Annotated in this window: 52 protein-coding genes and 1 pseudogene (1 of these 53 cut by a window edge); 18 read left to right on the forward strand and 35 right to left on the reverse strand. The window is 73.4% G+C overall.

Annotated features, from left to right (window positions below; genetic code table 11):
- Positions 1-389: 389 nt before the first annotated feature.
- The 10 genes and pseudogenes from O7604_RS02145 to rimP all read right to left on the reverse strand — a co-directional run bounded on the left by O7604_RS02145 (position 390) and on the right by rimP (position 9435).
- Positions 390-599 (reverse strand): DUF6186 family protein, encoded by a 210-nt coding sequence (locus O7604_RS02145; protein WP_175438725.1) that lies wholly within the window; start codon positions 597-599, stop codon positions 390-392.
- The gene (locus O7604_RS02150) at positions 599-1006 is read right to left on the reverse strand and encodes a hypothetical protein (protein ID WP_281578718.1); all 408 of its coding nucleotides are present in this window, start codon (positions 1004-1006) and stop codon (positions 599-601) included. The genes O7604_RS02145 and O7604_RS02150 overlap by 1 nt, the downstream gene beginning before the upstream one ends.
- 143 nt (positions 1007-1149) lie before the next feature.
- Entirely contained in the window at positions 1150-2166 is a 1017-nt protein-coding gene (locus tag O7604_RS02155; protein WP_281578719.1) for a bifunctional oligoribonuclease/PAP phosphatase NrnA, read from the reverse strand.
- Positions 2163-2648, reverse strand: coding sequence for a 30S ribosome-binding factor RbfA (gene rbfA / locus O7604_RS02160; protein WP_281578720.1), 486 nt, complete (start codon positions 2646-2648; stop codon positions 2163-2165). The genes O7604_RS02155 and rbfA overlap by 4 nt, the downstream gene beginning before the upstream one ends.
- A gap of 181 nt (positions 2649-2829) precedes the next feature.
- Entirely contained in the window at positions 2830-3123 is a 294-nt protein-coding gene (locus O7604_RS02165) for a DUF503 domain-containing protein (protein ID WP_013284668.1), read from the reverse strand.
- Between the two features lie 41 nt (positions 3124-3164).
- A complete protein-coding gene (locus O7604_RS02170; RefSeq protein ID WP_281578721.1) occupies positions 3165-4208 on the reverse strand; it encodes an SAM-dependent methyltransferase in 1044 nt (347 codons plus the stop codon).
- 82 nt (positions 4209-4290) lie between these two features.
- Complete coding sequence (infB, locus tag O7604_RS02175; RefSeq protein WP_281578722.1) at positions 4291-7299, reverse strand: translation initiation factor IF-2; 3009 nt, start codon at positions 7297-7299, stop codon at positions 4291-4293.
- A 93-nt stretch (positions 7300-7392) separates the two neighbouring features.
- Positions 7393-7729, reverse strand: a pseudogene (locus O7604_RS02180) (YlxR family protein).
- 15 nt (positions 7730-7744) lie between these two features.
- Entirely contained in the window at positions 7745-8788 is a 1044-nt protein-coding gene (gene nusA, locus O7604_RS02185) for a transcription termination factor NusA (RefSeq protein WP_269701372.1), read from the reverse strand.
- Positions 8785-9435, reverse strand: a complete 651-nt coding sequence (rimP, locus tag O7604_RS02190; protein ID WP_269701374.1) for a ribosome maturation factor RimP — start codon at positions 9433-9435, stop codon at positions 8785-8787. The genes nusA and rimP overlap by 4 nt, the downstream gene beginning before the upstream one ends.
- Before the next feature lie 263 nt (positions 9436-9698).
- On the opposite strand from rimP, the gene O7604_RS02195 reads away from it, so the two are divergent.
- The 6 genes from O7604_RS02195 to O7604_RS02220 all read left to right on the forward strand — a co-directional run bounded on the left by O7604_RS02195 (position 9699) and on the right by O7604_RS02220 (position 15243).
- Positions 9699-10148 (forward strand): hypothetical protein, encoded by a 450-nt coding sequence (locus O7604_RS02195; protein WP_281580026.1) that lies wholly within the window; start codon positions 9699-9701, stop codon positions 10146-10148.
- A gap of 53 nt (positions 10149-10201) precedes the next feature.
- Positions 10202-10645 (forward strand): ferritin-like domain-containing protein, encoded by a 444-nt coding sequence (locus O7604_RS02200; RefSeq protein ID WP_281580027.1) that lies wholly within the window; start codon positions 10202-10204, stop codon positions 10643-10645.
- Positions 10646-10714: 69 nt separating this feature from the next.
- Positions 10715-11296 carry a PadR family transcriptional regulator gene (locus O7604_RS02205; RefSeq protein WP_013284661.1) on the forward strand — a complete coding sequence of 194 codons (582 nt, stop codon included), beginning with the start codon at positions 10715-10717 and terminating at the stop codon, positions 11294-11296.
- 19 nt (positions 11297-11315) lie between these two features.
- Positions 11316-12047 carry an ABC transporter ATP-binding protein gene (locus tag O7604_RS02210; RefSeq protein ID WP_269701378.1) on the forward strand — a complete coding sequence of 244 codons (732 nt, stop codon included), beginning with the start codon at positions 11316-11318 and terminating at the stop codon, positions 12045-12047.
- Positions 12044-14725: an ABC transporter permease gene (locus tag O7604_RS02215; protein ID WP_281578723.1), complete on the forward strand. Its 2682-nt coding sequence runs from the start codon at positions 12044-12046 to the stop codon at positions 14723-14725. Before O7604_RS02210 ends, O7604_RS02215 begins: the two co-directional genes overlap by 4 nt.
- Before the next feature lie 50 nt (positions 14726-14775).
- A complete protein-coding gene (locus O7604_RS02220; protein WP_269701380.1) occupies positions 14776-15243 on the forward strand; it encodes a nitroreductase/quinone reductase family protein in 468 nt (155 codons plus the stop codon).
- Positions 15244-15251: 8 nt separating this feature from the next.
- On the opposite strand, the gene O7604_RS02225 is transcribed toward O7604_RS02220, so the two are convergent.
- Positions 15252-15506: a hypothetical protein gene (locus O7604_RS02225; protein ID WP_013284657.1), complete on the reverse strand. Its 255-nt coding sequence runs from the start codon at positions 15504-15506 to the stop codon at positions 15252-15254.
- Entirely contained in the window at positions 15503-15817 is a 315-nt protein-coding gene (locus O7604_RS02230) for a DivIVA domain-containing protein (protein ID WP_269701381.1), read from the reverse strand. The genes O7604_RS02225 and O7604_RS02230 overlap by 4 nt, the downstream gene beginning before the upstream one ends.
- 214 nt (positions 15818-16031) lie before the next feature.
- Between O7604_RS02230 and O7604_RS02235 the strand changes: the two genes are divergently transcribed.
- From O7604_RS02235 to O7604_RS02245, 3 genes are all read left to right on the forward strand, one after another.
- The gene (locus O7604_RS02235) at positions 16032-17246 is read left to right on the forward strand and encodes a helix-turn-helix transcriptional regulator (RefSeq protein ID WP_281578724.1); all 1215 of its coding nucleotides are present in this window, start codon (positions 16032-16034) and stop codon (positions 17244-17246) included.
- Positions 17243-17824, forward strand: a complete 582-nt coding sequence (locus O7604_RS02240; RefSeq protein WP_281578725.1) for a GNAT family N-acetyltransferase — start codon at positions 17243-17245, stop codon at positions 17822-17824. The genes O7604_RS02235 and O7604_RS02240 overlap by 4 nt, the downstream gene beginning before the upstream one ends.
- Positions 17825-17999: 175 nt before the next feature.
- The gene (locus O7604_RS02245) at positions 18000-18728 is read left to right on the forward strand and encodes a nucleotidyltransferase domain-containing protein (protein WP_281580028.1); all 729 of its coding nucleotides are present in this window, start codon (positions 18000-18002) and stop codon (positions 18726-18728) included.
- Between the two features lie 19 nt (positions 18729-18747).
- Here O7604_RS02245 and O7604_RS02250 read toward each other — a convergent pair whose 3' ends face one another.
- A complete protein-coding gene (locus tag O7604_RS02250) occupies positions 18748-19464 on the reverse strand; it encodes a VIT1/CCC1 transporter family protein (protein WP_194799779.1) in 717 nt (238 codons plus the stop codon).
- A complete protein-coding gene (gene map, locus O7604_RS02255) occupies positions 19461-20318 on the reverse strand; it encodes a type I methionyl aminopeptidase (RefSeq protein ID WP_269701386.1) in 858 nt (285 codons plus the stop codon). The genes O7604_RS02250 and map overlap by 4 nt, the downstream gene beginning before the upstream one ends.
- A 94-nt stretch (positions 20319-20412) precedes the next feature.
- Here map and O7604_RS02260 point away from each other — a divergent pair, with 94 nt between their 5' ends.
- A complete protein-coding gene (locus tag O7604_RS02260) occupies positions 20413-20727 on the forward strand; it encodes an STAS domain-containing protein (RefSeq protein ID WP_269701387.1) in 315 nt (104 codons plus the stop codon).
- A gap of 20 nt (positions 20728-20747) precedes the next feature.
- Here the strand turns inward: O7604_RS02260 and O7604_RS02265 are convergent, their stop codons facing one another.
- The 6 genes from O7604_RS02265 to O7604_RS02290 form a co-directional block, all read right to left on the reverse strand.
- Positions 20748-21995 carry an FUSC family protein gene (locus tag O7604_RS02265; protein ID WP_269701388.1) on the reverse strand — a complete coding sequence of 416 codons (1248 nt, stop codon included), beginning with the start codon at positions 21993-21995 and terminating at the stop codon, positions 20748-20750.
- Between the two features lie 54 nt (positions 21996-22049).
- Positions 22050-25718 carry a SpoIIE family protein phosphatase gene (locus O7604_RS02270; RefSeq protein WP_281578726.1) on the reverse strand — a complete coding sequence of 1223 codons (3669 nt, stop codon included), beginning with the start codon at positions 25716-25718 and terminating at the stop codon, positions 22050-22052.
- Between the two features lie 207 nt (positions 25719-25925).
- The gene (locus tag O7604_RS02275; RefSeq protein WP_281578727.1) at positions 25926-26636 is read right to left on the reverse strand and encodes a gamma-glutamyl-gamma-aminobutyrate hydrolase family protein; all 711 of its coding nucleotides are present in this window, start codon (positions 26634-26636) and stop codon (positions 25926-25928) included.
- Positions 26637-26691: 55 nt separating this feature from the next.
- A complete protein-coding gene (locus O7604_RS02280) occupies positions 26692-27459 on the reverse strand; it encodes a 3-oxoacyl-ACP reductase (RefSeq protein ID WP_043330553.1) in 768 nt (255 codons plus the stop codon).
- Positions 27460-27464: 5 nt separating this feature from the next.
- Positions 27465-28820: an aldehyde dehydrogenase family protein gene (locus O7604_RS02285; RefSeq protein WP_281578728.1), complete on the reverse strand. Its 1356-nt coding sequence runs from the start codon at positions 28818-28820 to the stop codon at positions 27465-27467.
- Positions 28821-28934: 114 nt separating this feature from the next.
- Positions 28935-30299: a glutamine synthetase family protein gene (locus O7604_RS02290; RefSeq protein ID WP_281578729.1), complete on the reverse strand. Its 1365-nt coding sequence runs from the start codon at positions 30297-30299 to the stop codon at positions 28935-28937.
- Between the two features lie 86 nt (positions 30300-30385).
- Between O7604_RS02290 and O7604_RS02295 the strand changes: the two genes are divergently transcribed.
- Positions 30386-31564 (forward strand): PQQ-dependent sugar dehydrogenase, encoded by a 1179-nt coding sequence (locus O7604_RS02295; protein WP_281578730.1) that lies wholly within the window; start codon positions 30386-30388, stop codon positions 31562-31564.
- Between the two features lie 42 nt (positions 31565-31606).
- On the opposite strand, the gene O7604_RS02300 is transcribed toward O7604_RS02295, so the two are convergent.
- Positions 31607-32566: a winged helix-turn-helix domain-containing protein gene (locus O7604_RS02300; protein ID WP_269701399.1), complete on the reverse strand. Its 960-nt coding sequence runs from the start codon at positions 32564-32566 to the stop codon at positions 31607-31609.
- Positions 32567-32624: 58 nt separating this feature from the next.
- On the opposite strand from O7604_RS02300, the gene O7604_RS02305 reads away from it, so the two are divergent.
- A complete protein-coding gene (locus O7604_RS02305) occupies positions 32625-33935 on the forward strand; it encodes an MFS transporter (RefSeq protein ID WP_281578731.1) in 1311 nt (436 codons plus the stop codon).
- Between the two features lie 4 nt (positions 33936-33939).
- Here the strand turns inward: O7604_RS02305 and O7604_RS02310 are convergent, their stop codons facing one another.
- The 6 genes from O7604_RS02310 to pcaF form a co-directional block, all read right to left on the reverse strand.
- On the reverse strand, positions 33940-34317 hold the full coding sequence (locus O7604_RS02310) for a nuclear transport factor 2 family protein (RefSeq protein WP_281578732.1): 378 nt from the start codon (positions 34315-34317) through the stop codon (positions 33940-33942).
- A gap of 29 nt (positions 34318-34346) precedes the next feature.
- On the reverse strand, positions 34347-35921 hold the full coding sequence (locus tag O7604_RS02315) for an amino acid permease (protein ID WP_281578733.1): 1575 nt from the start codon (positions 35919-35921) through the stop codon (positions 34347-34349).
- A gap of 262 nt (positions 35922-36183) precedes the next feature.
- A complete protein-coding gene (locus O7604_RS02320) occupies positions 36184-36684 on the reverse strand; it encodes a DUF456 domain-containing protein (RefSeq protein WP_281578734.1) in 501 nt (166 codons plus the stop codon).
- 9 nt (positions 36685-36693) lie between these two features.
- The gene (locus O7604_RS02325) at positions 36694-38844 is read right to left on the reverse strand and encodes an EAL domain-containing protein (protein ID WP_281578735.1); all 2151 of its coding nucleotides are present in this window, start codon (positions 38842-38844) and stop codon (positions 36694-36696) included.
- A 4-nt stretch (positions 38845-38848) separates the two neighbouring features.
- Positions 38849-39667, reverse strand: a complete 819-nt coding sequence (locus O7604_RS02330; RefSeq protein ID WP_269701408.1) for an SAM-dependent methyltransferase — start codon at positions 39665-39667, stop codon at positions 38849-38851.
- A gap of 116 nt (positions 39668-39783) precedes the next feature.
- Positions 39784-40989, reverse strand: a complete 1206-nt coding sequence (gene pcaF, locus O7604_RS02335) for a 3-oxoadipyl-CoA thiolase (RefSeq protein WP_281578736.1) — start codon at positions 40987-40989, stop codon at positions 39784-39786.
- A 99-nt stretch (positions 40990-41088) separates the two neighbouring features.
- Here pcaF and O7604_RS02340 point away from each other — a divergent pair, with 99 nt between their 5' ends.
- The 4 genes from O7604_RS02340 (at position 41089) to O7604_RS02355 (ending at position 45271) form a co-directional block, all read left to right on the forward strand.
- On the forward strand, positions 41089-42054 hold the full coding sequence (locus tag O7604_RS02340) for a glutathione S-transferase C-terminal domain-containing protein (RefSeq protein ID WP_281578737.1): 966 nt from the start codon (positions 41089-41091) through the stop codon (positions 42052-42054).
- Positions 42047-42715, forward strand: a complete 669-nt coding sequence (locus O7604_RS02345; RefSeq protein WP_269701410.1) for a DUF998 domain-containing protein — start codon at positions 42047-42049, stop codon at positions 42713-42715. Before O7604_RS02340 ends, O7604_RS02345 begins: the two co-directional genes overlap by 8 nt.
- A gap of 136 nt (positions 42716-42851) precedes the next feature.
- On the forward strand, positions 42852-44132 hold the full coding sequence (locus O7604_RS02350) for a dicarboxylate/amino acid:cation symporter (protein WP_269706899.1): 1281 nt from the start codon (positions 42852-42854) through the stop codon (positions 44130-44132).
- A gap of 71 nt (positions 44133-44203) precedes the next feature.
- Positions 44204-45271 (forward strand): NADH:flavin oxidoreductase/NADH oxidase, encoded by a 1068-nt coding sequence (locus O7604_RS02355; protein ID WP_281578738.1) that lies wholly within the window; start codon positions 44204-44206, stop codon positions 45269-45271.
- An 86-nt stretch (positions 45272-45357) separates the two neighbouring features.
- Here O7604_RS02355 and O7604_RS02360 read toward each other — a convergent pair whose 3' ends face one another.
- The 6 genes from O7604_RS02360 to O7604_RS02385 form a co-directional block, all read right to left on the reverse strand.
- On the reverse strand, positions 45358-48843 hold the full coding sequence (locus O7604_RS02360; protein ID WP_281578739.1) for an ABC transporter ATP-binding protein: 3486 nt from the start codon (positions 48841-48843) through the stop codon (positions 45358-45360).
- 89 nt (positions 48844-48932) lie between these two features.
- Positions 48933-49526 carry a TetR/AcrR family transcriptional regulator gene (locus tag O7604_RS02365; protein ID WP_281578740.1) on the reverse strand — a complete coding sequence of 198 codons (594 nt, stop codon included), beginning with the start codon at positions 49524-49526 and terminating at the stop codon, positions 48933-48935.
- A 10-nt stretch (positions 49527-49536) separates the two neighbouring features.
- On the reverse strand, positions 49537-51687 hold the full coding sequence (locus tag O7604_RS02370; RefSeq protein WP_281578741.1) for a YhgE/Pip domain-containing protein: 2151 nt from the start codon (positions 51685-51687) through the stop codon (positions 49537-49539).
- Positions 51684-52400 carry an ATP-binding cassette domain-containing protein gene (locus O7604_RS02375; RefSeq protein ID WP_269701440.1) on the reverse strand — a complete coding sequence of 239 codons (717 nt, stop codon included), beginning with the start codon at positions 52398-52400 and terminating at the stop codon, positions 51684-51686. The genes O7604_RS02370 and O7604_RS02375 overlap by 4 nt, the downstream gene beginning before the upstream one ends.
- Before the next feature lie 93 nt (positions 52401-52493).
- A complete protein-coding gene (locus O7604_RS02380; protein WP_269701441.1) occupies positions 52494-53333 on the reverse strand; it encodes a DUF4081 domain-containing GNAT family N-acetyltransferase in 840 nt (279 codons plus the stop codon).
- Positions 53334-53398: 65 nt separating this feature from the next.
- Positions 53399-54625: an MFS transporter gene (locus O7604_RS02385; RefSeq protein ID WP_281578742.1), complete on the reverse strand. Its 1227-nt coding sequence runs from the start codon at positions 54623-54625 to the stop codon at positions 53399-53401.
- A gap of 120 nt (positions 54626-54745) precedes the next feature.
- Between O7604_RS02385 and O7604_RS02390 the strand changes: the two genes are divergently transcribed.
- Positions 54746-55333 carry a helix-turn-helix transcriptional regulator gene (locus tag O7604_RS02390; protein ID WP_194799753.1) on the forward strand — a complete coding sequence of 196 codons (588 nt, stop codon included), beginning with the start codon at positions 54746-54748 and terminating at the stop codon, positions 55331-55333.
- 48 nt (positions 55334-55381) lie between these two features.
- Here the strand turns inward: O7604_RS02390 and O7604_RS02395 are convergent, their stop codons facing one another.
- Positions 55382-56200: a methyltransferase domain-containing protein gene (locus tag O7604_RS02395; RefSeq protein WP_281578743.1), complete on the reverse strand. Its 819-nt coding sequence runs from the start codon at positions 56198-56200 to the stop codon at positions 55382-55384.
- 130 nt (positions 56201-56330) lie between these two features.
- On the opposite strand from O7604_RS02395, the gene O7604_RS02400 reads away from it, so the two are divergent.
- Positions 56331-57005 (forward strand): helix-turn-helix domain-containing protein, encoded by a 675-nt coding sequence (locus O7604_RS02400; protein ID WP_281578744.1) that lies wholly within the window; start codon positions 56331-56333, stop codon positions 57003-57005.
- 55 nt (positions 57006-57060) lie between these two features.
- On the opposite strand, the gene ispG is transcribed toward O7604_RS02400, so the two are convergent.
- A protein-coding gene (gene ispG, locus O7604_RS02405; protein WP_073830326.1) for a flavodoxin-dependent (E)-4-hydroxy-3-methylbut-2-enyl-diphosphate synthase crosses the window boundary here: on the reverse strand, positions 57061-57536 show its end. It continues 700 nt past the right edge of the window; 476 of the gene's 1176 nt are visible here — the last part of the coding sequence; the start codon falls outside the window, past its right edge; the stop codon is at positions 57061-57063.

Genomic DNA, 57536 nt, shown 5'->3' on the forward strand with positions numbered 1-57536 from the left:
CTCGCGCGCCTCGTCGGTGGTGGTCTCGGTCTGCGGCTTGCGCTTGCTGGGCATCTGAGGTCCTTCCAGGGTGCGGACCACCGGGACGTGGCGGTCCTACGGGCGCCCGGCGCTCCGGATCGGCGCGACGACTGATCGCGCCGCGACCGGAAGTCGTCGGCGGCTGAGCGCCCGGCAGCGGTCCGGGATCACCGGAGCGGCTCGCCTGGCAGCGGGAGCCCGGGTCGGTCCGACCCTGGAGGGAGGCGACGCCGGGTGCGGCACCACCGCCCGTGACCAGCGCCGCGAAGCGCCGGTCCCGCACCCAAATTAACGTTCACTTTCCAGATACTGCCCACAGTTCCCGAAATGCGGAAGATCAACCTCGTCGTCCCGGCCCGGCGGGGCGGTCAGCGGGCCAGGAAGTGCCAGCCCAGCCACCACCAGAAACCGAACAGCCCGATCCGGCCGACCGGCACCGGGCCCACCTCGTACCGCATCACGAACGCGCAGACGTCGGCCAGCGACGGGATCCGCGAGCCCTCCCGGCGCGCGGCCCACTCGACGACGGCGAACAGCACGATCGAGACTCCGAACCCGCCGATCGCCAGTGCCCGCATCATCGGCGCACCAGTCCCCAGAACGCGGACAGCCACGCGAACCAGGCCGCCGAACGGACCAGGTTGTCCTCCAGCAGCGGATCGGCCAGCCGGGAGAGGGTGGGGAAGTCGTCGCCCGCCGCCGCCACGAACGTCGCCCCCTCGAAGACCCCGAAGACGGTCACCGGGACCAGCCACCACAGCGCGACCGACGGCAGCCGGCGCGGCGCCGGACGCCGGGGCACCCGGTTGCTCAGGCCGACCCAGATCAACCCCCCGCCGGTGGTGAGGATGTAGAGGTTCGCCGCGGTCGAGAAGGACGGCATCTGCCCCCCGACCAGGGACAGGCAGATCAGCACCGGCACGGAGACGACCGGCCGGTCCCAGGCCCGGGGCGCCTCGACGGTGAGCTCACGGGGATGATCCATCACCCGATTGTCCCCAGCGTCACGGACGGCGGAAAGCCCGGCACGCGTCGTGATCCCCGGAAATGCCGCCGATCGGCTCACACTTCAGATCGCCGCCGCACCTCGGCGCGGCAGAAATATCGGGGCAATTCCAGCCCGAAGGGCTAGAGCGTGCCGGTGGCCAGCTCGGCGCGGATCCGCCCGACCACCTCGTCGAGGGATCCCCGCCCGGTGAAGCCGGCCGCGAACCGGTGCCCGCCGCCGCCGAGCGCCACCGCCACCCGGCTCACGTCCACCGCGCCCTTGCTGCGCAGCGACACCGCCCACTCGGCCTCGCCGGCCTGCTTCACCACACAGCTCACGTCCGCCTCGGCGGTGCAGCGCACCGAGTCGATGAGCGCCTCCAGCACGTACGCGGGCTGCTCGTGGCGGATCAGGTCGTCGCGGGTCGCGTACGTCCAGACGAGGCCGTGCCCGGCGGCGGCCGCCGGTTCCAGCGTGGCCCGGCCGAGCACCTCGCCGAAGAGGCGGACGGCACCGAACGGGCGGGTGTCGAAGATCCGCCGGGAGATGTCCCCGGGCCGGATGCCGGTGGCCACCAGGCGCGCTGCCGTCTCGTGCACGGCCGGGGTGGTCGCCTCGAAGCGGAACGAGCCGGTGTCCGTGGTGAGCGCGACGTACAGCCCGGTCGCCATCTCCGCGTCCAGCATCACGCCGAGCCGGTCCAGCAGCTCCAGCGCGACCACGGAGGTCGCGGCGGCGTGCGGGTCGACCAGATTGATCCGGCCGAACCCGCTGTTCGAGGCGTGGTGGTCGAGCACGAGCGACGTGCCCGCCGTGTCCAGCCGGTCGACCAGGTCGCCCAGCCGGGACTCGCTCGCCGCGTCGAAGCAGATCACCAGGTCCGGAGCCGGGTACGCGTCGTCCTGCGGCACCAGCAGATCCATGCCGGGCATCCACCGGAACGGCTCGGGCACCTCCGGCGGGCCGGGGAAGGTGGCCTGGAGATCGCGGACACCGAGCCGGCGCAGGCCCAGCCCGAAGCCGAGCATGCTGCCCAGCGCGTCCCCGTCCGGGTTCACGTGGCAGATCAGCAGCACCCGCGCGCCGGCGGGAAGGTCGCGTACCGCCGCGACGGCGGACGCCCACGCGGTCTCGGTGGGCCCGGCGGCCTCGGTCACCGGCGGTCGCCGGCGCGCGGCTCGTCGTCGTCCTCGTCCTCGTTGTCGGCGGAGGCGTCCTCGTCGTCCTCGACCCGGTACGGCTGGGCCTCGCCCGCGTACGAGGCCTTCGCGGCCAGCCGCTGCACCTCGGCGTCGGCGGTACGCGCGGCGGCCAGCAGGTCGTCGATGTGCTTGACCTGGTCCTGCACGTCGTCGAGGACGAAGGTGAGCGTCGGCGAGTGCCGCAGCCCGAGCGCCTTGCCGACGGTGCTGCGCAGCATGCCCTTGGCGCTCTCCAGCGCGGCGGCGGTGCTCGCCTGGGCCGCCGCGTCTCCGAGCACCGTGTAGAAGACGGTGGCGTCGCGCAGGTCGGCGGTGATCCGGGCGTCGGTGATCGTGATCATGCCGAGCCGGGGGTCCTTGATCTGGCTGCGCACCACCGACGCGACGAGTTCCCGGATGCGCTCCGCGTGCCGGCGAACCTTTGCCTGATCCGTCATGTCCCCCACCTCCGGGATCACCTGTACCCATGACGACGCCGGATCATCATGCGACCCGGGCCGTCGGCCGGAGACGGCGGGCGCGTGGGCGCCGCCGGGTCCGACCGCCCAACGCTGAAGAACACTACCCGCGCCCGGCCGGGCGTCGCGCGGCACGGCCGGAGTGCGGCGCGACGCGCCGTCAGTCGTCCGCGCCGTGCAGGCGACGGCGTACCGACAGCAGCTCGGTCTCCGGACGGGCGGCGACCAGCCGCTCACAGGAGTCGAGCACCTCGCGGACGTGAGCCGGCTCGGCGGCCACCACCGCCACCCCGATCTCGGCCCGGCCGTGCAGGTCCAGCGCCCCCACCTCGGCGGCGGAGACCTCGAACTTGCGCAGCGCGGCGACGATCGGCCGGACGTAGGACCGCTTGGCCTTCAGGGACCGGGAGTCACCCGGGAGCAACAGGTCGAACAGTGCGGTTCCGGTATACACGGCGAGCAACGGTACGCCGGGCGGCCCGGACCGGCACGCGATTAAGGCGCGACCGCCACCAGCACGTCCCGCTCGATCGCCTGGTCGACCCGGTGCGCGAAGTCGCCGAAGCCGGGACCGTCGAGCACCCGCAGCCCCGCGTCGGTCAGCACCGCCTCCGCCTGCGCCCGCGGCGCGACGTGCGTGTTCCAGGACAGCCCGATCGCGCCACCCGGGCGCAGCAGCTCCCGCCACACCGGCACGGCGGCGGTGAGCAGCTCCAGCGGGCTGCGGGACAACCCCTGGCCGGTACGGCTGCCGTGCGCCACCCCGTACGGCGCGTCGGTGACGATCACGTCCGCGCAGCGGGCGCGCAACGCCTCGCGGGCCCGGGTGGTGTCGGTGTTGAGCACGGTGACGCGCTGGGTGGCCCCGGCCCGGTGCTCGTCCCGCGACGGTGCGACGACGGCCTCGAAGCGGCGGGCGACGAGCTTGCGGTCCCGGCGCACCGACGTCGACTCGGCGGTGTGCTTGAGGCGCTTGCGGCGCAGCCAGGTACGCAGGAACGCCGCGTACGCCTCCACGTCCTGACTGTCACGCTCGATGCCGATGCCGTCGTAGCCGTACATCAGCGCCTGGTTGAGCGTGGTGCCCCGGCCGCAGAGCGGGTCCAGCACCACCACCGGCCCGTCCAGCATCCGCGGCGCGGCGGCGGAGGCGAGCACCGTGACGTTGAGCAGCAGCCGGGTGAACTGCTCGTTGGTCTTGCCGGCGTACTTCGGGATGGTGATCAGGTCGGAGTCGTACCGGGCCAGCGGGCGCAGCGGCACCGGCCGCAACAGGTCGTCACCGACCCGTTCGAACAACGCGTACGCCGCCGACAGGTTCGCCAGGTGGGCCAGGTCCCGCTCGCCCAGCCCGGGCTCGGCGGTGGCGAACGTCAGGTACTCCACCCCGCCGATCCTCGTCACCTCCGCGTCGCCCGGTGCCACGCCCAGTACGCCGGAACCGGCGAACACGGCCAGTTCGGCACACGCGAGACGGGCCGCCGCGTCGGCGTAGACGCGGTTGGCGGAGGGGGCGAGGAGCAGCGCGTACCGGATCACGCCGGAAATTGTCGCAGCCTGCGGAAACGGCGACGGCCGGGGCCCGAAGGCCCCGGCCGTCGACCGGTCGTACGCGTGGTTGTCAGGCGCGCGGCTTCTCGCGCATCTCGAACGTCTCGATGACGTCGCCGACCTGGACGTTGTTGTAGCCGCCCAGCGTCAGACCACACTCGAAGCCCTCGCGGACCTCGGTCGCGTCGTCCTTGAACCGCTTCAAGGAGCTGATCGTGAGGTTGTCCGCCACGACCGCCCCGTCCCGCAGCAGCCGCGCCTTGGCGTTGCGGCGGATGAGGCCGGACCGGACGATACAGCCGGAGATGTTGCCGATCTTGGAGGAGCGGAAGACGTCGCGGATCTCCGCGGTGCCCAGCTCGACCTCCTCGTACTCCGGCTTGAGCAGACCCTTGAGCGCGGCGTCGATCTCCTCGATGGCCTGGTAGATGACGGTGTAGTACCGGATCTCCACGCCCTCGCGGTCGGCCATCTCGCGGACCTTGTTCGAGGCCCGCACGTTGAAGCCGATGATCGTGACCGCCTCGGACGAGGCGCTCGCGAGCATGACGTCGCTCTCGGTGATCGCGCCCACGCCCCGGTGGATGATCCGAAGCTGGACCTCCTCCGGGATGTCGAGGTTGAACAGCGCGTCCTCGAGCGCCTCCACGGAACCGGAGACGTCGCCCTTGAGCACCAGGTTGAGCGAGGTCTTCTCGCCCTCCTTGAGCTGCTCCATGAGCGTCTCGAGAGTGGCCCGGCCACGGGAGTTGGCGAACGACGCCGCCCGCCTCCGCGCCTGACGCTGCTCGGCGATCTGCCGCACGGTGCGGTCGTCCTCGGCGGCCAGGAAGGTGTCACCCGCACCCGGCACCGTGGTCAGACCCAGCACCATGACCGGACGCGCCGGACCGGCCGAGTCGACCGGCTTGCCGTTCTCGTCCAGCATGGCCCGCACGCGGCCGTGCGCCCCACCGGCGACGATCGAGTCACCGGCACGCAAGGTGCCCTTCTGCACCAGCACGGTCGCCACCGCGCCACGGCCCTTGTCCAGGTGCGCCTCGATCGCGACACCCTGCGCCGGCCCGTCGATCGGAGCGGTCAGCTCCAGCGACGCGTCGGCGGTCAGCAGCACGGCCTCGAGCAGCTCCTCGATGCCGATGCCGGGCTTGGCCGCCACGTTGACGAACATGGTGTCGCCGCCGTACTCCTCGGCGACCAGGCCGTACTCGGTCAGCTGCTGGCGGACCTTGTCCGGGTTCGCCTCGGGCTTGTCGACCTTGTTGACCGCGACCACGATCGGCACGTCCGCCGCCTTGGCGTGGTTGAGCGCCTCGATGGTCTGCGGCATGACGCCGTCGTCGGCCGCGACCACCAGGATCACGATGTCCGTGACCTGGGCACCACGGGCACGCATGGCGGTGAACGCCTCGTGACCCGGGGTGTCGATGAACGTCACCGCGCGGTCCTCGCCCTCGTGCGGGACGTGGACCTGGTAGGCGCCGATGTGCTGGGTGATGCCACCCGCCTCGCCGGCCACCACGTTCGCCTTACGGATCGCGTCGAGCAGCTTGGTCTTACCGTGGTCGACGTGACCCATGACGGTCACGACCGGCGCACGGCTGACCAGGCGGTCCTCCGCGACCTCGGCGTCGAGGTCGATGTTGAACTGCGCGAGCAGCTCGCGGTCCTCGTCCTCCGGGCTGACGATCTGCACGTCGAAGCCGAGGTGCTCACCCAGCAGCTGCAGGGTCTCGTCGGAGCACGACTGGGTCGCCGTCACCATCTCGCCCAGGTTGAACATCTCCTGGACCAGCGAACCCGGGTTGGCGTTGATCTTGTCGGCGAAGTCCGACAGCGAGGCGCCACGGGACAACCGGACGACCTGACCCTGACCGCGGGGCGCGCCCGAGGACATGGTCGGGGCCGACAGGTTGTCGAACTCCTGTCTGCGCTGCTTCTTGGACTTGCGACCGCGGGTCGGCCGGCCGCCGGGACGCCCGAAGGCACCCGCCGCGCCACCGCCACGGCCACGGCCACCGCCGCCGGGACGGCCACCGCCGCCGACCGGGCCACCCGGACGGAAACCACCGCCGGGAGCACCGCCACCGCCGCCGGGACCGCCGCGGTAGCCACCGCCGCCACCACCGGGACCGCCGCGGTAGCCACCGCCACCGCCGCCACCACCGGGTCCACCGCGGTAGCCACCGCCACCGCCGCCGGGACCGCCCGGACGACCGGCGCCTCCGCCGGGTCCGCCACGACCGCCACCGGGGCCGCCGGGGCGGCCGGTGGTCGGGCGCTGGCTCGGCATCGAGGCCGGGCTCGGCCGCGGCGGCATCGACGCCGGGCTGGGCCGCGGCGGCATGCCGGCCGGGCTGGGACGGGGACCGCCCGCACCGGCGGCCGGGGGCCGCTGCTGCTGGCCGCCCTGGATGCCGAACGGGTTGTTACCGGCGCCGCGCGCCGGCGGACGACCGCCGGGCCGGGCACCGGGGCCCTGACCCTGGCCCGGACCGCCGGGACGACCGGCGGCCGGGGAACCCGGACGCGGCGGCATGGCGTTCGGGCCGGGACGCGGACCCGGGCGAGCGCCGCCCTCGGCCGGGGGCTCCCGGCGTACGGTCTCGCGCTGCTGCTGACGGGCGGCCTGGGCGGCCTTGACCGCGGCCTCCTGCTCAGCCTTGAGCGCGGCGGCACGCGCCTCGGCTGCCGCCACTTCGATGTCGTGCGCGCTCGCCGGCTTGGCGACCGGAGTCGCCGGCTGCGGCGGGCCGGGGACCGGGCCCTTGGGCTTCGGTCCAGGGGTCGGCGCGGCCGGACGCCGGGGCGGCATCGGCTTGGCCGAGACCCGGGGGGCACCCGGGGTCGGGGTGGGCGTCGGGGTCGGCGCCGGGCCACTGGGCGCGGCAGCCGGCGGGCCGGCAGGCGCCGACGAACCGGCTACGAACGCGCTACGCAGCCGCCGGGCGACAGGCGCCTCGACGGTGCTGGACGCGGACTTCACGAACTCGCCCATCTCCTTGAGCTTGGCGAGAACGGTCTTGCTTTCGACCCCGAGCTCCTTGGCAAGCTCGTGTACGCGGGCCTTTCCTGCCACTGCACTCCTCACTCCGAGGTCGTGCGGGCAGCACCCGCAGCGACCTCACTCCTGCACTTGAAGCCTGGTCATTTCAGGGACTTCATCGTGTGCTCATGTCGGTCGTCCTACCTTGCTAGCGACCCTCGACCGGTCGGGCTTGACCGGTCGTCGGGGGTTGCGCGTCGACGTGCTCCGCAAGCGCACCGTGGTCGGGGACCCCGGTGAGGCGCAGTGCCCGCCCGAAGGCGCGGCGACGCACCGCCTGCGCGAAGCAGGCCGGATCAGGGTGCATGTTCGCTCCCCGACCCGGCAGTCTGCGGGCCGGATCGGGCCGGAGACTGGTGTGACCAGCCTCGTCACCGATCGCGACGACCCGCAACAACTCGCTGGCCGGCGCTCGTTTCCGGCAGCCCACACAGGTGCGCTCCGGAATCGCGCGTCGTGCCACTGAGTAAGTCTACCCCTAGCCGCCGGAGATCGCGCCGCCCGGCTCCGGGACGTGATCAGCTCCGCCCCGGCTCTGCGGGGCCGCGGTCTCCGCGTCGGACCGGATGTCGATGCGCCAACCGGTCAGACGGGCCGCGAGGCGGGCGTTCTGCCCTTCCCGGCCGATCGCGAGCGAGAGCTGGAAGTCCGGCACGGTCACCCGGGCGGTACGGGAGGCCAGGTCGACCACCTCGACCCGCAGCGCCTTGGCCGGCGACAACGCGTTGCCGACGAAGGTGGCCGGGTCGTCCGACCAGTCGATGATGTCGATCTTCTCGCCGTGCAACTCGCTCATCACGGCCCGGACCCGCTGGCCCATCGGGCCGATGCAGGCGCCCTTGGCGTTGACGCCGGACGTGGTCGAGCGTACGGCGATCTTCGTACGGTGACCTGCCTCACGCGCGATCGCGCCGATCTCCACGGTGCCGTCGGCGATCTCCGGCACCTCCAGCGCGAACAGCTTCTTCACCAGCGCGGGATGCGAGCGGGACAGCGTGATCTGCGGGCCGCGCATGCCCTTGGCGACGTGCACGACCACGCAGCGGATCCGCTCGCCGTGCTCGTACCGCTCGCCGGGGACCTGCTCGGACTGCGGCAGGACGCCCTCCAGCTTGCCGAGGTCGACGCTGACGATGCCCTTCTCGCGGCGGGTCTCGTGCGCCTGCACCACGCCGGTGACCAGGTCACCGTCGCGGCCGACGTACTCGCCGAAGTGCACCTCGTCGGTGGCCTCCCGCAGCCGCTGGAGGATCACCTGCTTGGCGGTCATGGCGGCGATCCGCCCGAAGTCGTGCGGGGTGTCGTCCCACTCCCGGGTCACCGTGCCGTCGGCGTCCAGTTCCTGCGCGTAGACCGAGGCGGCCCCGCTCTTGCGGTCGATCTCCACCCGGGCGTGCGCCTCGGCGCCGTCGGTGTGCCGGTAGGCGGTCAGCAGCGCGGTCTCGATCGCCGCGAGGATCGTGTCGAACGGGATCTCCCGCTCGCGCTCCAGGGCGCGCAGCGCCGCGAGGTCGATGTTCACCTCTCCTCGTCCTCCAGATCTTCGTCGTCGTCGGTGTCGTCACCGAAGTCCTCGTCGGCCAGGTCGTCCAGGCGGTTGAACTCCACCTGGACCCGGCCGGGACCGAGTTCGGCGTACGGGTGTTCAGCGGGGCCGGCGTCGGTCTCCAGCACCACACGTTCGTCGTCGGCGGCCGTGATCCGGCCGGTGAGCTGGCGGTCCCCCGCGTCGCCGCGGACGGTGACCTTGACCAGCCGCCCGGCGTTGCGCCGCCAGTGCCGGGGCAGGGTGAGCGGGCGGTCCACGCCGGGCGAGCTGACCTCCAGCTGGTACTCGCCGGCCACGATGTCGCCGCCGGCCTCCTCGGCCGCGTCCAGCGCCGCCGAGACCGCGCGGGAGACGTCCGCCACGGCGTCCAGGTTGATCCCGCCGTCGGCGTCCACGATCACCCGGACCACGTGCCGCCGGCCGGCGCGGGAGACGGAGAGGTCCTCCAGGTCGTAACCGGCCGCGGTGACGACCGGTTCGATCACCTCGCGCAGCCGGTTGCGGCGGGCGGCGAGATCGCCGCGAGGTGCGCCGCTCCGGTCCGTGCCGCGGGGCCCGTCGGACCGGCGGGGCCGCCCGGTGGGCCCCGTCGACCGGGTGGCACGGCCACGCTGCGTCATTGCGCGCACCTCTCCTGCTGTTGCCACGACCCGCGGGCCGTGTTGTCCCGGGCCGGTGCGGGCGATCGGCCCGCCATACCGGCGCGCCACCGGGGCGTCCGCGCCCGGTGGTTGCGCAGAGCGTAACGCTTGTGGCCGCCGACGGACCCGGCGGCGCACCGAGACCCTGCCCCACGAGGCGGCGCGGATGGTGTTGACTCTGTCAGGTGGGGATCGGCAGAACACCATCCGACCAGGTCAGAGCGGGGCATTCCCGGCGCTGGCTGCTGCGCGCCGGCGGGCTCGTGGCGCTCGGCGGCGCCACGGCGCCGCTGACCGGTTGTGATCTTTTCGACCGTGACAAGGAGCCACCGGCGCCGGACGCCCTGGAGCCGCTCGCCGCCGAGGCGCTCGCGCTGGAGGCCCGCTACCGGGCCGCCGCCACCGCCGCCCCGGCGCTGGCCGGCCGGCTCACCCCGATCGCCGACGCGCACCGGGCGCACGCCGAGGAGCTACGCCGCGTGATCGGCCGGCCGGCACCCTCCGGCGCACCGGCTGCTGCCGGCTCGGCGAGCGCGCCCGCGCCCGACGCCGTGCTCACCGAGCTGCGCCGGGCCGAGCAGGAGGGCCGGACGAACGCGGCCAAGGCGTGCGCCGCCGCGCCGGCCGAGCGGGCCGCGCTGCTCGGCTCGATCGCCGCCGCGCGGGCCACACACGTGGAGGCCCTCAAGTGAACGAACGCACCGAGCGGAGCGAGGGCCGTGAGTTCATGCCCGGTTGGCGCAGCATGACCAACCCGACGACCGGCCCGGCCGCGGCCCTCGCCGACGCGCTCGCCGCCGAGTACGCGGCGGTCTGGGCGTACGGGGTGATCGGCGTGCACCTGACCGAGGCGGCGCGCACCGCGGCCCGTGCCGCCGAGGCGGCTCACCGGTCCCGCCGCGACGCGCTGCTGCTGCAACTGGCCGAGGGCTCCGGGCAGGTGCCCGCCGACCGGGCCGGATACGCGCTGCCCTACCCGGTGACGGACCGCGCGAGCGCGTTGCGCCTCGCGGTGGAGGTGGAGGAGCGCACGGCCGGGCACTGGCGGGCCGCGCTGCCGCACACCACCGGCGCGGACCGGAACACGGCGCTCGCCGCGCTCACCGACTGCGCGTTGCGCGCCACCCGCTGGCGTCGTACGGCGGGGGTGACGCCGGTCACGGTTCCGTTCCCGGGCCGACCGGCCTGAGCGCGACGCCGGTCACCCGGCGGAACCCTCCGGTTGCGTTGCGCATACCAGGTATGCATACTCGCGGTCATGTCCATCCGTCACGGCCTGCTCGCCCTGCTCGAACGCGGCCAGATGTACGGCTACCAGCTCCGTGCCGCGTTCGAGGAGTCGACCGGGTCGACCTGGCCGCTGAACATCGGACAGGTCTACACGACGCTGGCCCGGCTGGAACGCGACGGACTGGTTCGCCCGCTGCCGGAGAACGAGAGCGGGCAGCGGCCGTACGAGATCACCGACGCCGGACGGGCGGACCTGGCGCTGTGGTTCGCCACGCCGATCAGCCGCGCCGACCGGCCCCGCGACGAGCTGTCGATCAAGCTGGCGCTGGCGCTGACCACCCCGGGCGTCGACGTGCGGTCGGTGGTGCAGACCCAGCGCACCGCCACCATGCGCGCGCTTCAGGAGTTCACCCGGTTGAAGTACACGAGCGACAAGCCGGAGGATCTACCCTGGCGGCTGGTGCTGGACGCGATGATCTTCCAGACCGAGGCCGAGGTGCGGTGGCTCGACCACTGCGAGACGAGCCTGGTCCGGCACCGTCCGGCACCGATCCGGGCGGTCGACCACCCCGAGGCGGTGGACCGGGCCGGCGACGAAGCCCGCCGGTGACCCGGCACGGGAGGCGCTGATGGACCCGATCGACGGGGTGCTGGAACTGCGGGACGTCCGCCGGACCCACGGCGCCGGCGAGGCCGCCGTGCACGCGCTGCGCGGCGTGAGCCTGACCGTGCGGGCCGGTGAGCTGGTGGCCGTGATGGGCCCCTCCGGGTCCGGCAAGTCCACGCTGCTGGCGCTCGCGGGCGGCCTGGACCGGCCCACCGGCGGCGAGGTGGTGGTCGAGGGCGAGGCGCTCGTCGGGCTCTCCGCCCGCGAGCTGGCCCGGCTGCGGCGCCGCCGGATCGGGTACGTCTTCCAGGACCTGAACCTGCTCGGCAGCCTGACCGCCGTGGAGAACGTGGCGCTTCCCCTGGAACTGGACGGCACCGGCGTGCGGGCGGCCCGCCAGTCGGCCCTCGACGCGCTGCGCGAGGTCGACCTGGAGGATCTGGCCGACCGTTTCCCGGACCAGATGTCCGGCGGCCAGCAGCAGCGGGTGGCGATCGCCCGGGCCCTCGTCGGGGAACGCCGCCTGGTCCTCGCCGACGAGCCGACCGGCGCGCTGGACTCGCAGACCGGTGAGGCGGTGCTGCACCTGCTGCGCCGCCGGGTGGACGCCGGGGCGGCCGGGGTGCTGGTCACCCACGAGGCCCGGCACGCCGGCTGGGCGGACCGGGTGGTCTTCCTGCGCGACGGGGTGATGGTCGACTCGACCGCACCGCTGATCGGCGTCGACCACCTGCTCAGCGGCAGCATCCGGTGACCGGCAGCCGCCTCGCCGCCGTACGCGGGTCGTGGCGGACCGCGTTGCGGATCGCCCGCCGGGAGGCCCGGCGGTCCCGGCGGCGCACGCTGCTGGTGCTGGTGATGATCGCGCTGCCGGTGCTCGGCCTCAGCTTCGCCGCGGTCAGCTACGACATGTCGGACCTGACCCGCGCCGAGCGCATCGAGCGCCAGCTCGGCGGTGCCGACGTCGCACTGCGCTGGGACAGCCTGGTGCCGGTGACGCAGGACGCCTGGGGCGAGTCGGCCTGGCCGGTCCAGGGCGAATGGGTCGGCCGGACCCGTCCGGCGACCGCCGAGGAGGTGCGCGCGCTGCTGCCCGAGGGCAGCCGGCTGGCCCGCGCCCGCTGGTGGATGACGTTCTCGACGCGGGTGGGCCGGCACGTCGAATCGATCGAGGCGCGCGCGGTGGATCTGACCGACCCGCTCACCCGGCCACTGGCGCGGGTACGCGACGGCCGTCCGCCGGTGCGCCCCGACGAGATCGCGGTCAGCCCGACGGCGCTGCGCCGGCTGGAGACCCGCATCGGCGACCCGGTACGCACCGTCGACGGCACCACCTACCGGGTGGTCGGGGTGGTGGAGTACCCGGACAACCTCCGGGACGTGATCACGCTGCCCGGGGTGTCCCCGGAGGGCGCGGCCGGCAGCGACACCTGGCTGGTGGACCTGCCCGGCCCGCTGGACCCGGGACTGGTCGACCGGCTGAACGCGCAGGGCGTCCAGGTCGTCGCCCGCGACCGCCTGCCCGGACGGGACGAGTTCTCCCGCGGCATGCGCGTACCGGACGCCGACGAGGCCGGCGTCGTCGGAGTGGTCGGCGGGCTGGGCCTGCTCGAGGTGGTGCTGCTGGTCGGCCCGGCCTTCGCGGTGAGCGTCCGGCGCCGGCGGCGCGACCTCGCGCTCGTCGCGGTGGCCGGTGGCGACGCCTCCCACCTGCGCCGGATCGTGCTCGCCGACGGGGTGGTGCTCGGCGCCGGCGGGGCTGCTCTCGGCCTGCTGCTCGGCATCGGCGCGGCGTTCGCCGGTCGGCCGATCGTCGAGCAGTACGTGCTCGGGGAGCGCCTCGGGGCGTACCGGATCTTCCCGACCGCGCTGCTGGCGATCGCCGCGACGGCGGTGCTGGCCGGCGTGCTGGCGGCGATGGCCCCGGCCTGGACGGCGGCCCGGCAGGACGTGGCGACCGGCCTGGCCGGCCGGCGCGACGCGAGCCGGCCCCGCCGCCGCTGGCTGCTGATCGGGCTGGCGCTCACCGTCGCCGGAACCGCGATCGCCGCGTTCGCCGCCGGCCGGACCTCGCAGACCGGTGTGCTGGCCGGCGTCGCCCTGGGCGAGCTGGGGCTGGTGTTCTGCACGCCGACGCTCGTCGGCGTCCTGGGCCGGGCCGGCCGGCTGCTGCCGCTGACGCCCCGGCTCGCGTTGCGCGACGCCAGCCGCAACCGGTCGTCGGCCGCGCCCGCCATCTCCGCGGTGATGGCGGCGGTCGCCGGAAGCGTGGCGATCGGCGTCTACGTGGCGAGTGACGAGACCCGCTCCCGGGAACTCTGGCAGCCGGGCCTGCCGCCGGGGAACGTGCTGCTCACCCACTCCGGCGACATCCCGGCGGACCCGCCGTCGGCCGACGCCGTCGCCACCCGGGTCCGCACGGTCCTGCCCGACGCCACGGTGACGCCCGTCGCGATCCCCGGCTGCGCCGGCAGCGTCCGGGAGAAGGACGACTGCGCCGTGTACGCGTTCGTTCCGCCGGAGCAGCGCTGCCCGTACACCTCTTCCGAACCGGTCCCCGACTCGGCCCGGCGCGATCCGCGCTGCGTGAGCCCCTTCCAGGAGCCGGTCGACGTCTACCTGCCGGCGCTCGTGGACGACGGCGCCGCGCTGGCCCCGCTCACCGGCGCGCCCGCCGACGAGCTGGCCGCCGCGCGCCGGACGCTCGCCGCCGGCGGCGTCGTGGTCACCGACGCCCGGCGGGTGGTGGACGGGCAGGTCCGGGTGGAGGTCAACTACAACTCCGGCGGCCCGCCCACCGGGCGTCTCCTGCCCGGGTACGCGCTGCGCGGCGGTCTCACCGTCGACCGGCTCGTGCTCTCCCCCGCCGCCGCCGACGCGCTCGGCCTGTCCGCCGTACCGCTGGGCTACCTGCTGGACACCGCCGGCTCGCCCGCCGACGACCGGCAGATGGAGATGCTGACCGACGAGCTGTTCGACATCGGGCCCATGTCGGCGCAGGTGGCGACCGCCGACCCGCCATCGGACCAGCGCCCGATGCTGCTCCTGCTGGCGGTGGCCTCCGGGGTGATCACGCTCGGCGCGGCCGCGGTCGCCACCGGCCTCGCCGCGGCCGAGGGCCGCCGGGACCTGTCCACGCTCGCGGCGGTCGGCGCCGATCCCCGGGTACGCCGCCTGCTGTCGCTCTGCCAGGCCGGGGTCATCGCGGTCCTCGGCTCCGCGCTGGGCATCGTCGCCGGGCTCGGCTCCGCAGTGGTCGTCCTCGCCGCGCTCAACCAGCGGTACGCGGACTCCTGGCCGGTGCAGCCGCCGTACCCGGTGACGGTGCCCGGCGTGACGCTCGCCGCGCTGGTCGTGGTGCCGCTGGTGGCGATGGGCGGCGCCGCGCTGTTCACCCGGTCCCGCCTGCCGATCGAACGCCGGCTCGACTGACTGACCGTCCGAGGGATGACGAGGCCCGGTGCGGGCGGCACACTTGTCGGATGTCCGCCCTGGGAACCCTCACCCGCCGTCTCGGTCACCAGCGTTGGTTCGGCGCCACCATGCGCCTGCTCGTCCCGGCCGACCGGCTGGTTGGCCGGATGACGAAAGGTCGCGTGGTCGCCTTCGGGCTCGTGCCCACCCTGGTGCTCACCTCCACCGGCCGCCGCTCCGGCAAGCCCCGCAGCAACCCCCTGGTGTACGTCCCCGACGGCGACGCCTACGTGGTGATCGGCTCGAACTGGGGGCAACAGCACCAGCCGTCCTGGACGTTCAACCTGATGGCTGATCCGGCCGCCGAGGTGGACGTCAAGGGACGCCGGATCCCCGTCACCGCCGAGCAGGTCACCGGCGAGGAACGGGAACGGCTCTTCCAGCGGCTGGTGCAGGAGTGGCCCGCGTACCGCACGTACGTCGAGCGCGCCGGTAACCGCGAGATCCGCGTGTTCCGCCTGGTCCCGAACGCCTGATCGACGGCTCACCGTGGCCGGAATCGCGGCGAGCAGTCGCCGTCGTGATCGGGCCGGAGCAGGCAGCGCCGTCCCTCGGACAGGTTGCGGTCGCAGAAGACCCAGTGCCGTACGTTCTGGTCGTCCTCGGGCGAGACGCTGGTGCCACCGGGTTCGGTCTGCGGGAGGACGTGGCTCCAATGTGCCACCACCCGGGCAAGGCGCTGCGCCGACACGAGGTCGTTGACGACCATCGGCAGATGGATGACCCACCGTTCGGTCATCGTTCCTGCTCCCGCTCGGCCCGGGCACGCGCCTGCTCCGACTGCCAGCGCCGCAGGGCGTCCTTCACCCGGTCGGTCTCCCGGCGGCTCTCGGCCAACGCGTCATAGACCGTCGCGAGATCGCCCGCCACCAGGTCCAGGAACTCCCGGACCTGTTCGGGATCGAGCCCGCGTCGGCCCAGCGGTGCGGAGCTGAACGTTCGTTCCCGTACCTGCCACGGTCGCAGCGGCCGGTAGACCGCGGAGCGATAGCACGTCGCGCGGCGCTCGGGCCGGCGGTTGTGCAGGCGTCGGAAAGGGATGATCCTCATCGAACCTGTCCTCTGTCGGTGCCATCCGCCCGGTGGGGGCGGGCCGATACGGCCCGCCCCCGGCACCTGCCGTCGCAGCGTGATCGCGGTACGCCGACAGGGCTCACACGGGCCGCGCCGAATTGGTCGGCCTCGGTAGCATCCCGATTACGGAGCGCAGGCGGCAGCGGTGAGCAGTGGGCCCACACGCCGGCCCACGACCTGAGAGGGTGGCATGGACCATTTCGGGGACATACTCAGGCGGCACCGGGTTGCCGCCGGTTGGTCGCTGCGGAAGTTCGCCGAACTCATCAGGTACGACTTCGGCTACCTCGGGCAGATCGAGCGTGGCGCCCGCCCCGTCAACCCCGCCGTCGTGGCCGCCTACGACCGGGCACTGTCGGCCGACGGCTCGATCAAGAAGGCATACGACACCAGGCGCGCCAACGACATCGACATGCCGAGAAGGTCGGTGCTCCACGCCATGACTTCGCTTGCTGCTCTCCCCGCCGTCGACCGCATGGTCGGCTGGGAGGCGCTGCGACACGGCCTCGACGCCGCCGTCGACGTCGAGGCCGACGCGTGGGCAGAGATCGTCTCCTCCTACGGCACGGCCTACTATCGCCAGCCGCACGAACAGCTGATGACACAACTCGGCCGGGATCTGACGGTCCTACAGCATCAACTCGCCGCAAGCGACGATCGGCGTCGCCCGCAGCTGCTACGCGTCGCCGCAGCGCTGTCGGTGATCGTCGCGCTCAGCCTCGTCGCGTCAGGCCACGCTCTGCTGTCGAGGAGATGGTGGGCCAGCGCCCAGAGAGCCGCCGACGAGTCCGGTGACCCCGACACGCGAGTCCTGACCCGCGCCTGGGACGTCGTCAACGGCTGCTACGACGGTCGACGGCCCATGACCGTCGTAGCGATCTCTGACGAGGTGCTTCCGCTCGCCGGTAGGCCGTCGGCTGCCACCTGTGGTCTGCTGGCGGGCCGGGCGCAGGCACTCGCCCTCGCCGGGCGGCACGACGAGGCAGTCGCGACCGTGCGTCATCTGAGCGAGCAGATCGAGAAACTCCCGGCCGCCGTCGTCGGGGACGTCGAATCGCTGTGGGGCTGGCCGGAGCATCGCCTGCGACACACGGAGTCCTGGGTCTACACCCATTCCGGTGACCGGAGGGCGGCTGCGGCAGCGCAGGCCCGGGCCTTGGAGTTGTATCCCGCTTCCCAGATCCGGCTGCGTACGCAGGTACAACTGCATCAGGCAGCGGCCACGGTCCGGGCCGGTGACATCACCGACGGTCTGACGGCGGCGGCCGATCTGTTGGACCGCCTGCCTCGGGAACAACACAACGAACTCGTGCGCGCGGTCACTCTGCAGGTCACGGCGGCGGTACCCGACGGAGAGCGGCACCGGCCGCTCTACACGGAACTGATGGAACGAGTCCAGCGGTGACGCCTCCGCCGTCCGTCACCTTCGACCGGTGCCATCCCGACAAGCTGATGTCTGTCGTCGACGCTCTCGCCGACCTGTATGCGCTGGTCTACGCCGAACCGCCTTACCTCGAAGGTCCGGCACAGGTCGCCCGGTTCCGGGCCGGGCTGCCCGACGAGGCGGCACGGCCCGGATTCCGCCTCGTCCTGGCGAGAGAGGGCGAAGAACTGATCGGAGCGGCGTACGGGTGGACCATGGCCGCCGGCACCTGGTGGTCGCGTGCGGAGGAGGAACCCCCGGCCGAGGTGCGGGATCGCGACAAGTTCGCCGTACTGGAATGGGTCGTCCACCCGCGGCATCGGTCTCACGGCATCGGCGCGGAGTTGATGCGTCGGCTTCTTCAGGGGCGTCCGGAGAGCTGGGCGACGCTCGCCTCCGATCCGCGCAGCCTGGCGAACGGCATCTACCGGCGCAACGGCTGGCGGGTTGCCGGGCACGCCGAGCTGCCGTGGGGTCCTTCGATGGAACTGCTGGTACGCGATCTGCGGACCGCCGAGGAGGCGCGGACTGGAACGCGCCGGTCACCTCAGCAGCAATGAGCGGCTGGCGGCCACCTTCTCAGAGGCCGGCGTAGTGAGCGCGTGAGACGACATCCGCGAGATTCTCGCGAGCATCGGAGATCGGAAGCTCGGCAGCGGGCTCGGTCATACCTGAAGCGTACGGTCGTACAAGTCGCACAAGTCGAACTGACGACGTTGCGGATTGGCGGTGGCCTTGGCCGGCGAACGAGATTCCGAGCGGCGTCTGGACGATCCACGGTGGCAGGTGGCCGAGCGGGTCGGTGACGCCGTCCTGCGGCGGTTCCCGGCCGACGTGCTGGCGGTCGCCGTACACGGTCCGCTCGCGCACGGCGACGACGACGGCGGCGGGGACCGCGAGGTCGGCCTGCTGGTCGTCACCTACCGGCCCGGCGCCGGACCGCCGCCCGCCACCCGGCGGGTGGACGGCGTACTCGTCGACCTCACGGTGGCCGGGGCGGGCGACTACCTGCGCCGGGCGACGACGATCACGTCCCGCTGGCCGCTGGCCGCGGACCGGTACGTGACGACCCGCGCCCTGCACGATCCGACCGGCTGGCTGCGAAAGCTGCGCGACGAGCACCTGGCGCGGCTGGCACGCGCCCGGCCGGCGGAGTTCACGAGCGCGGCGCGGCAGGCGTGGTACCGGGGCAGCGCGGCGCACGCCCGCGCGTTGCGGCTGGCCGAATGGTACGAGACGGACCAGGCGCTGCTCATGCTCGGCGAGGCGCGGCTGGCCGCCGCCACCGTGCAGGGACTGTTCAGCCGCACCTACTTCCGCGATCCCGGGGACGCGGTGCGGCGTACCGGGCTGGCCGGGGCGGACATGACCGAGGTGGGCGCGGCGCTGACCCGCCAGGCCGAGGAACTGGCCGCCCGGGGGCGGCCGGTCGACGGCACGATCGACGACCTGCTGTCCGGTTGACGGCCGGGGTGGCTCAGCCTCAGCCGATACCGCCGCTGACGCCGATCAGCGCGCCGATCAGGTAGGTCGCGCCGGCCGCCAGCCCGCCGAGCAGCAACTGCCGCAGACCGGCACGCCACCATGCGCGGTTGGTGAACCGGGCCACGATCGCACCGGCGACGAAGAGGCCGACGCCGCCGACGCCGAGCGCCAGCCAGAGGCTGGTGAAGCCGAGCAGGTACGGCAACAGCGGCACCAGCGCGCCGATCGAGAAGCAGACGAACGACGAGATCGCCGCGGCCCACGGGCTGGGCTGGTCGTCGGGGTCGACGCCCAGTTCCTCCCGTACGTGCACCCGCAGCGCCTCCTCCGGGTTGGCGCGTACCGCCTCGGCGACCTGCGTCGCCAGCTCGCGGGACAGTCCACGGGCGACCCAGGCGTCTGCGAGTTCCCGGGCCTCGGCCTCCGGGTGGCGTTCCAGCTCGCGCCGCTCCTTGGCCACCTCGGCGGCGACCTGCTCGTTCGCGGACCGGACGCTCGTGTACTCGCCGAGGCCCATCGAGATGGCACCGGCCACCAGGCCGGCCGTGCCGGTGAGCACCACGCTGCGCGGCGACACCCCGCCTCCGCCCACACCGGCGATCAGCGCGATGTTGGTGACCAGCCCGTCCATCGCGCCGAAGACGGCCGGACGCAGCCAGCCGCCGGACACGTCCGCGTGGTGCGCCTCGCGCAGTGCCGCAGGGGTGTCGGTCACGGCAGCGTCAGGATCTCGTAGCCGTCGTCGGTCACGACGATCGTGTGCTCGAACTGGGCCGTCCACCGGCGGTCCTTGGTGACCACGGTCCAGCCGTCGTCCCACATGTCGTACTGGTAGGTGCCGAGCGTGATCATCGGCTCGACGGTGAACGTCATGCCGGGCTCCATCACGTCGGTGGGGCGCGGGCTGTCGTAGTGCGGCACGTAGAGGCCACTGTGGAACGCCTCGCCGATGCCGTGCCCGGTGAAGTCGCGGACCACGCCGTAGCCGAAGCGCTTCGCGTACGACTCGATGACCCGGCCGATGACGTTGATCTGCCGCCCCGGCGCGATGGCCTTGATGCCGCGCATCATCGCCGTGTGGGTCCGCTCGACCAGCAGGCGGGCCTCCTCGCTCACCTCACCCACGCAGAACGTGGCGTCGGTGTCGCCGTGCACGCCGTTCAGGTACGCGGTGACGTCGACGTTGATGATGTCGCCGTCCTCGAGCACGGTGGTGTCCGGGATGCCGTGGCAGATCACCTCGTTGAGGCTGGTGCAGCACGACTTGGGAAAGCCCCGGTAGCCGAGCGTCGACGGGTAGGCGCCGTGGTCGCAGAGGAACTCGTGCACCACCCTGTCGATCTCGTCGGTGGTCACGCCGGGCTTGCAGTGCTCACCGGCGAGCTGGGTGGCCTGGGCGGCGAGACGCCCCGCCACGCGCATCTTCTCGATGGTCTCCGGCGTCTGCACGTGCGAGCCGCGCCACTCCTGGGGGCGCTTCTTACCCACGTACTCCGGGCGCGGGATGTGGGCGGGGACCGCTCGCCACGGGGAGAGCGTGCCGGGGGTCAGCGGCGCACGGACGGTCATGGCCCAAGCCTATCGCCGGGGGTGGTGTGCCCCCCGCCACAGGCCCGCCGGGCAGGTTGTTGCCGTGCCGCAAACGCTGTGCCATTGTTGCTCCGTGGATCAAGGGGGCGCGGCGCCCGTCTTCTCCGTGACGGCGCAGGTCGACGGCGACCAACTGCGCGTCCAGGTGACCGGCGAGGTCGACATGGCGACCGCCGACACCATGTTCCAGACCGCGCTCCGCGAGCCCGCCAAGCAGCTCACGCTCGACCTGCGGGCGGTCACCTTCTTCGACTCGGCCGCCATCCACGCGGTGGTCCGGCTCGCGCAGCGGTTCCCGGCCGCGCTCACCGTGCTGCCGTCCCCGCAGGTCCGGCGCGTGCTGGACATCTCCGGCCTGGGCGACCAGGACTGGCTCGCCCGCACCTGACCGACTCGGGCGCCCTCCGGCTAGGAGGCCTCTCCCATCCCGGGCGACAGGCCCGGCCCCGGTTCCGGCCGCCCCGGACCCGACGCGGGGTGCCGCTCTCCCGTCTCCCCCGCGGTGTCCGGGGCGAGATCACGACGCAGCGACTCGGCGTCGCGCTTGCGCACCCCGCTCGCCCGGATCGTGTTCACCGCGATGATGGTGAGTTCGTTCGCCACGTTGATGCCGCTGACGCGCAGGCCGCTGCGCAACGCCTCCTGAGCGAGGCGGAGGGCCGACATCGCGGCCCGCTGGGATCGGGAGGGCCGGTCGGTGGACGGGGACCAGCCCGCAGCGACGGTGCGCGCGGCCTCGGCCAGGCACCGCACGGCCTCGGCGAGCGACGGCGGAACGGGCTCGTCGTCACGGATCGCGCGTTCGAGGTTGAGCGCGACGTCGCGGCTGTGCAGCAGGGACCGGATCATGAGGATGGCGCCGTGCCGCCACCCCTGCAGCGCGCTCTGGTTGTGCCACCGTAGCGGCGAGAGGCGGACGACCTCGTCGGCGCCTGACATCGCGGTCTCCACGTCCGAGGTGTCGAGCCGGCGCAGCGTGTCGAGGACCTGACGGGCCAGCTCGGCGTCCCGGGCCAGGGCCGCGTCGGCCAGGCGGTCCAGCCCGGCGGCCATCTGGTTGAGCAGGGGCCGGCCGGCCCGCCGGATCCGGTAGATCGGGTTCAGGGGCAGCACCACGACCGCGACCAGGATGCCGACCGCCCCACCGACGACGCCGTCGAGGAAGCGGGGCAGCGCGATGTCGGTCCGGGCCGGGAACAGCACGGCGATCACCATCGCGCTGCCGCCGACCTGGGTGACGAACGCGCCCTCGTCGCTGAGCAGGACGGCGACGAGGATCGCGGCGGCGACGATGACGCCGATCTGGACGTATCCCTGCCCGACCCAGGAGACCAGCAGGTCGCCCAGCATGATGCCCACCGCCACGCCGGCGACCAGCAGCAGCGTACGGCGGAAGCGCTGGCTCACCGAACTGGCGATGGTGCCGACCGCGACGGCGGGCGCGAACAGCGGTTGCGGGTTGTGGATCAGGTCCTTCGCGACCCACCACGCGACTGCGGCGGCCACCCCGCACTGCACCGCCACGAGCAGGCTCAACCGCACCCGCCGCAGCCGATCCCGCACAGTGTCCCGGCCGGTACGGCGAATCGCCGTCCACGCCGCACCTACCGGGTCGTTCCCGCTGCCGTGGGAAGGACGGAACGGCTCACGCCCCATGAGGCGATCCTAGGGACTTCGCCGCATTTGATCCGCTTTACGCGGCAAACAGGCTCAGTCCCGGTCGGTCAGCCGGCGGCGCAGCGTCAACTCGGTGCCCGCCTCGGTACGCGTCACGTCCATCTCCCCCAGCGCCTGGATCAGCGCCAGCCCGCGTCCCCGGAAACTCGACCCGCTCGACTCCCGCCAGCGTCCGCTGTCCCGGACGGTCGCGATGACCGTCCGGTCGGCGATCGTCACCTCGACCTCGATCGTCGGATCCACCGGGTCGACCGGGTGCTCGATCGCGTTCGCCGCCGCCTCGGAGACCGCCACGGTCAGGTCGAACAGGTCGGTCTCGCCGACCTGGTGGGCGACGAGGAAGTCCTCCAGCCGCTTGCGCAGCACGCTGAGCCGGGTCGGGTCGGCGGGCAGGCGCAACGCGAAGCGGTTCAACTCGGCCGCTTCCAGCGCGAGCACCGCCACGTCGTCGTGCCGGGACCGCTCGGCCACCCGCGCCATGACCGCGTCGACCAGGTCCGCAACGTGCGCGGCGCGCGCCGTCGCGTCCGCCCGCAACTGGCCCAGCCCGGCGTCGATGCCCGCGGACCGGTCCTCGATCAGGCCGTCGGTGTAGAGCAGGAGCCGGTTGCCCGGGGCGAGCTCGCCTTCGGCGGCCGGGTAGACGGCGCCGGGAATCGCCCCGATCGGCGGTCCGAGGGCCCGATCGTGCAGGAACGCCACGTCGTCTCCTCGGATCAGCAGGGGTGAGGGATGACCCGCGCTGGCGTACCGGATGCGGCCGGTGCGCGGGGAGAAGCCGAGGCAGACCACTGTGGCGAAGGAGCCGCTGCCGGCGGAGTGGACCAGCCGGTTGAGCCGGGTCAGCGCCTCGCCCGGGTCGTAGCCCTCCATGACGTACGCCCGCAGCGCGTTGCGGAGCTGGCCCATCGCCGCGGCGGCCCGCACGCCCTTGCCCACCACGTCGCCGATGACCAGCACCAGGTCGTCGTCGGCGGTGGCCATCACGTCGTACCAGTCGCCGCCGACCTCCACGTCGGCGCTGCCGGGCAGGTAGCGGCTGGCCACCACCGCGCCGGGCAACTGCGGCAGCGTACGCGGCAGCAGGCTGTGCTGAAGCGTGGTCGCGATGTGGTGTTCGGCCTCGTAGAGCTGGGCGTTCTCCAGCCGTACGCCGATCAGCCGGGCCAGTTGGGCCAGCGCCGCCTCCTCGGTGCCGCCACCCTCGCGGCGCCACACCCGCAGCTCGCCGAGCTGCTCGCCGGACGTGCCGGTGAGCGGCAGCACCACTGTCGGCTCGGCGGGCAGGTCACCACCGGCGTCCTCCTCGTGGCGGGCCCCGGTGGCGGAGACCCGGACCCGTCCGGCCTCGGCCAGGCGCAGCGCGTGCCGGGCCGCCACCCGCACCACCTCGGCGGTGGACCGGGCGGTGTTGATCTCCACGGCCGCGTCGGCGAGCGCCCGCAGCCGGCGGATGATCTGCCCGCGCAACTGGCCCAGTTCGACGTTGGCCCGCACCCGCGCCACCAGCTCCTGGCTGGAGAAGGGCTTGGTCAGGTAGTCGTCCGCGCCGGTGGACAGGCCGGCGACCTCCTCGGCGGCACCGGCCCGCGCCGAGAGCAGCACGATCGGCACGTGCCGGGTGGCCGGTTCGGCACGCAGCGCGGCGACCAGCCCGAAGCCGTCCAGCCGGGGCATCATCACGTCGGTCAGCACCAGGTCGAACGGGGTCTCGACGGCCAGCCGCAGCGCCTCCACGCCGTCCGGCACGGCCACCACCTCGTACGCCGGGGAGAGCAGCCGGACGACGTGCTCGCGCAGGTCGGGGTTGTCGTCGGCGAACAGGATGCGGCCGGAACCGCCGGGCGAGCCGGACGGCTCCGGCAGCCCGGTCGGACGGGCCACCTCGTCGGTCCAGAGCGCCGTCTCGGCGACGTAGAGGCGGGCCTGCTCCGATTCGCTCAGCGGCACCGGGGACAGGGCGGCCACCCGGTCGGCGGGCAGGTGCGCGTACCCGAAGGGCATGGTCACGGTGAACGTGGTGCCCCGGTCGACGACGCTGTGCGCGGTCACCGTGCCGCCGTGCATCTCGACCAGCTCGCGGACCAGGGCGAGCCCGATCCCGGTGCCCTCGTGGGTCCGCGAGCGGGCACCGGCGACCCGGTGGAACCGCTCGAAGACCTGCGGCAGCTCCTCCGGCGCGATGCCGACGCCGGTGTCCGTCACCTCCAGGACGGCGGCGCCGTCGGCCGCGCGGACCCGGACCCGGATCTCGCCGTCGAAGGTGAACTTGACCGCGTTGGACACCAGGTTGAGGACGATCTTCTCCCACATGTCCCGGTCGACGTAGACCGGCGCGGGCAGCGGCGGGCAGTCCACCACCAGGCGCAGCCCGGCCCGCTCGGTGGCCGAGCGGAACGTGCTGGCCAGCCGGGAGGTGTAGTCGGACAGGTCGGTGGGCTGGTAGCGGGCGGCCAGCCGGCCGGACTCCAGCCGGGAGAAGTCGAGCACCGTGTTGACCAGCTTGAGCAGGCGCAGCCCGTTGCGGTGCATGACGGTGAGCCGGTCGAGGTACCGCTCGGGCAGTTCCCGGTCGGCGAGCATCTCCTCCAGCGGCCCGAGGACCAGCGTGAGCGGGGTACGGAACTCGTGGCTGACGTTGGCGAAGAAGCTGGTCTTGGCGCGGTCCAGCGCGGCCAGCTCGGCGGCGCGGGCGCGTTCCTGCTCGTACGCCCGCTGCTTGCCCACCGCCCGGGACACCTGCGCGGCGACCAGGTCGACGAAGTCGCGGTAGTCGGCGGCGAACGGCAGCCGCCGGGACACTCCGAGCAGCAGCACGCCGGCCGGCTCGTTCGTGGCGGTCAGCGGCAGCAGGAGCGCCTGGTCGGCGGCGTCCGGCGGCACCGCGCCGGGCAGGTCGGCGGTGGCGATCCAGCGCGGCGCGGTCAGCGGCTCGTCGTCGGGCAGCCCGGGCGGCGGGCCAGCGACGGTGTCCGGCTCCACGCCCGAACAGCCGGCCGGCACCAGCGACCCGGTCTCGTCGGAGAACCAGACCGCGCTGAACGGCACGTCGGCGCGGTGGGCGTCGAGCACCCGGGTGACGGCCCGGCCCAGTTCGAGCATGCCGGGTACGTCGCCCAGCTCGTTGCCCAGCTCGGCGAGGACACGCAGCCGGCGTTCGCCGAGCACCCGGCCGGTGGTCTCGTTGACGAAGCAGAAGATCCCGCTGACGGTGCCGTCGGCGTCGCGGATCGGGTCGTACGAGACGTCGAAGTAGACGTCCTCCAGGAACCCGTGCCGGTTGATCACGAAGGGGTGGTTCTCACCCCGGTACGGCACGCCGGTGCGGCGCACGGCGTCGAGCAGCGGGCCGAGCACGTCCCAGGTCTCGGCCCAGTGCCGGCGTGCGGCCTGGCCGATCACGGCGGGGTGCTTGTCGCCGATGGTCGGCCGGTAGGCGTCGTTGTAGAAGGCCAGATGGTCTTCGCCCCAGAACACCACCATCTGGGCGCGGGACGACAGCATGGTGCTCACCGCGTGGCAGAGCGCCGCGGGCCAGCGGTCCGGGCTGCCGAGGGCGGTGGTGGACCAGTCGAAGGCGCGCAGCCGCTCGCCCATCTCGCCGCCGGCTGCGAACGCCGCGGCGAGCAGCGGCGACAGTGACGCCTCGCCGGCCGCCGGGGACGAACGACTGTCGCCCCCGCCCCCCTGGGCCGAGCCCATGCAGCCTCCCGCTCCGGCCATGATCACGACGGTCGGCGCTGTCACGCCGACCGTCCCCGCCTACTACCCCGACGGACGAGCAACGTAACGCACCCGCACCGTTCGACGCTGCTTACCTGCGTCTCATCCTGGCGTAACCGACGGTCCGGGGCGACTCGGGCGGTCCTCGCCTGGTCGGCGGGACCACCGATTCGGCTGTCCGCGCACCTACGAAACGCGGGTGTGTGATCTAGCCGACATCGCGGCCCGGACCAGCGCGGCCACCGGCCGCGGGTCGGTCTCGTTCTCCGGATGCCACTGCACGCCGAGCACGAAGCGCCGGGCCGGATCCTCCACCGCCTCGATCACCCCGTCGTCGGCCCAGCCGGTGACCGCGAGGCCGCCGGGGTCGGCCACCGCCTGATGGTGGTACGAGTTGACCCGGTCCACCCCGGCCATCACCTCGGCGGCCCGGCTGCCGGCGGCGAAGCGCACCGGATGCGCGCCGTACACGCCCGGCGCGGGACGGTGCCCTTCGTGCCCGACCACGTCCGGCAGGTGCTGGTGCAGCAGCCCGCCGTACGCCACGGCGAGCAGTTGCATCCCCCGGCACACGCCCAGCACCGGCAGGTCGGCGGCGAGCGCGGCGGTCAGCAGCGTCGCCTCCCCGGCGTCGCGCTCCGGCCGGCTCTCGGTACGCGGGTCCGGCGGCTCGCCGTACCGCTCCGGGCCGACGTCCGCGCCGCCGGCCAGCAGCAGCCCGTCCAGCAGCCCCAGCACGTCCGCGTCGGCGTCGTCCGGGGGCAGCACCACGGCCCGGCCGCCCGCCTCGGTGACCGACCGGACGTACGCGTGCGGCACGAGCGTCGCCGGCACGTCCCGCCACACCGCCCAGCCGGCCGGCTCGACGTACGCGGTGATGCCGATGACCGGCCTCACTGTGCCGGCCCGGTTCGCGACTGCGGGGCTCGCAAGATCGGCTCACTCCTCGCGCTCACAGGGGTGTCACGTAGGCACCGGTGATGCCGCCGTCGACGACGAACTGCGCGGCGGTCATGAACGACGCGTCGTCGCTGGCGAGGAACGCCACCGCGGCGGCGATCTCGGTGGGATCGCCGAACCGGCCCATCGGCACATGCACCAGCCGCCGGGCCGCCCGCTCCGGGTCCTTGGCGAACAACTCCAGCAGCAGCGGCGTCGCCACCGGCCCGGGGCACAGCGCGTTCACCCGGATGCCCTCGCGGGCGAACTGCACGCCCAGCTCCCGGGTCATCGCCAGCACCCCGCCCTTGCTCGCCGTGTACGCGATCTGCGACGTCGCCGCGCCCATCAGCGCCACGAACGAGGCGGTGTTGATGATCGAGCCCTTGCCCTGCCGGCGCATGTGCGGGATGACGTACTTGCAGCACAGGTAGACGCTCGTGGTGTTCACCCGCAGCACCCGTTCCCAGGCGTCCAGGCCGGTCTCCAGGATGGAGTCGTCGTCCGGCGGCGAGATGCCGGCGTTGTGGAACGACACGTCCACCCGGCCGTGCCGCTGCACCACCCCGTCGAACAGGTCGCGCACCGCCGTCTCGTCGGCTACGTCGGCGGCCACGAACTCGCCGTCCACCTCCTGCGCGGCCCGGGTGCCGGCGTCGGCGTCGATGTCCACGCACACCACCCGCGCGCCCTCGGCGGCGAAACGCCGTACGGTGGCCAGCCCGATGCCGCTGCCGGCGCCGGTCACGACCGCCACCCGGTCGGAAAGCCGTCCCTGCACTGTGATCACTCCTCGGTGCCGATGAACACGTTCTTGACGTCGGTGAAGGCGTGCAGCGCGTCCGGACCCAGCTCCCGGCCCAGGCCGGAGCGTTTCATCCCGCCGAACGGTGTCCAGTAGCGCACCGAGGAGTGCGAGTTGACGCTGAGGTTGCCGGCCTCGACAGCGCGCGCCACCCGCACCGCGCGGCCCACGTCCCGGGTCCAGATCGAGCCGGAGAGGCCGTACTCGGTGTCGTTGGCGAGCCGGATCGCGTCCGCCTCGTCGTCGAACGGCAGCACCGAGACGACGGGGCCGAAGACCTCCTCCCGCCAGTGCCGATCCGCCGGGGAGCCGGCGAGCAGCACCGTCGGGGCGTACCAGAAGCCGGGGCCGTCGGGGCACGAGCCGGTGAACGCGACGTCCGCGCCGTCGACGTACCCGGCGACCCGGTCCCGGTGCGCGGCGGAGATCAGCGGGCCCATCTCGGCCGTGTCCCGGGCCGGGTCCTCCACCCGCACCGCCCGTACGGCCGGTTCGAACAGTTCCAGGAAACGGTCGTACACCCGGCGCTGGACCAGGATCCGGGAGCGGGCGCAGCAGTCCTGGCCGGCGTTGTCGAAGACCGCGTACGGCGCGGTGGCCGCCGCCTTCTCCAGGTCCGCGTCGGCGAAGACGATGTTCGCCGACTTGCCGCCCAGCTCCAGCGTCACCCGTTTCACCTGGGCCGCACAGCCGGCCATGATCCGGGTGCCGACCTCGGTCGAGCCGGTGAAGCAGATCTTGCGGACCGCCGGGTGGGTGACGAACCGTTCGCCGACCACGCTGCCCTGGCCGGGCAGCACGGTGAAGACACCCTCGGGCAGGCCGGCGTCGCGGGCCAGTTCGGCCAGGCGCAACGCGGTCAGCGGGGTCAACTCGGCCGGCTTCAGCACCACCGTGTTGCCGGCGGCCAGCGCCGGGGCGAACCCCCAGCCGGCGATCGGCATGGGGAAGTTCCACGGCACGATCACGCCGACCACGCCCAGCGGCTCGTGGAACGTGACGTCGAGCCCGCCGGGCACCGGGATCTGGTGGCCGGTCAGCCGTTCCGGCGCGCCCGCGTAGTAGTCGAGCACGTCGCGGACGTTGCTCGCCTCCCAGCGCGCGTTGCCGATGGTGTGCCCGGCGTTGCGTACCTCGAGGAGCGCCAGCTCCTCCAGGTGCGCGTCGACCTGGGCCGCGAACCGCCGCAGCAGCCGCCCCCGATCCCCCGGCGCCACCCGACGCCACGTCTCGAACGCCGCAGAAGCCCGCGAGACAGCAGCGTCCACGTCGTCAACGGAACACCCCGGAACAACTCCGATCCCGACCCCGTCGACAGGCGAAATCACCTCACCCACGCGCACCCCTCCCCTTCTCCCCGCCGATCTTGCAGTTGCTGCCCCGGCAAAAGCCGCACAACACCCCGACCGGGGGCCGCAAGTGCAAGATCGGCGCGGAAACTGGGGGTGGGGTCAGAGGCGTTCGAAGCCACGTACCAGCTCCCAGTCGGTCACCGCGGCGTCGAAGGCGGCCAGCTCGACCTTCGCCTGGTTGGCGTAGTGGTCGGCCACCTCGTCGCCGAACGCCGTCCGGGCCACCTCGGAGCGCTGCCACAGCTCCAGCGCGTCACGCAGCGTGGTGGGCACCCGCTCGGCGTCCGGGTCGTCGTACGCGTTGCCGGTGCACTCGTCCGCCAGCTCCAGTTCGTTCTCGATCCCGTGCACCGCCCCGGCCACCAGCGCGGCGATCGCCAGGTACGGGTTGACGTCGGCCCCCGGCACCCGGTTCTCCACCCGCATCCCCTGCCCGTGCCCGACCAGCCGCAGCGCACAGGTGCGGTTGTCGGTGCCCCAGCGCAACGCGGTCGGCGCGAACGAGCCGGGCTGGTAGCGCTTGTAGGAGTTGATGTTCGGCGCGAAGAACAGGCTGAACTCGCGCATCGTGGCGAGCAACCCGGCCAGCACCCGCTGCCCGGTGACGCTCAGATGCGCCGGCCCGTCCCCCAGCATCGCCGACGAGCCGGAGGCGTCGCGCAGCGAGAAGTGGATGTGGCAGGAGTTGCCCTCCCGCTCGTTCGGCTTGGCCATGAACGTGATCGCCATGCCCTCCTGGGCGGCGATCTCCTTCGCGCCGTTCTTGTAGATGACATGGTGGTCGGCGCAGCGCACCGCCTCGTCGTACCGGAAGGCGATCTCGTGCTGGCCGAGGTTGCACTCGCCCTTCGCGCTCTCCGGGGTGAGCCCGGCGCCGGCCATCTCGGTGCGGATGCGGCGCAGCAGCGGCTCGACCCGGGCGGTACCGAGCAGCGAGTAGTCCACGTTGTACTGGTTGGCCGGCGTCAGGTCGCGGTAGCCGCGCTGCCACGCCTCCTCGTACGAGTCGCGGTAGAGCACGAACTCCAACTCGGTGCCCGCGTACGCGGTCAGCCCGTGCGCGGCCAGCCGGTCGAGCTGGCGGCGCAGGATCTGCCGGGGCGAGGCGACCACCGGGCCGGAGCCGTCCAGCCACTCCAGGTCGGCCAGCAGCAGCGCGGACCCGGGCTGCCACGGCATCCGGCGCAGCGTGTCCAGGTCGGGGCGCATGGCGAAGTCGCCGTAGCCGCGTTCCCAGCTCGACATCGCGTACCCGTCGACGGTGTTCATGTCGACGTCCACCGCGAGCAGGTAGTTGCAGCCCTCGCTGCCGTGCGAGACCACCTGGTCGAGGAAGTAGGGCGCGTGGAACCGCTTGCCCTGCAGTCGGCCCTGCATGTCGGTGAGCGCGAGCACCACCGTGTCGATCTCACCCTCGGCGACGGCGACCCGCAACTGTTCCAGCGAGAGCGGCGTTTGCTTCATCAGGGGCCTCCATCACCAAGGTCTACTGGCAAACCGGATCACCGTCAATGCCCCGGCGAGGCCGGTGGCGAAACCGAGGAGCGCAGATGCGCCGTCGTACCGTCGCGGTCGTCGCCGCCCTCCTCGCGATCGTGCTGGCCGCCACCGACGCCCACGCGGGCAACCGGCCCACCGGGCAGCGCCCCGCGGACGGCCCGGACCGGCCGGTCCCCGCCGACGCACGACAGCGCCCGGTCGCGCTCGACCTGCGCGGCTTCGACGGGCGTGCCGGCTGGTCCGGCTACGACCTGACCCGTCCCCGCGTCGTCGCGACCGGGCTGGAGGCGCCGTGGGGGCTGGACTTCCTGCCCGACGGCAGCGCCCTGGTCGCGCAGCGGGACCGGGGCACGATCCTGCGCGTACGCCCGGGACGCCCGGCCCGCGAGGTGGCGCGGTTCGCCGACGTGGCCGCCGGTGGGGAGACGGGCCTGCTCGGGCTGGCGGTCTCCCCCACGTACCGCCGGGACCGGTGGGTCTACGCCGCCTACACCACCGCGACCGACCTCCGGATCGTCCGGTTCCGCCTCGGCTCGGCCCGCGCGCCCCGGGTGCTGGTCAGCGGCATCGCCCGCAGCTCGGTGCACGCCGGCGGGCGGATCGCGTTCGGCCCCGACGGCATGCTCTACGCCGGGATCGGCGACGCCGGGGTGGCCACCCGCGCGCAGGATCTGACCAGCCGCAACGGCAAGATCCTGCGGATCCGCCCGGACGGCGGGGTGCCGGCGGGCAACCCGTTCCCCGGCTCGCTCGTCTACAGCTACGGCCACCGCAACGTGCAGGGCCTCGCCTGGGACCGGCACGGCCGGCTGTTCGCCACCGAGTTCGGGCAGAGCACCTGGGACGAGGTGAACCGGATCGTGCCCGGGGGCAACTACGGCTGGCCGCTCGTCGAGGGCGTCGCCGGTGATCCCCGGTTCCGCGACCCGGTCGTCGTGTGGCCGCCCGCCCAGGCGTCCCCGAGCGGCGCCGCGTTCACCAGGGGCACGCTCTACGTCGCCGCGCTGCGCGGCGCGCGGCTCTGGGCGGTGCCCGTCGACGCCGCAGGCCGCGTCGGCGTACCGGTGCCGGAGCTGGCCGGCACGTACGGCCGCCTGCGTACCGTCGAGGTCGCGCCGGACGGCGCGCTCTGGGTGGCGACCAGCAACCGCGACGGCCGCGGCACCCCGGCGGCCGGCGACGACCCCATCCTGCGCTTCCCGCTCACCCACCGCCGCCCCACGATCTGACCCCAGAGGTACGCGGACAGCGCGGCCCGGGATCGGTTCACGTCAGAACGATGAGGCACCGGCCACGAGCGCCCGGGCCGCGTCGGTCCACCAGTAGAAGACCTCGCGGCCCGACCGGCGCTTCTGAAGCAGGCCGGCCTCCGTCAGCACGCGCAGGTGACCCCCGACAGTGCCCAGTGGCAGTTCGGTCGCGGCGACCAATGCGGTGGTGCTGATCGGTTCGGCCGCCTGCACCAGGATCCGGCTCCGTGCGTCACCGAGCAGACGCCGCAGAGGATCCGGCGTGCCGAGAGGCGCCCCGGCGAAGATCCCCGTCACCGGATAGACGATCCCGAACCGGTCGGGCAACCTCCAGGAGACCCAGCCTCCCCGGCAGTGGGCCGCGAAGAAGGTCAGCTCCCCACCCCGCACGTCGCACGGCGGGTAGGGCCGTTCCTCGACCTGCAACCGGCCGTCGCCGAGCCAGCACATGCCCGGCCGCATGTCGTCGATGACCCCGGCCCATCCGTCCCTGCCCAGGCGGGAGATCCGGGACACCACGTCGGCGCGCAGTACCGATTGCCGGCGCGGCCAGTCCGCCTCGATCGTGTGGTGCCAGACCCAGCGCAGCAGAGCAGCAGCCCGGCCCGCCAACCCTGGACCGCGCAACTCGGGGGGCAGCGGGGAGCGTACGCGGGCCAGATCCGCGCGGATCCGCTCGTCCGGCAGCGATTCCAGCGCCACGATCTCGTCGTCGAGCGTCATGTTCGGACGGGCGGGAGGCACCGTCATGAAGTCGGCCATCCAGGAGGACGACATGGCGTGCGCCACGATGGCCGCGGTCACCGGGTCGTCGTCAAGGAAACCGTTGAATGCGTCGACGTGCTGGTCCCGCCAGGCCCGGTGCCAGGGAAGCGGCTGACCTCGGCGCAGGATGTTGAGCGCCCCCAACGTCTCGGTGAGTTGTGACGTGCCGAAACGTGCCTGCGCCATCACTTCGGCGTCGACCAGGAACACCGCCACGTTTCGCCTCCAGTCGAAACTCTAGGGTGGCACCGCGCGATACCTCAAGCTGCCGGCCATGCAGAGCGTCATTCAGTCGACCGGACCGCGGACCGTGGGCGCGCGGAACTTCAGGGCGTTGTGGGCCGGTGTCGGGATCACCAACCTGGCCGACGGCGTCGTCAAGCTGACCCTGCCCCTGGTGGCCGTGTCGATGACGGACTCCCCCGCGCTGGTCGCCGGCATCACTCTGGCCAACACCCTGCCCTGGCTGTTGTTCTCGCTGCCCGCCGGCGTCCTCGCCGACCGGGTCGACCGCCGACGCCTGATCATGGCCTCGACCGTCGTGCGCGCCCTGATCCTGGCCGTGCTCGTCGCCGGCTTCCTCGCGGACGCGCTGCCGCTGGCCGGCCTGTACGCGGGAGCGCTGGCACTCGGCATCGCCGAGGTGTTCACCGACACCACCCGGATGTCGGTCGTGCCGATGGTCGTCCCCCGAAACCGCATGGAGTCCGCGTACGCCAAGTTGACCGCGACCGAGACCGTCGCCAACGAGTTCATCGGACCTCCTCTGGGCGGACTGCTGGCTGCCGCCGGGCTGGCCGTCGCGCTCGGCGCCGGAGGCGTCGGCTACGCCGCGGCGCTGCTCGCCTTGGCGCTCATGACCGGTCCCTATCGCAGCAACCGCCACCCCGGCTCGACGCCGAGCGCGTCCGGCCTTCGCGCCGACATCCGGGAGGGCGTCCGGTACGTGTGGCGGGAGCGGGTGTTGCGGACGCTGCTGCTGGTAGCCGGCGCGGCGAGTGGCTGCTGGGCGGCGTGGATGTCGGTCATCGTCGTCTATGCGGTCGCGCCCGGACCGCTGGACCTCAGCCGCTCGGAGTACGGACTGCTGATCGGCGCCCTGGGAGTGGGGCGGCGTGCTGGGCGCCAGTGTCGCGCCGGCGCTCACCCGCCGGCTGGGAAGGCCGGTCGTCCTCACCGCGTCGATGGCCTGTTTCGCCGTGCTGCTGGCGGCACCGGCGATCTCCTCGTCGCCCCCGCTGATCGCCGTGACCACCCTCCTGGGCGGCGCCGGCAGCGGCGCCTGGAACGTCACCTACAGTTCCCTGCGCGCGCTCGTCGTCCCCGACGCGATGATGGGGCGCTACAGCGGGGTGAGTCGCCTGACGAGTTGGGGATCGATGCCGCTCGGGGCTCTGCTCGCCGCCTTCACCGCGGAACTGATCAGCGTCCGAGCGGTCTTCTGGGGCGGGGCAGCGCTGTGTGCCCTGGTGATCGCGGTGACGTTGCGTACGGTCAGCTCGCCGGAGTTCCGGCGGTTGGAAGCCCGCGCGAACGCCTCCACGGATCGCGACTGACTCGCCGCGATCCGAGGTGCCGACGCTGACGCGTCACATCGGCTGGACCCAGGCGGACCGCCACTGCGGGGACGGGTCCGCACCGAGGCTCGTCCAGTACTCCCGGCCGTCGACGATCTTTCCGTCGCGCACGGTCCAGAACGACGCGACTCGGTGCACGCCCATCTCCTCGTGCGGCACCTCCACCTCGGACACCACAGTGTCGCCCGCCGCCAGCACCCGCAGTACCCGGATCGACCAGCCCTCCGGGTACTCGGCGTTGATCCTCACGTAGTTCTCGCGGCCCACGATCCGTTCCGCGCTGACCGGCCACTCGACCACCACGTCGTCGGCCAGCAGATCGCCGACTCCGGTCCAGTCCCGGGCCTGCATGCGATCCCACAGCGCGCGTACCACCGTTTCCGTCTCCATCGGCGGATCATGGCAGGACCCACCGACAGCTACGACGGCTCGGCGGGCTCCGGCTCCGGCTCCGGCTGGTCGACGGTGCGGCGCGGGCCGGTGAACCACTTGCGGGCCGAGGCGTACCACCAGATGCCGACGCCGAGCAGCACGCCACCGATGGCGATCGGCGCGTAGTTCACCGCCGTCCAGCTGAAGTCGGGGTTGCCTGGTACACCGGCAGGGACGATCGGCAACACGAAGTAGATCGAGATGACAGCGATCTCGACCACCGCGATCCAGCCGAGCAGCTTGTAGCGCCGGCCGAGCGTCCACGGCCCCGGGGTGAACCGGTCGCCCATCCGCAGCCGCAGGAAGATCGGGATGATGAAGGACAGGTAGAGCCCGATCACCGCCACCGACACCACCGCGTAGAACGCGACCGGGATGCCGCCGCGCTGGTAGAGCGCGGGGAGCGTGAGCACCAGCCCGGCCAGCGTCGCCCCGATGATGGCGTTGACCGGTGTGCCGTTGCGGTTGACCTTCGACCACAGCCGCCAGCCCGGCACCGCCCGGTCCCGGCTGAACGCGTACGCCATCCGCGACATCGACGTCACGCAGCTCATCCCGCAGAAGAACTGCCCGATGGTGGAGATGATGATGACGGCCTTGAAGAAGAACGGCGTCAGCGCGCTCTCGAAGATCGCCCCGGAGAAGCCGCCCGCCTCGTTTATGGCGTCCACGTCGGTGGCCGCGAACAGGAACGCCAGCAGCAGGATCCAGCCGCCCACCGCGGAGTAGAAGATCGACCGCCACAGCCCCTGCGCGGCGGCCTTGGAGGCGCCCCGGGTCTCCTCGGAGACGTGCGCGCAGGCGTCGAAGCCGGTGATCGTGTACTGCGTGAGCAGGAAGCCCAGCGGCAGCACGTAGAACCAGAACGCCAGCCCGCCGGTGTCACCGTCGCCGAAGCCCGAGTTGTTGAACCGCTCGGTGAAGACGAACTGGAAGCTCTGGTGGTTGTCCGGGACCAGGACCAGGATCAGCACCACGGCGGCCGCGCCGGCCACGTGCCACCAGACCGAGACGTTCTGGAGTACGTCGATGATGCGGTGCCCGTAGATGTTGATCAGGCCGTGCAGCGCGAGGATCACCACGAACAGCCCGAACGTCTGGTGCCCGGTGCCGGCCCAGCCGTCGAACAGCGCCGACAGCGTCAGGTTGAGGAACGTGGCGCAGCCGTAGTCGACGGACGCGGTCACCGCCACCAGCCCGATCAGGTTGAGCCAGCCGGTGAACCAGCCGTGCACCGGCCGGCCCATGGTCGCCGCCCACCAGTAGATCCCGCCGGCCGTCGGGTACGCCGACACCAGCTCGGCCAGGCAGAAGCCGATGATCAGGATGAACAGCGAGATCAGCGGCCAGCCCCAGGAGATCGCCACCGGGCCGCCGTTGTTCCACGCCTGGCCGAACGTGGTGAAGCAGCCGGCCAGGATCGAGATGATGGAGAACGAGATCGCGAAGTTGGAGAAGCCGCTCCACTTGCGGCGCAGCTCCTGTTTGTAGCCGAGTTCGGCGAGTCGTCGGGCGTCGTCGTCCATCGGCTGCTCGGCGGTCGGCGCGGGCGTCGTGGCCACTGCACACCTCCTCGAGGCGATGCTCGTGCGAGTGCTCGCAGTGTGCTCCCGGCCGATCAAGGTGGTCAATACGTAGCCCGGTAATTGCGTTGTCGCCCGATCCCACGAGGGGCATCATTGTGGGCGTGACCAGGCCCGACCCGACGGGCCGGCACCGGGCGCTCGGCAACGCCCGGTCCGCGGCGGCGCGCGGCGTCCACCTCTCTCTCACTGATGTACGGCGCTCGGCCGTACCCTCCGGACGCCCCGCGCCGCCGCACCTCTAGACGAACAGCAACCCCGCGACCCACAGCGCGGCGATCATCAGGCCGGCGGTGAACTCCAGGACCATCGACAGCCCGGCCGCCTTGAGCGCCTGCACGGTGGCCGGCCAGGCCAGGCGGGTGTCGCCGAGCCGCAGCCGCTCCGCGCCGAAGATCCCGCCGACGAAGCCGATCGGCAGCCCGACCACCGGGATGACGAAGAACCCGACCACCCCGAGCAGCCCGCCCGCCAGCAGCGACGTGGTGGGCACGCCGGTCCGCTTCAGGTTCCGCCCCGGCCAGAGGTACTTGAGCACGGTGCCGCCCGCGGCGATCACCGTGGCGGCGGCGAGCACCGCCCAGCGGCCCGGTCCGGCGTCGCCGAACAGCGTCCACACCAGCACTCCGCCCCAGCACAGCGGCAGCGCCGGCAGCCCCGGCACCACCACCCCGGCCAGGCCGGCGACGATCGCCAGCGCGGTGACGACCGACACGACGGCCTGCGAATCGGTAAGGCTCACAGTTCTCTCCTACCCGCCCAGGCGGGCGCGGATGCCGTCGGCGGGCATCGGTGCGCCGAACAGCCGGCCCTGCCCGGTGTCGCACCGTAGCGCCCGCAGCCGTTCGGCCTGCACCTCGGTCTCCACCGCCTCGGCCGTCACCGACAGCTCCAGCGCGTGCGCCAGCCGGACCAGCGCGTCCACGATCCGCTCGTCGCGGTGGTCGGCCACCGCGTCCCCGCCGTCACCCCGTATCCCCTCGACGAACGGACCGGCCAGCTTCACGCAGTGGATCGGCAGCCGCCGCAGGTACGCCAGGTTCGAGTAGCCGGTGCCGAAGTCGTCGATGGCCAGCCGCAGCCCGAGATCGGCCAGCTGGTGCAGCGTCCGCAACGGCTCACCGGCGCTGCCCATGACGGCGCTCTCGGTCAGCTCCAGTTGCAGCAGCTCCGCCGGCAGGCCGGTGTGCTGCAACGCCTCGGCCACCGTTTCCACGATGGCCGGGTCGTCGGCCTGCCGCGCGGCCAGGTTGACGCTCACCACTGGCGTGGTGTCCGGGTACGCGCGCCGCCACGACTCGGCGTCGCGGCAGGCCTGACGCAGCACCCAGGCGCCGAGGCGGACGATCAGGCCGGTCTCCTCGGCCAGCCCGATGAACCGGTCCGGCCCGATCAGCCCCAGTTCCGGGTGCTGCCAGCGGACCAGCGCCTCGACCGCCACCATCGTGCCGTCCAGCAGCGACACGATCGGCTGGTAGTGCAGCACGAACTCGCCCCGGTCCAGCGCGGCGGGCAGGTTCGCGGCCAGCGCGGAGCGGGCGATGTCGGCGGCGCTGCGCTCCGGGTCGTACACCGCCCAGCGGCCCCGGCCCTCCGCCTTGGCCCAGTAGAGCGTGGTGTCGGCGGCCTTCATCAGGTCACCGACGCTCGTCTCCGCCGCCGGGCACTCCACGATGCCGATGCTCGCCGACACGGCCAACTGCTGGTCGCCGACGTGCACCGGCGCGGACACCGCGGCCAGGGCCAGTTCGGCGACCTCCACCGCGTCGTCGATGCCGCCGTCGGAGTCGACCAGGATGACGAACTCGTCGCCGCCCATCCGGGCCACCAGGTGACCGCGCCCGGCCACGCAGTCGCTGAGCCGGCGGGCGATCACCTTGAGCAGCCGGTCGCCCAGGTCGTGGCCGAGGCTGTCGTTCACCGCCTTGAAGCCGTCCAGGTCGATGAAGCAGAGGCCGACGCGCTGGTCCGGGCCGGCGCCGTCGAAGACCTCGCCGAGTTGTTCGAAGAACAGCGTCCGGTTGGGCAGGCCGGTCAGCGGGTCGTGCAGCGCCTGGAAGCGCAGCCGCTGCTGCAGCTCGTACCGCTGGGTGATGTCCTCCACCATCGCGACGGTGAACCGGGGCCGGCCGTCGTCGTGCCGGATCAGCGAGACCGCGAGGTCGGTCCAGACCACGCTGCCGTCCTTGCGGTAGTAGCGCTTCTCCACCCGGGCGCTGTCCCGCTTGCCCTCGATCAGCTCCTGGTACAGCTCCCACATCCCGGCCGCGTCGTCGGCATAGGCCAGCGCCGACACGTTCATCCGCCGCATCTCCGCGACGGTGTAGCCGAGCATGTCCGCGAAGGCTTGGTTGACCTCGATGATCTGCCCGTCCACCCCGGCGATGCCGATGCCGATGACGGCCCCGGTGAAGACCGCCCGGAACCGCGCCTCGCTGTCCCGCAACGCCTGCTCGACGGTGTCCCGGGCCTGCCAGGCGGACCTGGCGATCCGCTCCTGCTGGCTGAAGACCCGGTCGCGCAGCGCGCGGGCGAACCCGGCGGCGAACGCGCCCTGGAGCAACGCGACCCGTTCACGCAGCTCCGGCGACTCCGTCCGCGACGGCAGCACCCAGGGCAGGAACCGGTCGCCGAGTGCCTGCACCGACCAGTCGAGCACGCCGGGCTCGGTGAGATGCGCCTGCACCAGGGCACGCCCCACCTCCTCCGCCGGGCCGGCGGAGAAGGTGGGGGCGAGCAGGGCCTCGCCGAGCCGTTCGGTGAGCGGCACCAGCAGGCGCTCGGTCTCGGCCGCGCTCAACGGCACGAACCCGATGCGGCGCACCGCACGTGCCCACTCGGCGGCGTACGCGGCGGCGCCGGGCCGGCTGACGTCTCCCCCGTCGCTGTCCGGGGTGCGCATGGGCTCAGCCGGCGGCGCGGTCGTGCCGGGCGACGCCGCCGAAGGCTCCGAACCGCTCCGGGTGCTCGTCCACGTCGGACGGGGAGTCGGGCCGCCACAGCGGCATGTGCACCACGCCCGGTTCGAGGATCGTCCAGTCGCCGAAGAAGCCGGTGATCTCGGCCCGGGAGCGCAGCGTGATCTCGGTGGCGGTACGCGCCGACAGCCGCTGCGCGTCCAGCATCTCCTGCGGCTGGTCCTCGAAGGTGGAGTGGGAGATGACCAGGTAGCTGCCGGGTGCGGCGGCGGCGCGCAGCGTGGCCAGGATGTCGGCCGGGCGGTCCGCGTCCGGCACGAAGTGCACCACGCCGGCGAGCAGGATGCCCAGCGGCCGGTCGAAGTCGATCAGGCCGCTGGCGCGGGCGTGGTCCAGGATCAGCTTCGGCTCGCGCAGGTCGGCCAGGACCGCGGTGGCCCGGTCGTTGCCGGCGAGCAGTTCGTGGCTGTGCGCCACGGCCACCGGGTCGATGTCGACGTACACGATGCGGGCGTCCGGGTCGGCGGTCTGGGCGACCTCGTGCACGTTGCCGACGGTGGGGATGCCGGAGCCGATGTCGAGGAACTGGTCGATGCCGGCGTCGAGCAGCACGCGTACGGCCCGGCGCAGGAACTCCCGCCCGGAGCGCATCGTGGCGGCCAGGTTCGGCGTCATGGCCGCGATCTGTTCGGCGAGCTGCCGGTCGATCTCGAAGTTGTGCGCCCCGCCGAGGAAGTAGTCGTAGACCCGGGCGGCGCTCGGCCGGCTCAGGTCGATCTCGGTGGGAAGGCTCTCCGGCGTCTGCATCGCTCGGTCCCCCAGGTCGTCGTCCGCCGTCGATGGCGGATCATGTGGTCTACACCACTCTAGGCGCGTACGGCCGGGTTCGGGAGATCCACCTGAGGCGATGCGGGCGCCCCGGTTCAGTCGGCTGACTCCAGCAGCATCGAGATGCCCTGGCCGACTCCGATGCACATGGTGGCGAGCGCCCGCCGGCCGCCCCGGCGACGCAGTTCCAGCGCGGCGGTCAACGCCAGCCGGGCACCGCTGGCGCCGAGCGGGTGACCCAGCGCGATGGCCCCGCCGCCGGGGTTGACGTGCTCGGCGTCCTCCGGCAGGCCCAGCTCGCGCAGCACCGCCACCGACTGCGCGGCGAACGCCTCGTTCAGCTCGACCACGTCCACGTCGGCGAGCGAGAGGCCCGTCCGGTCGAGCAGCTTCCGGGTCGCCGGGACCGGGCCGATGCCCATGATCCGTGGTGGTACGCCCGCCGACGCGGCGCCGCGTACCCGGGCCAGCGGGGTGAGGCCGTAGCGCTCGACGGCGGCCGCGGAGGCGACCAGCAGCGCGACGGCGCCGTCGTTGACGCCGGAGGAGTTGCCGGCGGTGACGGTGCCGCCCTCGCGGAACGGGGTGGGCAGCGCGGCGAGCTTCTCCAGCGTCGTCTCGCGCGGGTGCTCGTCGGCCTCGACCAGCTTGGTCTCCCGCTTGCCGGCGGGCACCGTCACCGGGACGATCTCCTCGGCCAGCCGGCCGTCGGCCTGTGCCTTGGCGGCCCGCTGCTGCGACCGGTACGCGAAGGCGTCCTGCGCGGCCCGGTCCACGCCGAACTCGGCGGCGACGTTCTCCGCCGTCTCCGGCATCGAGTCGACGCCCCAGCCCTTGCGCATCAGGCGGTTGACCAGCCGCCAGCCGATCGTGGTGTCGTACACCTCGGCGGTGCGGGCGAACGGCGTGGCCGCCTTCGGCATGACGAACGGCGCACGGCTCATGCTCTCCACGCCGCCGGCCACCACCAGGTCGGCCTCCCCGGCGACGATCGCGCGGGCGGCGGAGGCGAGCGCGTCCAGCCCGGAGCCGCAGAGCCGGTTGACGGTGCTGCCCGGCACCTCCTCCGGCAGGCCGCCGAGCAGCGCCGCCATCCGGGCCACGTTGCGGTTGTCCTCACCGGCCTGGTTGGCGCAGCCCAGGATCACGTCGTCGGTGCGGGCCCAGTCGACCGACGGGTGGCGGGACACCAGCTCGCGGACGACGTGCGCGGCCAGGTCGTCGGGGCGGACCCCGGCCAGGGCGCCGGCGTACCGGCCGATCGGGGTACGGACTCCGGCAACGAGATAGGCCACTGTCATCGCGCGTACGTCCTTCGGGGGGTGGGAAGGGGTCGGTCGGCGGGTCGCGGGAGTACCCGGCGCCAGGATATCCGTGACCCGAGCGGATAGGTTTGCCGCATGTCCGGGGCTCAGTTCAGCGCAGAGACCAGCGGCGGCGGCGCGTTCGTCCGCCAGCCCAACCGGTTCACCGGCCGGGTCACCCCGCACTCCACCTCACCCGAGGGCGGCGGGCCGGACGATGCGGGGCGCTGGCCACTGGAGGCGGGCCGCTACCGGCTGATCTGGTGCCGGGCCTGCCCGTGGGCGCACCGGGCCCGGATCGTGCGCGGCCTGCTGGGCCTGGACGAGGTGATCTCGCTGGGCACCGTCGACCCGATCCGGGACGAGCGGGGCTGGCGGTTCGCGCTCGACCCGGACGGCTTCGACCCGGTGCTCGGCATCGGTTTCCTGTCCGAGGCGTACCTGTCCACCGACAGGGACTACACCGGCCGGGTGACAGTGCCGGCGCTCGTGGACACGCTCACCGGGCGGGTGGTGACGAACGACTATCCGCAGCTCACGCTGGACTTCTCGACCGAGTGGCGGCGGTTCCACGCGCCGGACGCGCCCGATCTCTACCCGGTCGAGCTGCGCCCGGAGATGGACGCGCTCATGGCGGAGATCCACCGGGACGTCAACAACGGCGTCTACCGGTGCGGCTTCGCCACCTCCCAGGAGGCGTACGACGAGGCGTTCACCGCGCTGTTCGCCCGCCTGGACGCGCTGAGCGAGCGGCTGTCCGGTCGGCGCTACCTGATGGGCGACGCGATCACCGAGGCGGACGTGCGCCTGTTCACCACGCTGGTGCGCTTCGACGTGGCGTACCACGGGCACTTCAAGTGCAACCGGCGCAAGCTCACCGAGATGCCGGTGCTCTGGGCGTACGCGCGGGACCTGTTCCAGACGCCGGGCTTCGGCGAGACGGTGGACTTCGACCACATCAAGCGGCACTACTACGCCACCCACGACATGATCAACCCGACCCGGATCGTGCCGCTCGGCCCGGATCTGTCCGGCTGGACCACCCCGCACGGACGTGGCTGAGGACACCGGCCGCCGGATCGCCGCCGCGTTCGCCGCCGTCTGCCTGGCCGCAGGCGTGGCCGCGGTGACCGTTGCGGTGGTCGCCGGTCCCGGTCCGGGCCCCGCCGGGTACGTGAGTGAGGCGGGCATCGCCGACAGCGGGTACGCCGGGGCGTACCGGATCGGGATCTTCTCGGTGGCCGCGTCGCTGCTGCTGCTCGCCGGGGCGCTGCCGCCGGGGTTACGGGCGGCGGCCGGGCTGCTCGGCGTCGGCGCGGTGGCCACGGTGCTCTCCGGCGCGGTCACGTGCAGCGAGGGCTGCCCGCTGCCGCCGTTCGAGGCGCCCACGGTGGCCGACCTGGTGCACGGCGGGGCCAGCATCGCGGCGACCGCCGTGGTGGTCCTCGCCATGCTGGCGCTGCTGTTCTCCCCGGAGGCGGACCTGGGGTTGCGGCGGATCGCCGCGGTCGGCGCGGCGCTGGCGTTACCGGTGGCCGCCGTGGTCGCGCTGGCACTGCTGCTGGTCGGCCGCAGCCCGCTGCTCGGGCTGTCGGAGCGGGTGCTGCTGGTCGTGGTCGCCGCGTGGGGGCTGGCCACCGCCGGCTACCTGGCTGTAAGGAGCCTCACGACCGACGGTCCTTCCATTCCGGCGCAAGAAGGGAGTAACGTGTCGCGACGATGACCAATGTCTGGTGCCTCACCGAGCGCCTGTACGTCGATCTGCGACGGCAGGCCAGCGGCGTCTGTCCGGCGTAGCTCCACGCCCTGACGCCCGCCTTCCCTCTCCAGACCTTGGATCCGTCCTCATGACTTCCGCCCTGCGCAGAATTCCCTTCTCCGTCCAGATCCTGCTCGGCCTCGTGCTCGGCGTGGCGCTCGGTTTCCTCGCCCGCGCCGCCGACCTCGCCTGGCTGACCAGCACGCTCGACACCGTCGGCGGCCTCTTCGTCCAGCTGCTCAAGCTCGCCGTGCCGCCGCTGGTCTTCACCGCCATCGTGGTCAGCGTGGTCAGCCTGCGCGGCGTCGCCAACGCCGCCCGGCTCGCCGTCAAGACGCTGCTCTGGTTCGCCGTCACCGCGCTGATCGCGGTGAGCATCGGCATCGGCCTCGGCCTGCTCACCGACCCGGGCCGGGGCGTCAACCTGGACCCGGCCGGCGCCACCGCGCCGAAGACCACCGGCTCCTGGATCGACTTCCTCACCGGCATCGTCCCGACCAACCCGGTCGGCGCGTTCGTCGAGGGCAACGTCCTGCAGATCGTCTTCCTCGCCCTGGTGGTGGGCGCCGCCGCGCTGCTCGTCGGCGACGCCGCCGAGCCGTTCGTGTCGCTCAACCGCTCGCTGCTCTCGATCGTGCAGAAGGCGCTCTGGTGGGTCATCCGGCTCGCCCCGATCGGCACGCTGGGCCTGATCGGCAACGCCGTCGCCTCGTACGGCTGGGACCTGCTCGCCCCGCTCGCGAAGTTCACCACCGCCGTCTACGTCGGCTGCGCGCTGGTGCTGTTCGTGGTCTACCCGGTGCTGCTGGCGGTGGCCGGCAAGCTCAACCCGCTGCGCTTCTTCGCCGGCGCCTGGCCCGCCATCGAGCTGGCGTTCGTCTCCCGCTCGTCGGTGGGCACCATGCCGGTGACCCAGCGCTCGGTCGAGCGCCTCGGCGTCCCCCGCGAGTACGCCTCGTTCGCGGTGCCGTTCGGCGCCACCACGAAGATGGACGGGTGCGCCGCCATCTACCCGGCGCTCGCCGCGATCTTCGTGGCGCAGGTGTTCGGCGTGAACCTGGGCGTCACCGACTACCTGCTCATCGCGTTCGTCTCGGTGGTCGGCTCGGCCGCGACCGCCGGCCTGACCGGTGCGATCGTCATGCTCACGCTGACCCTGAGCACGCTGGGCCTGCCGCTGGCCGGTGCCGGCCTGCTGCTGGCGATCGATCCGATCCTGGACATGATCCGTACCGCCACGAACGTGGCCGGCCAGGCGGTGGTGCCGACCATCGTGGCCGCCCGGGAGGGGACGCTCGACCGGGTCGCGTACGACTCGGCCGGCAAGCGCGACCTGATCGAGCCGGTCGAGACCGAGCGACTCGACCCCGTACCCGCCTGATCCACACCCTTTTCGGGTGCGTCCCGCGAAACCGGGACGCACCCGAAGTCATGACCGGAGGATCCTCGACAATGAGCGCCCTGTTCACCCCGCTCGCCCTGCGCGGCGTCACGCTGCCCAACCGGATCGCGCTGGCGCCCATGTGCCAGTACAGCGCCGGGCCCGACGGCCTGCCCACCGACTGGCACCGCGTCCACCTCGGTTCCCGCGCGGTCGGCGGGGCCGGGCTCGTCATCACCGAGGCGACGGCTGTGGTGCCCGAGGGCCGGATCAGCCCGCAGGACACCGGGCTCTGGTCCGACGCGCACGTCGACGCGTGGCGGCCGATCACCGCGTTCGTCGCCGGTCAGGGCGCGGTGCCGGCGGTGCAGCTCGCGCACGCCGGGTTCAAGGCGTCCACGTACCGGCCGTGGGCACCGGCGCGCGGCGGCGTGCCGGACGCCGAGGGCGGCTGGACCCCGGTCGGCCCGGGCGACCAGCCGTTCGTGCCGGAGTACCGCACGCCCACCGCGCTGGACGAGGCGGGCATCGCCGCCGTGGTGGACGCCTTCGCCGGCGCCGCAAGGCGGGCGCTCGACGCCGGGTTCGCCGCCGTGGAGATCCACGCCGCGCACGGCTACCTGCTGCACGAGTTCCTGTCCCCGCTGACCAACCGGCGCACCGACGGCTGGGGCGGCGACCGGGCCGCCCGGATGCGGCTCACCCTGGAGGTGGCCCGCGCGGTACGCGCCGCCGTCGGCGAATCCGTGCCGGTGCTGACCCGGATCTCCGCCACCGACTGGACCGACGGCGGCTGGACCGTCGAGGACAGCGTGGTGCTCGCCGGAGAGCTGGCCGCCGCCGGCGTCGACCTGGTCGACACGTCCTCCGGTGGCGCGGCGGTCAAGGCGTCCATCCCGGTCGGACCCGGCTACCAGGTGCCGCTGGCCGCCCGGATCCGCCGCGACGCCGGGGTGCCGACCGGCGCGGTCGGCCTGATCGTCGAGCCCGAGCAGGCCGAGCAGATCGTGGCCGGCGGCGAGGCCGACCTGGTGCTGCTGGGCCGGGAACTGCTGCGCGACCCGTACTGGCCGCGCCGCGCCGCCGCCAAGCTGGGCGCCACCCCAACTTGGCCCGACCAGTACGCCCGGGCCTTCTGACCCTGCGCGTCGATCATGAAGTTGGCGGCGTTCTGCGTCCGATTTGTCGCCGCCAACTTCATGATCAACGGGGTCGGGCCGGGTGGTCAGCCGGCCAGGTGGTTCCAGCGGGGTTCCAGGTCGGTCCAGGTGCCCTGGTCGGCCACCGTGCCGTCGATCAGCACGACCACTCGGTCGGCCCGTACCAGGGCGGCCCGCTTCGCGGTCGAGCCGACCACAGTCACCCCGTGCTCGCGCAGCGCCGCCCACAGCGCCAGCTCCGTGCTCACGTCCAGCGCCGACGACACGTCGTCGGCCACCAGCAGCTCGGTACGCGGTGCGAGCGCCCGGGCCAGCGCCAGCCGCTGGAGCTGACCGCCGGAGAGCCGGGTGCCCTTGTGCCCGATCAGCAGCCCGAGCCCGCCCCCGGCGGCGGCCAGGTCGTGTTCGAGCTGGGCGGTCGAGACCGCCCCGGCGGCGTCGACCTGGTGGCCGAGCGCGATGTTGTCGGCCACCGTGCCGGAGAGCACCCGGGGCAGCTGGCCGACGTACCCGACCTGGTTGGGGCGCAGGAACATCTCCGGCTCGGTGACCGGGTCGCCGTTCCAGCGCAGCTCGCCGACGTGGTGCACGATCCCGGCCAGCGCGCGCAGCAGCGACGACTTGCCGGACCCGACCGGGCCGACGACCAGCACCAGCTGCCCGCGCTCGACCACCAGGTCGACGTCGCGGACGGCGAGCGTGCCGTCGGAGTGCAGCGCGCCGAAACCGGCAAGTTCCAGGCGGCGCAGCGGGTGCCGGGGCGGCGCCTCGGGCGCGGGCGCGGTGCCCGCGACCAGGTCCAGTCCGGGCACCGGCGCCGCGTACACGGCCTCACCGGTCATCGCCACCGTCCGCTTCGTCCACACGCGCGCCGACGGGTACTGCGAGACCAGTGACGCGGTGGTCCACGCGAACCAGCGGGCCGCGCCCAGCGTGGAGACGGCCACCAGCGCCGCACCGGCCGACAGCTCACCGGCCAGGTAGAGCGCCCACGCGCCGATCGGCAGCAGGCCGCTGGCGACCGACGGGGTGGACCGGGCCCACACCTGCATGGCGATCTCGCGTCGCTGCCGCTCGCTGCGGACCTCGTCCAGCCGGGCGAGGTGGCGCAGCACCGGGCGGGTGGCGCCGGCCAGCTTCACCGTCCGGGCGGCGGACAGCGCGGAGACCAGCGCGGTGGCGAAGGCGGCACGCGCCTTCACCGTGCCGGCGGCGGTGCGTTCCAGCCGCGGCCCGAACAGCGTCGCCGCCAGCCCGGAGACCACCATCGTGCCGACGAAGAAGAACGCCGGTACGAGACTGCCGGTCACCAGCGTCATGGCGACCACGATGGTCAGCGAGATGAACTGGTCCATCAGGTTGTCGGCGAGGTGCACCACCCGGTCGGTGTCGCCGCCCTGCGCCACCACCTCGGCCGGGGTGTGCCCGCTGACCCGGCGCGCGCCGGTCTGCCCGTGCACCAGCCGGGCGCTGATCCGCAGCATCTGCCGGATCCACCACTGCGGGAACCACAGGTTCGTCAGGTACGGCAGCGGCAGCACCACGAGCAGCGCGGCCACGATGCCCAGCGCCGGCAGCCACGGGTCGCCGCCGCCGATCAGGTCGGCCCAGAGCCAGGGCAGCACCGCGCCGTCCATCCCGAGCACCGTCATCACGATGAACAGGCCGACCGAGAGCAGGCCGTACCGGGTGTCGTTGGTGCCCAGCCGGAAGATCTCCCGCATGGTCCGCGCGGGCGGCGTGGGCGGCGCGGGTGGCGGGTCGGTGCGCGGCGCGGCGGCCGGCCGGGTCGCGGGTGCGCTCGGCGTGGCCGGGGCGTCGTCCCAGGCGGGCGCGTCGAGCAGGTTCACGCCGCTGCCCCGGGCGCCCACTCCGGCGTACGCCCCGGCGTGGCTGGTGGCGAGCAGTTCGGCGAAGCGGGCCGACTCGCGCAGGGGGCCGGCCTCCAGTACCGCGCCGTCGGCCATCACCACCACCTCGTCGCAGCGGCGCACCGAGGAGAGCCGGTGCGCGATGACGATGCCGATCCGGTCGGTGAGCAGCCGTTCGGTGGCCTCGCGTACCCGGTTCTCGGTGACCGGGTCGAGCCGCGCGGTCGCCTCGTCGAGGATCACCACGTGCGGGTCCCGGACCAGGATGCGGGCGAACGCGACGAGCTGTTCCTGCCCGGCGGAGAGCACGTACCCGCCGTCGCCGAGCCGGGTGTGCACGCCGTCGGGCAGCTCGGCGATCCAGCCGGCCAGGCCCAGCTCGGCCAGCGCGCGCTCGGCGGCGTCCAGCAGCTCCGGGTCGAACAGCGCCACGTTCTCGGCCAGCGTGCCGGCCAGGATCTCGGTGCGCTGCGGCACCACGGCGATCCACCGGCGCAACTCCTCCACGTCCAGGTCGGCCAGGTCGGTGCCGCCGAGGAACACCGTCCCGCGCGGCACGTCCACCGCCCGGGTGAGCACCTTCGCCAGCGTCGACTTGCCCGAGCCGGTACGCCCGACGAGCGCGTACGAGCGCCCGCGGACGAAGTCGAGGTGCACGTCGCGCAGCGCCGGTCCGCGGTCGTCCCCGCCGGCCGGGTAGCGGTAGGTGAGCCCGCGCACGGTCAGGTCGCCGTCGACCGGGGTGGCCCCGCCCTCCGGCTCCTGCGGTGACCCGGCGAGCAGTTGCACCCGGCCCCACGCGCCGAACGCCTGCTGCAGGTGCGGCACCCAGCGCGCGATCTGCTCGACGGTCGCGCCGAACGCGATCACCAGCAGCCAGATCGCGGTGAGCCGGGCGGCGTCCACCCGGCCGGTGGAGAGCGCCCACGCACCGCCCAGCACCACGCCCGCGACGCCGAGCCCGACCGCGCCCGCGGCGATGGCGGTGACCCGCGCGGAGAGCCGGAAGACCCGGACGCACCGGGCGATCACCTCGGCCGCGCGGCGGGCGTAGAGGCGGAGCACGTACGGCCGGGCGAGGCTGGTGCGTACGTCGTCCTGCCCGTGCACCGCCTCCTCCATCACCGCCGCGAGGTCGGACCACGCCTCCTCCTCGGCCATCCGGGCCGGGGCGATCCGGGCGGTCGGGCGGCGCAGCGTCACCACGAGCAGCGCGATGAGCAGGATCATGCCGACGCCCGCGGGCCACCAGACGATCAGCGCGCTCACCGTCGCGAGGACGCAGACCGCGAGGCCCTGCGCGAGCCGTACGCCGGTGTTCCGCATCTCGGCGGCGACCTGGTAGACGTCGTTGTCGATCCGGTCGAGCAGTTCACCGACCGGCGTGGTCTCCAGGGTGGGCAGGTCCTGGCCGAGCGCGACGCGGCAGAGTCGCCGCCGCACGTCGGCCGACCAGTCGGCGGTGAGGCGGGCCATGATCAGGCCGATCAGCAGGTCGGTGACGACAGCGGCGACGAGCGCCACCGCGAGCGCGACGAACCAGCCGGACGAGCGGTGCACCAGCACCGGCCCGGCCAGCGCGGAGGCGGCGGCCTGACCACCGGCGCCGAGCACGATCAGCAGCAGGACCGCCGCCATGCGCCGGGGCGCCGTGGCCCAGAGATCTCGGAGCAGCCGCATGGAAGGTCCTCCGGACTCGGATCGTGGGGGCGGTGACCTCACCCTCACCCGTCCGGCGGTCCGGAATCAACCGAATTACCGACCGCTGGTCAGGTGCGGGCGACCCGCCGGACGATGCCGAGCAGCGACTCCTGCACCTCGTCGATCGGCCGCTCCGGCGAGAAGACCAGCCAGTCCACCGCCACCACGAGCCCCACGCCGAACAGCGCCGAACTGGCGGTACGCACGTCCAGGTCGGCGGGGAGATCACCGCTGTCCACGCCGGCCCGCACGGTTTCGGCGATCACCGCGATGGCCTCGCCGCGCAGCAGCCGCAGCGTCTGCTGCCACTCCCTGTTGGTGCGCCACATCTCCGAGAGCAGGAGCTGGGCGAAGGCGCGGTAGCGGCGGATGTACTCCAGCTGGGCGCGGACCAGCGCGCCGAGCGCCTCCAGCGGCGGCAGCCCGTCGACGGCGGCCCGGAAGTCGGCGGTGAGCAGGCCGATGCCGTGCCGCAGCAGCTCCTCGAACAGGACCGTCTTGGACTGGAAGTTGTAGTAGACGGTCCCCTTCGCCACACCGGCCCGGGCCGCGATGTCGTCCACCGTGGTGGCCGAGAAGCCCTGCTCGGCGATGAGGTCCACCGCCGCCACGAAGAGGCGCTGGCGGGTGTCCTCGCGCCGGCGCGTCCGTCCGTCCGTCACCGGCTCATCCTCACATGGTCAGTTCGGGGTGCAGCTTGGCCGGGGTCAGCCGGCGGGACCGGCGGGCCGCGCCGACTGTGAGCGCCATGGCGCCCAGCCCGAACGCGAGCAGCACCAGCGTGGCGGTGACCACCGGGGTGGTCGTACCGCCGTTGATGGTGTGCCGCAGGCCGTCCACCACGTACGTCATCGGCAGCCAGGGGTGGATCGCCTGGAAGAAGCCGGGCGAGGTCTGCACCGGATAGGTGCCGCCGGACGAGGTGAGCTGGAGCATCAGCAGCGCCAGCGCGGCCAGCCGGCCGGCCGGGCCGAGCGCCACGCCGAGCAGTTGCATGATCGCGGTGAACGCCAGCGAGGTGAGGGCGAGCAGCCCGAACGTGGCCGCGCCGTGCCTCGGGTCGAGCCCGAGCCCGAGCGTCACCACCGTGTAGAGCGCCGCGACCTGGGCCAGGCCGATGCCGGCGGCCGGGAGCCACCCGGCGAGCACGACCCGCCAGCCGGGCGCACCGGACATCACGTGCCGCCGGTTGACCGGCCGCAACAGCATGTAGGTGATCATCGCGCCGACCCAGAGCGCCAGCGACAGGAAGTACGGGGCGAAGCCCACGCCGTACGAGCCGGCCGGGTTCTGCGAGTCGCGGATCAGGCCGACCGGGTCGCCGAGCACGCCGGCGCGAGTGGCCGCGTCGTCGTACCCGGGCAGTTTCCGTTCCCCGGCGGCGAGCCCGTCGGCGAGGTCGCCCGCGCCGCCCTCGAGCCGGGTCAGCCCGTCGACCAGGCGGTTGCTGCCGCTGCCGAGCTGGGCCAGGCCGCCGTCGAGCTGGCGGGCGCCGGTGGCGAGCCGGTAGAGGCCGCCGCGCAGCTCGTTCGCGCCGGTCGACGCGCCGCCCAGCCCGTCGCGGAGCTCGGCGCTGCCCTGGGCCAGGGTGGCGAGCCCGCCGGCCAGCTCGTTGACCTTGGCGCGGGCGGAGGCGACGTCGTCGGCCAGGTGCGGCGCGGCGGCGGCCACCTCGCGGGCGGTCTTCGCCACGTCGGTCATCTGCTTGCGCAGCGTGGCCATGTCGGTCTTGTCCAGCGCGGCCACCACGGAGCGGGCCTGCGTGACGGCCCGGTCGGCGGCCTTGCGGGCGGCGGCGAAGTCGGGGTTGTCGGCCAGCTCGGGGTGCTCCTTCGCGACCGCGTCGAGCCGGTCGCGGACCTCCTCGGCGGTCGCGACCACCTCGGCGGCCCTGGCGGGCAGCGCGTCCAGCCCGGCGGCGAGCTGCTGCGCGCCGTCGGCGACGAGCGTGGCCGCCTTCTGGATCTTGTCGGCGTTGCGGCGCAGCACCGGCTCGTACCTGTCGGCGGCGGCGTTCACGGTGGCCGCCGCGGCCCTGGTCTCGGTGGCGGCGCGTCCGGCGCCGTCGGCGAGCTCAGCGGCGCCGGTACGCAGCTGGTCGAGGCCCTTGGCGAGCTTGTCCGCGCCCTGGACGGACTGGTTCAGTCCACCGGCGAGCTGCCCGGCGCCGTCGGTGGCGTCCCCGAGCCCGTCGGCGAGCTGATCGGCGCCCCGCTGGGAGCTGCCGAGCCCGTCGGCGATCTTCCCGGCGCCGTCGGCGGCGCGGCCGGTCTCGGCCTTGGCGTCGGTGAAGCCGATCAGCATCTTGTCGAAGTACGTGGCGGCGGTGCTCTGCGCGGCGGCGGCCCGGATCTCGCTGAACGCCGACCGGGCGAGCAGCCCGGAGAGGTAGTTGGTGGCGTCGTCGTTGACGACCTTCAGCTCGCCCTGCCGGGCCGGGCGGTCCGGTTCCGGGCCGGCGGCGAGCGTGGCGGAGAAGTCCTCCGGGATGGAGAAGATCAGGTGGTAGCGCCCGTCGCGCAGCCCCTTCGTGGCGTCGGCCTGGTCGGTGACGGTCCAGCCGAACACCTTGCGGTCGAGCAGCTTCTCGGTCAGGTCGCGGCCGGCGTGCACCTCGCTGCCGTCACCGGCGGTGGCCGGGCGGTCGGCGTTGACCAGGGCGACCGGGATGCGGTCCATCTTCCCGTAGGGATCCCAGAACGCGTACAGGTAGAGGGCGCCGTAGAGCAGCGGGACGACGGTGAGCACGGCGAGGGCGGCGCGCGGCAGCCGGCCCCGGGTCATCCGGCGCAGCTCGAACAGGGCCAGTCGCAGGACGCTCATGCGGGCACCTCGGCGGGAAGGGCGGGAGCGGGCTCGGTGGGAAGGGCGGGGGCGGGCACTGCCGGGTCGCCGATGCGGTGCACGGTGGCGGCGACGCCGGGTTCGACGGCGCGGGCGCTGGCGACGACCGCGTACCCCTGGTCGGCGAGGCGTTCCAGCGCGCCCCACATCCACTCCCGCTCGGGGCGGTCGGCGCCGGCGTCCACGTCGTCGGCGACGATCAGGCTGGGGCCGCCGAGGCTCGCCAGCACCAGCCCGAGCACCTGCCGTTCGACAGGGGTGAGGTCGCGGCCGTACCGGTCGGGGTCCAGCGGGGCGTCGGTGAGCCCGGCGCCGGCGATGGCGGTGGCGTAGGCGTCGCGGCGGTAGGCCCGGCGGGCCCGCACCGCGGCCACCGGCACGAGGCGGCGACGGCGGCGCGGCACCGGCCCGAGCAGCAGCAGGCGTTCGGTGATGTGCTCGGCGACGGTGAGCGTCGGGTCGGGTTCGTGCACGCCCGCCACCTGGCCGAGCGCGGCCGGGCCCCGGCGGCGCAGGTCGCCGTGGCTGTGCGGGAAGCGCCCGGCGAGGGTGAGCAGCAACGAGGTGCGCCCGCTGCCGGGCGGGCCGGTGAGCGCGACCAGCTCACCGCTCGCGGCGGTGAGGCCGACGTCCCGGTAGACCCAGCCCCGGCGGGTCCGCAGCCCCAGGCCGCTGGTCTCGACGATGTTCATCAGGACCCCGAATTCCGAACTGACTAGTCAGTATAAAAACATGCCCAGCCTAGCGCCGGTTGTCCGGTTCGGAACCTCTGGCGGGAGTGATCCTCAGAACAGCACTGTGGCGAGCGTGCCGACCGGGCGGAAGCCGCAGCGCTCGTAGACCCGCCGGGCGGGCAGGTTGAAGTCGTTGACGTAGAGGCTGACAGTGGGCGCGACCCGGTCCAGCGCGTCGCGGACCACGGCGGCCATCGCGGCGGTGGCGATGCCCCGGCCGCGCCACTCCGGCGCCACCCAGACGCCCTGCACCTGCGCGGTCCGGCGGGTCACCACCGCCAGCTCCGCCTTGAAGACCACCCGGCCGTCGACGAAACGGGCGTAGGCGCGGCCGGCGCGTACCAGCTCGGTCACCCGCCGCCGGTAGCCGCGCCCGCCGTCCTCGGCCAGCGGCGACACCCCGACCTCCTCGGTGTACATCGCCACCGCCGCCGGGAACAGCCGGTCGACCTCGTTGCCGCGCACCCGGCGCACGTGCGGGTCGGGCGCCACGGCGGGCAACGCGTCCGTCGCCAGCAGCGGCTGGTTCGGGCGTACGTCCCGAGCCGGCCCCCAGTGCGCGGAGAGGCGGTCCCAGAGCCCGAGCACCGCGTCGGCGCGGCCCACGATCGAGGAACAGAGCCGCTCCTCGGCACTCAACTGGTCGGCGAACGCGGTCACCGCCGACTCGGACGCGAGCACCGGGGTCAGGTTGCCGCCCAGCCAGCAGATCGACTCCAGGTGCCGGCGGGAGCCGTACCCGAGGATCCGCGCCTCGGCCCGCCACCAGGCCAGCCCGCGTGCCGCCACCCGCTCGGCGACCTGCGCGCCGGCGTACGGGTCGAGGTCGAGCAGCCGCTCGACCGCGCGGCGCTCCGACTCCCCCAGTTGGCGTACCGGCATCGTGAGCACGGCTACCAGCCTGCCAGATCCACCCCGGCGTGCGCGGGCCGACCGGGCACCCGGACGGGCGGCGCTCAGGCCGCCGGCACCGGCACCGGTTCGGGCGCGGGCGGCCGGGTCCGGGCGGCCCACCGCACCACCGGCGGCACCAGCGCGCCGAGCAGCAGGAACACCACGCCGAGCACGAGCCAGCCGGGTACGCCCCACCCGATCGCGAGCGTGGTCACCACCACCGGGGCGACCATCGAGCCGAGTTGCATGCCCATCCCGTACGCGCCCTGGTACTGCCCGTGCGCGTGCGCCGGAGCCAGGCCGAAGGAGATGCCCCAGCCGGCCGCGGCGTGCCACAGCTCGCCCACGACGTGCACCAGCGCGCCGGCCAGCAGCAGCGGCACCGCCACCGCGACCGGTACGCCACCTCCGGCCGCGAACAGCGCGCAGGCGCCGGCGAGCAGGACGCCCGCGCGCCGGGCGGCCCGGCCCGCGCCGGTCAGGTCCTCGGTGCCCCGCGAGGCGCGGACCTGGAACAGGATCACCACCACGGTGTTGACGAGCAGGCAGACCGAGATCAGCCAGTTCGGCGCGCTGGTGTGCCCGGCGATCCACAACGGCAGGGCGATGTTGATCAGCGAGAAGTGCATGGACATGAGCCCGTCCAGCACGGTGAAGGCGAGGAACGGGCGGTCCCGCAGCGCGATCAGGCGCGGCCCGTGCGCCGGGGCGGGCACCGGTGGCACCGGCGGGAGCCGCAGCAGCACCGCCGCCGCGAGCACGTAGGTGGCCGCGTCGAGCAGGATCAGCGTGACGTACGCGCCGCGGGTGTCGGCGGCGAGCGCGAACCCGGCCAGCACCGTGCCCACCGAGATCCCGACGTTGGTGACCGCGCGCAGGTAGGCGCGGGTGCGGACCCGCTGGTCGGGTGGGACGGCACCGGCGATCAGCGCGCCCCGGGCACCACGGGTGCCCGCGTCGGCGACCGCCATCAGCATGCCGACGACCAGGAAGCCGGTGAACGAGCGCACCGCGACCAGGGCGGCCGTGCACCCGGCCGAGGCGAGCAGCGCGGCCAGCTGGAGCCCGCGCGGGCCGAGGCGGTCGGCGAGGTAGCCCATCGGCGTGCTCGCCACCAGGCTGACCAGCGCGGTGAGCGTGAGCGCCACACCGACCTGGGCCACCGTGAGCCCGACCGACCGGGTGAGGAACAGCGCGCTGGCGGTGAGCCAGGTGCCCCGCCCGACGGTGTTGACGAGCGTGGAGAGGGCGAGGATCCGGGACGGGCCCGGTTCGGGAAGCAGGCGCACGCGGGCAGCCTAACAGTACGCTCGTACGGTTTTCAGCCCGGTTTACCTGACGTCTTGTCGGCGATGCATTGCCGATATATCGTTGATGCATCAGTGATACGACGTCAGAAGGAGAACACGATGGGTTTCCATCGACGCATGCACGCCATGCACGACGAGATGCGCCGCCACGGCGGCTTCGGCTTCCCGCCCGTACCGCCGGGCCCGCCGCCCTTCTCCCCCGGGCCGCACGGTCGCGGGCGGGGCCGCGGCGGCCGAGGGCGCGGACGGCGGCCGAACGTGCGCGGCGCCGTGCTGGCCCTGCTCACCGAGCGGCCGATGCACGGCTACGAGATGATCCAGGAGATCGACTCCCGCACCGGCGGGGCCTGGCGGCCCAGCCCCGGATCGATCTACCCGACGCTGCAACTGCTGGAGGACGAGGGCGTCATCGCGACCGCCGCCGACTCCGAGGGCGGGCGCAAGCGGTTCGCGCTGACCGAGGCGGGGCAGGCCGAGGCGGCCGACGCGGCGCAGACCCCGCCCTGGGCCGAGTTCGCCGAGCAGACGGTCAACAGCTGGCACGACATCCGCGACGCCGGCGCGCAGGCCATGCAGGCGCTGCGGCAGGTGATGACCACCGGCACCGACGACCAGCGGGCCCGCGCCGCCCAGGTGCTCGACGAGACCCGGCGCAAGCTCTACGCCATCCTCGCCGAGTCCGAGTGAGGACCGCCGCCGCGACGGCACGCCGGCCGTCGTCAGGCCGGCGTGCCGTCAGGCGCGGCGCGCGGTGACGAGCAGGTACTCCCAGCGCATCACGCCGCCGTCCAGGTGCCGGGCGGCCAGGTCGGTCAACGCGCGGTCGAGCCCGGCCGTACGCTCCGGGTCGCCCGCGTTCGCCCGGTAGACCGCCACAGTCGGTCCGTAGTGGGTCGCGAAGAAGTCCCGGAACTGTTCCGGCGTGGCGAACCGGTTCACCACCACGGCGTCACGCCCCAGCCGGAGCGCGTCGACCCGGTCACCGAACAACTCCCGGACGTGGTCCTCGTCGCCCCAGAGCGGGGGCGGCTGCGCGCCCGGCGGCGGCGCCGGCGCGTACGGCCGCATGGCCGCGAACAACTGGCCGACGAAGCCCTCCGGGGTCCAGTTGACCAGGCCGATCGTCCCGCCCGGACGGCACACCCGCAGCAACTCGTCGGCGGCGACCCGGTGCCGGGGCGCGAACATCACGCCCACGCAGGACAGCACCGCGTCGAACGCGCCGTCGGCGTACGGCAGCGCCTCCGCGTCCGCCTCCTCCCAGGTCAGCGTCACGCCCTCCCGCTCGGCCGACGCCCGCCCGATCGCCAGCAGCTCCGGGGTGAGGTCACCGGCCACCACCTCCGCGCCGGCCCGGGCCGCCGGCAGAGCCGCGTTGCCGGTTCCGGCCGCCACGTCCAGCACCCGCATGCCCGGTCCCACCCCCACCGCCCGGACCAGCGTCGCCCCCAACTGCGGGATCACCTGCGCGGCCACTGCGGAGTAGTCGCCCAGCGCCCACATCGCGCGGTGCCGGGCCTTCACCGCCGCGTCCCGTTCCTGTTCCTCGATCATCTGTCGCTCCTCGCCTGTCGTCCCTGTTCAGGGACGCTAGGCAGCGGACGTCCCGGCGCCCAGTACGAGATCTGTACCGCTCCCGACAGGCGCCTGGCCGGGCCGCCGGGCCGGGCGTAGCGTGCCCGCCATGGGGGCCTCCTACCACCAGTTCTGCCCCGTGGCGAAGGCCATGGAACTGCTCGACGAGCGGTGGACGCTGCTCGTGGTCCGGGAGTTGGTCAGCGGCTCGGAACGCTTCAACGAGCTGCGCCGGGGCCTGCCCCGGATGTCGCCCACGCTGCTGTCCCGCCGGCTGCACCAGCTCGTCCGCGCCGGAGTGGTGGAGCGGCGGGTCGACGGCGCCGACGTGCGCTACGTCCCGACCGCCGCCGGGCGGGAGCTGCGGCCCGTGCTGGAGGCGCTCGGCGCCTGGGGTGTGCGCTGGATCGGTGAGCTGGGCGACGCCGACCTGGACCCGAAGCTGCTGCTGTGGGACATGCACCGGCACGTCGACCACGACGCGGTCCCGCCGGGGCGTACCGTCGTGCGGTTCCGCTTCCGGGACGTACCGGCGGCGCAGCGCGACTGGTGGATGGTGATCGCCGGGGGCGAGGCCGACGTCTGCGACATCGACCCGGGGCACGACGTGACGGTGACCGTCACGGCGGACCTGCGCGCCCTGGTCCAGGTCTGGATGGGCGACCTGGAGTGGGCCGTGGCGCTGCGCGGCGGCGCGGTGGAGCTGACCGGGCCGGAGGCGCTGCGGCGCGCCGCGCCCGGCTGGTTCACCCTCTCCCCCTTCGCCGCCGTGCCCCGCCCCTGAGACGGCGCGTGCGGCCGCCCCGACGGGGACGGCCGCACGGCGACGCGGGAGTGGATCAGTGCACGGTGACGGTGGCGCCGCCCGGCACCAGGTCGCGCAGCTCCTCGGGGATCTCGGCGCCCATCTCGTCGGCGATCCGCAGCGCCTCCTCGATCAGCGTCTCCACGATCTGCGCCTCGGGCACCGTCTTGACGACCTTGCCCTTGACGAAGATCTGGCCCTTGCCGTTGCCGGAGGCCACACCCAGGTCGGCCTCGCGAGCCTCGCCCGGACCGTTCACCACGCAGCCCATGACCGCGACGCGCAGCGGCACCGGCAGGCCCTCCAGACCGGCGGTGACCTCCTCGGCCAGCTTGTAGACGTCGACCTGCGCCCGCCCGCAGGACGGGCAGGAGACGATCTCCAGGCCGCGCTCACGCAGCCCCAGCGACTCCAGGATCTGGTTGCCGACCTTGATCTCCTCGACCGGCGGGGCGGACAGCGAGACCCGGATGGTGTCACCGATGCCCTCGGCCAGCAGCGCGCCGAAGG

Origin of the sequence: Micromonospora sp. WMMA1947 (genome assembly GCF_027497355.1) — a bacterium.
Lineage (GTDB): Bacteria > Actinomycetota > Actinomycetes > Mycobacteriales > Micromonosporaceae > Micromonospora.

Excerpts from the sequence above, each read along its gene's own strand:
- O7604_RS02370 (WP_281578741.1), bottom strand. The coding sequence starts at position 51,687 with ATGAGCGTCCTGCGACTGGCCCTGTTCGAGCTGCGCCGGATGACCCGG.
- O7604_RS02330 (WP_269701408.1), bottom strand. The coding sequence starts at position 39,667 with ATGCAGACGCCGGAGAGCCTTCCCACCGAGATCGACCTGAGCCGGCCG.
- O7604_RS02200 (WP_281580027.1), top strand. The coding sequence starts at position 10,202 with ATGACCAACCCGACGACCGGCCCGGCCGCGGCCCTCGCCGACGCGCTC.
- O7604_RS02390 (WP_194799753.1), top strand. The coding sequence starts at position 54,746 with ATGGGTTTCCATCGACGCATGCACGCCATGCACGACGAGATGCGCCGC.
- O7604_RS02355 (WP_281578738.1), top strand. The coding sequence starts at position 44,204 with ATGAGCGCCCTGTTCACCCCGCTCGCCCTGCGCGGCGTCACGCTGCCC.
- O7604_RS02205 (WP_013284661.1), top strand. The coding sequence starts at position 10,715 with ATGTCCATCCGTCACGGCCTGCTCGCCCTGCTCGAACGCGGCCAGATG.
- O7604_RS02325 (WP_281578735.1), bottom strand. The coding sequence starts at position 38,844 with ATGCGCACCCCGGACAGCGACGGGGGAGACGTCAGCCGGCCCGGCGCC.
- rbfA (WP_281578720.1), bottom strand. The coding sequence starts at position 2,648 with ATGACGGATCAGGCAAAGGTTCGCCGGCACGCGGAGCGCATCCGGGAA.
- O7604_RS02220 (WP_269701380.1), top strand. The coding sequence starts at position 14,776 with ATGTCCGCCCTGGGAACCCTCACCCGCCGTCTCGGTCACCAGCGTTGG.
- map (WP_269701386.1), bottom strand. The coding sequence starts at position 20,318 with ATGACCGTCCGTGCGCCGCTGACCCCCGGCACGCTCTCCCCGTGGCGA.
- pcaF (WP_281578736.1), bottom strand. The coding sequence starts at position 40,989 with ATGACAGTGGCCTATCTCGTTGCCGGAGTCCGTACCCCGATCGGCCGG.
- O7604_RS02270 (WP_281578726.1), bottom strand. The coding sequence starts at position 25,718 with ATGGGCTCGGCCCAGGGGGGCGGGGGCGACAGTCGTTCGTCCCCGGCG.
- O7604_RS02150 (WP_281578718.1), bottom strand. The coding sequence starts at position 1,006 with ATGGATCATCCCCGTGAGCTCACCGTCGAGGCGCCCCGGGCCTGGGAC.
- O7604_RS02145 (WP_175438725.1), bottom strand. The coding sequence starts at position 599 with ATGCGGGCACTGGCGATCGGCGGGTTCGGAGTCTCGATCGTGCTGTTC.
- O7604_RS02290 (WP_281578729.1), bottom strand. The coding sequence starts at position 30,299 with ATGAAGCAAACGCCGCTCTCGCTGGAACAGTTGCGGGTCGCCGTCGCC.
- O7604_RS02340 (WP_281578737.1), top strand. The coding sequence starts at position 41,089 with ATGTCCGGGGCTCAGTTCAGCGCAGAGACCAGCGGCGGCGGCGCGTTC.
- O7604_RS02305 (WP_281578731.1), top strand. The coding sequence starts at position 32,625 with ATGCAGAGCGTCATTCAGTCGACCGGACCGCGGACCGTGGGCGCGCGG.
- O7604_RS02210 (WP_269701378.1), top strand. The coding sequence starts at position 11,316 with ATGGACCCGATCGACGGGGTGCTGGAACTGCGGGACGTCCGCCGGACC.
- O7604_RS02225 (WP_013284657.1), bottom strand. The coding sequence starts at position 15,506 with ATGACCGAACGGTGGGTCATCCATCTGCCGATGGTCGTCAACGACCTC.
- O7604_RS02360 (WP_281578739.1), bottom strand. The coding sequence starts at position 48,843 with ATGCGGCTGCTCCGAGATCTCTGGGCCACGGCGCCCCGGCGCATGGCG.
- O7604_RS02395 (WP_281578743.1), bottom strand. The coding sequence starts at position 56,200 with ATGATCGAGGAACAGGAACGGGACGCGGCGGTGAAGGCCCGGCACCGC.
- O7604_RS02265 (WP_269701388.1), bottom strand. The coding sequence starts at position 21,995 with ATGGGGCGTGAGCCGTTCCGTCCTTCCCACGGCAGCGGGAACGACCCG.
- O7604_RS02375 (WP_269701440.1), bottom strand. The coding sequence starts at position 52,400 with ATGAACATCGTCGAGACCAGCGGCCTGGGGCTGCGGACCCGCCGGGGC.
- rimP (WP_269701374.1), bottom strand. The coding sequence starts at position 9,435 with ATGACGCAGCGTGGCCGTGCCACCCGGTCGACGGGGCCCACCGGGCGG.
- O7604_RS02235 (WP_281578724.1), top strand. The coding sequence starts at position 16,032 with ATGGACCATTTCGGGGACATACTCAGGCGGCACCGGGTTGCCGCCGGT.
- O7604_RS02400 (WP_281578744.1), top strand. The coding sequence starts at position 56,331 with ATGGGGGCCTCCTACCACCAGTTCTGCCCCGTGGCGAAGGCCATGGAA.
- O7604_RS02295 (WP_281578730.1), top strand. The coding sequence starts at position 30,386 with ATGCGCCGTCGTACCGTCGCGGTCGTCGCCGCCCTCCTCGCGATCGTG.
- O7604_RS02310 (WP_281578732.1), bottom strand. The coding sequence starts at position 34,317 with ATGGAGACGGAAACGGTGGTACGCGCGCTGTGGGATCGCATGCAGGCC.
- O7604_RS02230 (WP_269701381.1), bottom strand. The coding sequence starts at position 15,817 with ATGAGGATCATCCCTTTCCGACGCCTGCACAACCGCCGGCCCGAGCGC.